This window comes from Adonisia turfae CCMR0081 (assembly GCF_011009555.1).
In the GTDB taxonomy this organism is placed as follows: domain Bacteria; phylum Cyanobacteriota; class Cyanobacteriia; order Phormidesmidales; family Phormidesmidaceae; genus Leptothoe; species Leptothoe turfae.
In genome coordinates, this window is record NZ_QXHD01000003.1 from 608,796 (window position 1) to 666,466 (window position 57,671).

Consider the following 57,671-nt stretch of genomic DNA (forward strand, 5'->3'; position numbering starts at 1 on the left):
ATGGAGCGACAAGCAGATATCGTCGGCACTCAAATCCTGGCCTCCAGCGGTTATGCCGCCGATGGCATGCATGGTCTCATGCTTGCCTTAGAAGAGCGCTACGGAGACCGTCAAGTTGTCCCCTGGCTTGCATCCCACCCAGCCCCCCAGGACCGCGTGGATTATCTACAAGCCATTGTCGAAAATGGCGGCTACAACCGCTATGCCTACGAGGGTGTACTGGGTCACGAAGCGCAGCAAGCCAGGGCCGAGGCAGAACTCGCTGCCTATGAAGCTGAAAACGGCGAAACCGTTGAAGATGAAACGGTTGCCGACGATGACGAAATCGAAGAAGCCGTTGAGGACGTTCAACAGGAGCAAGAAGAAGCCATGGATGCTGAAACAGAGCCTGTCACGACAGATGAGGCAGCAGAATAGGGTCTATTAGTTTCCAAGCTGGCCTACTTCACCTCACATCAGCCATGGGATAAACTGACGCTCATGGAAGCTCAGGAACTACGATTAGCCAAATATTTCACGGCAGGCATATCCTTTTTGCTACTAGCCCTGGGAGGAAGTCTTTGGCCATTCACCTGGTGGGACATGTATTCCACTGGTGATGGCTATAGCCCCCCCACTGAAGTGAGTCGTCTTGAACTCCACGTTGTAGACAGTTCTGGGCAACAGCATGTCTTACGCCCCATGGATCTCTACACATTGGATAACGACACCTCTAACCAAACCCCTGGGCACCAGCTGGTGCAAAATGCCATAGAAGGCAACGCTGAACAGCAGGCGATCTATCGCCCTTACCTGATTCAACAAATAGAATTTGCCCTTGACACCAAAATTGAGCAGGTTGAGGCTTGGCGTTACTTTTGGCAAGTCGACTTTGACCAACAGCCTCCCATGGACATTCATCAACCTGCCCAGACTGTTCTGATTGATCGTTTTGCTGCCCATCCCACAGACTGAAATTGTCTAAGCCTGTCTAAGCCCCTATGAGATTTTTTCAGCGGATTGAACGTCGCTATGTTCAGTGGCTCACACGCCCTGCCCAAAATGCGGCTGGACGCATGGGCCTCTATCGCATTGTTTATAGCTTGTTCTATCTCTGGTTTCTCAGCCCCTTAAACTTCTCTGAGCTGAACCTGGTGCCCGCAAGTCGCTGGGACCCAACTATTTTATTGAGTGGACTATCGCCACTACCAGACGGCGGCTACGCTGCCATGGAAACACTTTTGGTGATGGCATTAGTGTTGCTATTGCTAGGGTATAGAACCCGTCTAGCCACCCTAGGTGTTTTACTCATGGGATTTGGGTTAGCAGGGTTTCGCACTGGCTTTCTCATTCAAGAACGTACCATTGTACTCACGGTGTTTTATGTCCCCTTGTTCATGCTGTTTTCTAGATGGGGCGAGACCTACTCCATTGATGCGTTACTAAAACAAAAGCATGGGCACCCCGCCACCTCACCTCATTCATCTTCCTGGCGTTACATATGGCCAGCACGCGGGCTCATGGTAATTTTATCCATCTTATTTCTGTCGGCGGCGGCGGTGAAATTGATGGAGGTGGCTTGGCTGGTTGAACCCCGGCTAGTGGGCGATTTTATCCTCGCAAAGGGAGTTAAAAGCCATCTCACCAATGGGTTTCCCATTCATCCATTGGGACCACACATAGGCCGTACTGCTGCGTTGTCAATTCCCTCACAGTATGTGGTGCTGCTATTTGAAACCTGCTTTGTTCTAGTTCTCTTTAATCGGTTTGCCCAAGCTCTGCTCTTTCGACTAGCCCCTATTTTCCATAGTTTCAACACACTGTTATTGGGCATTCCATTCACATCGGTGCTCAGCATGTATGCCGCTTTTCCAGATTGGCAAAAGCTGTATGAACGGTTTTATCCCAAAGTTTTAAGACTCCAATGCTTAAACAAACTGCCATCATCACTGTTGGCAGCAGGGTCAATGGGCTCAGCGTTACTAGTTGGCCTACTTTGGAATACCACGCCCATGCCTCGTCAGGTTTTTGGCCTATTTGGTTTACTCAGCTACCAAACCCTTTGGTTTGCCCTATTGCCGTTTGTATTGATATGGATTTGCAGCCCTCTTTGGCGACGTCTGCGGGGTGATCAATCCTTACCCACACCTGAACGACTATAGGTTTTTATTATTATCCCCATTCACTAGACGCACTGGTAAGTATGGGTTTATTGCGAAATGTAACCTATTTGTTACCTGCGGGCTGCTCCAAGTCAATGACCTTGGTAGACTAGAATCCACGTACGATGCCAGTTTTTTATCAATTTACTGGCCCGACACCTTAATGCGGTTTCATAGCGCTTTAACCATAAATATCTTGATAGAGGACTCATGGTAGATTCCCTAAGGAAACCTCAGGAAAATACTCGATTTGATGAGCTACGGCCTGGGGTTAAGGCACCTTCTAAAGACACGATCCTCACCCCTCGCTTTTATACCACTGACTTTGACGAAATGGCCGAGATGGACCTATCCGTCAATGAAGATGAGGTACGCGCCATCATAGAAGAGTTTCGTGCTGACTATAACCGCCACCACTTCGTGCGGACCGATGTGTTTGACCAGTCGTGGGAGCACATTGATGGTGACACTCGAGCTCTATTTATTGAATTTCTAGAGCGCTCCTGTACAGCTGAATTCTCTGGATTCCTGCTTTATAAGGAGTTAGGTCGTCGTCTTAAGGACAAAAACCCCCTTCTAGCTGAAGGCTTTACCCTGATGTCCCGCGATGAAGCTCGCCATGCAGGCTTCCTCAACAAGGCGATGTCGGACTTCAACCTCCAGTTAGACCTTGGTTTCTTGACCAAGAGCAAGAGCTACACTTTCTTCAAGCCTAAGTTCATCTTCTATGCCACATATCTGTCTGAGAAGATTGGCTACTGGCGCTACATCACTATTTTCCGTCACTTAGATTCTCATCCTGAGAATCGGATTTATCCTATCTTCCAGTTCTTTGAGAACTGGTGTCAGGATGAGAACCGCCATGGTGACTTCTTCTCCGCCATCATGAAGGCGCAGCCCCAGATTCTCAATGACTGGCAGGCTAAGCTATGGTGCCGTTTCTTCCTGCTGTCGGTATTTGCCACGATGTTCTTGAATGATATTCAGCGCAGTGGCTTCTACGCATCTCTAGGTCTAGATGCACGTGAGTACGATATTCACGTCATCAAAAAGACCAATGAGTCAGCTGCTAAGGTCTTCCCTGTGATGCTGAATGTAGAGCACCCCGACTTCTTCAAGCATATGGATACAGCGTCTGATGCCAGCTTGAAGGTCGCTGAGATTGGCAAGAGCAATCAGCCTAAGCCTGTGAAGCTTCTACGTCAGCTGCCTCACATCGCAAAAATCGGTGTGAAAATGGTTCAGCTTTACTTCATGAAGCCCATCGATATGGCAACTACCCGTGGCGTTGTTCGCTAGATAACAGTTGCTTCAACGTTAACAGCCGGGCCTTTTTGCAAAAAGGCCCGGCTGTTTGTTTTTTTGGCTATCCATCCTCCCGATACCACAGGGCTAAGCCACCGCCTCGGCCACGGGCCGCAATGCCCGTCTCAGTTACCCAAAAGTACTTAAAGAAGGCTTGTTCTTTGAGAGATTGCTGGAAAAACTCCTGATCAGCTGCCTCGGGTCTCATTCGACCTTTATATAAAGTGAGGCCACCTAACACAATCTGGATCTGGGTAAAGTCAAATGCTAAGCACCGAGCTTTATGCCAAAATTTGACAGGGCCGGTCAGTTCCAGCTTCAACTGGCCTAGGCTGACCGAATTTTTCACCAGACCTTGATCATCTGCCGTGGCTTGATAGTTGAGCTGAATCTTGATGATTTTAGGCAGATATCGGCCTGCCCCTAGAGCTACCCCTGCTTTCTGGCGTGTTTTTTTGGTGCCTGTGATAAAGCACAGCCGCCAAGTGCCAACTAAGTCAGTTAAGGAATAGCTATGCTTAATGCGCTTTTCTGTGGTTTGTAATGCTGTTACTAAGTCTGTAGCTGGGGGGAGCGCAGCAGATGATGTTCTCTGCGCTCCTGTGGCTTGGTCTAAAACGGCTGCACTCTCGTTCATTTTGTTTAGCTAGGAGCTGCGTTGCCAATTTTACCCCTGACTTAGAAATTGAACGTTTTGACAAGCCCGTTTTCTAGAAAATGGTCAAATCCCAGTCAGCATCGGTTAAGCCATCGGTACCTACTAATTGGATGCGGATATCGAGGTAGCGATCGCAATACACCTTACATTGCTTATAGCGTGGATTGGGGCTACCAAAAATAGCATCTTGCTCTGCATAGCCCTTGAGTAGATCAATGCGCTCTACTTCCGAAAGCCTAATCAAATCATCAGTTGATGTCGATACGGTCATAATTTCCCTGAGCATAAAAAGATTCCTTATCAGGCTAGAGCCAACTTTCCAGTAGGCAAGTGACTCTCCCAAAAAGCTTAATCTCTCAGCAAGATAAATGGCCGATCCCCGTCATATCAGACCTATTCGGTTTACATCCCTACAAAATTCTCAGCCTGCTTTCACACGACCTTGTTAAGCTGGGGCGACCTTATAAATTAATCATCTTTGCAATGGTCAGCTACCGTCTTGAGCGCATCCACCTTGAAGTTACTAACGTTTGCAACTTTAAATGTGACTTTTGCCCAGACGCCATCATGGAACGTAAGCGTGGCCATATGGACCTGAGCCTGCTGGAAAAAGCACTAGATGAGATCGCCGAACGGAACCTGGCCAAAATCGTTGCTTTTCACCTGATGGGCGAACCCTTAATCTATCCCCACATTTTTAAAGCCATCGATATGGCATTGGCACGAGGATTAAACCTACATCTCACCACCAATGGCAGCACGTTTCACATCTTTCCTAAACATCGTCAGCAGCTAATTGCCTCCGGTATTCCGAAAGTTACCATCTCGCTACAAACTCCCGATCCAGTCACGTTCATTATTCGGGGTGCGCCCCCCAAGCTCAAACCTGAGCAATACTTTGATGGCATTACCCAATATGTCAGGGCTAACCTCGCCGATTCCACCTCTAAAACCCGGGTACACCTAAAATTCTTAGACACTACACCACACCCATTTTTGGTACCGCACAAACAGATGCATGTGGTCGAAGGCAAGGCCCAGATGCAACAAGAACTAACCGCTTGGGCCGATCGATTACTGGACGGTTGCGATCAACGGCCTAGCGATAATGACCTGCGTCAACGTATTGCCCGCCATAAGCCAGGTCGGTGGCAGGTTATCGAACTTACTCCCAAACTTGCCCTAGAAACATTCCCCCTGGATAGCTGGGGAAATGTGGAGAGCACAGAGGTCATCCCCGCCAAGTTTGGTTATTGCAACGGTACGTCAGACCAAGCAGGCATTCTGTACAACGGCACCGTTGTGCCCTGCTGTAAAGACTACGATGGTCAGATTCCGCTAGGCAATCTGCAAGATCACTCCCTAAGCGATATTTTGGATACACAGCAGCCAGCCTGCGGCCTCCGCCAGGGATTTAACCGTTTCCAAGTCACCAATCCCGTGTGTCAACGTTGCATGGGAGCGGACACATCCCAAAAAGCATTCGTGCGGCAAGTAGGTTCAGTTGCTTACTTTAAGGTGTATAACCCCATCATGAAACGTTTGCAGCCAGGTTGGGGCGAAGTTTAGGGGCTACGCTGAGCGTAGCTGACTTTGCAGCCAACCAGTAGCGCTCTACCTTAGAAAAGCTCGAAGCAGAGGTAAGATAGGGTGTCACTTTACTGCTTAGGTGCCCATGGGACGGCGACTTATACGGATTTTTTTAAACTGGCTGAGAAGAATATTAACTCAGTTTAAAGGAGAACAAAATCGCCGTCATTATCCCTCACCCCCACAGCGACTAACGTCATCAAAGCAACTCCCGCCCCAGATGCCTGTGCAGGAAAATCAGCCAGAACAGGGGCTAACAGATACAACATCGCCCATAAAACAACAACAACAAGCTCCATCACCCAACCCAGCCGCCAACAGGGCAGCCAACTCTTCTAATTTCAGAATATTACTCAGTGACTATCAGTACTCTCCTTGTTCAGCAGTACAAAGTTTAAGCAAGCAACTATCCAACCCAACGACTCAACTAAATCGGGTGCAGGAACAACCAAAGCAAACGTTAGATTCAGCAAAAACATTTTTCACTCAAAATAAGATTAGAAGAGACCAGCCAGAACCCCGAGTCGTTTCAACAGAGACACCAAAAGAAGAGAGTTTACCTCACGAACACATCAGAAATTTAGAGCACTTTTCTTCAGAGATTACATTCCGCCGCGACACAGACATCGACACCAACAAAACGCAACCATCCCCATCATTACTCGCCATAGATGCTGCTAAACAGCTAAATACTAAACAGCTGCCACAGCCCGAGAAAGCCACGCCAAAATCTACGTCAACACCTACTGCTGACCCAAGAGCCATTACAAAAACGGGGATTGTAAAACTATTATTCAAACTTAAAAAGAACAACCACCATGGTTATATCGCACCCCATGACGGTTCCAGCGACATTATTTTCCATCAAAAATATATTGGCAACGAAGTATTTTGCCAACTAGAGCGGGGCATGGATGTTGAGGTTACCGCCCATATTACTGAAGGCAAGGCCTACGCAGACCACATTCGGATTCTATAGCGATTCTTGAGATGCAACTTTTGTCAAAGAAAGTTAACCATTCCCAATCACTAGTTCGAGTTTTTTGAACTTAAAATTTGGGTTAGTTGTCTTTCTATTTGATTATGGTTGCCATTGCAATAGTCTATTTCTCTGGCCAAGGTCACACCCATCTGATGGCTGAATCACTTGCCAAAGGCGTAGAAGCCACTGGTGAAACAGCTCACCTGCTGCGCATTACGGGTGAGCAAATTGTGAATGGTCGATGGCAGGATGACGCCATCTTAACCACCCTCACTGCAGCCGACGGCATTGTCTTTGGCACTCCTACGTACATGGGAGGTGTAGCTGGGCAGTTTAAGTGTTTTATTGATGCCGCTAGTGCTACCTGGTTTCAACAGGGCTGGAAAGATAAAGTTGCAGGGGGATTTACCCATTCGGCTTCCCCCAGTGGTGACAAGCAAGGCACATTGCTCTACCTCGCGATCAATGCGGCACAGCACGGCATGATTTGGGTCGGCAACGCAGAACTACCCAATCCTGAGACTGGTGTGAATCGCTTAGGCTCTTTTATGGGGTCTATGGGGCAAAGCTATTTGGATATGAGTGGTTCACCTGCAAACGTAGAACCCGGTGATCTAGAATCAGCTCGCCTATACGGACAACGTGTGGTCACTGTGGCACAAAAGATTGCAGCCTAGGGATGAGAGTTATGAGTTTTGTAGACGCTTTAGCAGCTTCCCGAAGGTTATGCTGAATTATGGTTGAACCACCTTGGATAATCACGAAAGTGATGCAGGGCTGAACTTAAAATTCAAAATTCATAACTCTCTCAACTTTGTCCTAAGTCCTTCTCGCATTGTTCTCCCCTCAAAATCCCATCTCGTATTAACGTAGAGGGTGGCACACGTATGCCGTTGTCACAAGGAGTCCATAGGATGATTCAATCTGTACGCACCTCAGTTGATTGGAACCAGCTAGCCGAGCAGGCCCTGGCTGGTCAGATAATTGACCACCAAGATGCATTGAGGGTGCTACGGGCTGATGACACAGAAATTTTGGCACAGTTGGCAGCGGCATACCGGGTACGTCACCACTACTGGGGCAATCAAGTACGACTCCACTTTTTGCTCAATGCCCAAAGTGGTCTCTGCCCTGAAGACTGTCACTACTGTTCACAATCAAAAATCTCATCCGCAGACATTGAAAAATATCCACTGATGGCAAAAGAGCGGATCTTGGCTGCTGCCGATCGCGCCCACCAGCTCAAGGCTGGTACTTTTTGTATGGCTATTTCAGGCCGCACGCCCTCACCTCAGACGTTTGAGAAAATTTTAGATGCAGTACAAGCGGTTAAAGCTGACTACCCAATGCGGGTATGCACCACGTTGGGGCTATTGAATGAGGAACAAGCCCATCAACTCAAGGCCGCCGGAGTTGATCGCATTAACCATAACCTGAATACAGCTGAAGCCCACCATGACGATATCTGCACAACCCATGGCTATCAAGATCGTCTAGACACTGTAAAAGCGGTACAAGCTGCTGGGCTAACCACCTGCTCAGGCGGCATTTTAGGTATGGGTGAATCGGATGAAGATATTATCAATCTGGCAAAATCCCTCCGAGAGCTGGATGTGACCAGCGTGCCAGTGAATTTTTTGATTCCCATCGAAGGTACTCCGTTTGCTAGTCGCAGCGAGCTTACGCCTCAACGTTGTTTGCGAATCCTGTGTTTGTTCAGGTTTTTACTGCCAGCCCAGGAAATTCGGATTGCCGGAGGGCGGGAAGTGCATTTGAGATCGCAGCAACCCCTTGCCTTATATCCAGCCAATTCTATTTTTGTCGGTGATTATCTAACCACAGCAGGCCAAAGTGCCACACAAGACTATGCCATGGTCAGGGATGCAGGCTTTGTCCTAGAATCGCCGGACGGCAGTCCACTGCCAGAAAATATTGCATGAACGTTAGTTGAAGAAAGTCGGTAAACATGAAAAAATGATGTACCAGAAAATACACTGAGCCTTATCCAAGAATTCATTAGCCCGTCAATGAATCTATGGATAACATAGAGATTCCTAAATACAGTCACTGCAACCTATTTCAAACAACTTCTGTTGCTGCCATAAACCTTACTTAAAGCATTGGAAAATACTGCCAATTCATGTGTTGTCTACAGGTATGGAAGAGGCATACTAGAGCAATGCATCTGCTGGTAGTTGATCTACAGCGTTGTTTTCAGCGCTTAAATGTCACACTCCGGCAATAGTTCGGTAGGCAAACAAACTACTCACATCAAACATAAGCACAACTGCTATGCCTCGTCGTATTTTTATTGGTGATATTCATGGCCACTATGACGGTCTAATGCGACTGCTGGAAGCCGTGGATCTAAATCTCCAAGATGAGGTTTACTTTGTCGGAGACCTAATTGATCGGGGGCCTCAGAGCCGTCAAGTCGTTAATTACGTGCGTGACAATGGTTATCGGTGTGTGATGGGTAACCATGAGCAATTACTGCTAGAAGCCTTTCCCAACGGAGAAGCCCATATGCCCGCATTCCAGGGATGGCTTTACAGCGGCGGACAATCTACGCTTTCTAGCTACACCAGCGTTGACGACTTATTTGACCACGTCCACTGGATTCAAGACCTACCGCTCTATATGGACCTGGGAGATATCTGGCTTGTACATGCAGGATTAAATCCCCAACGCACCCTAGAAGAACAAACAAGCCATGAATATTGCTGGATTCGCGATGGTTTCCATAGCCATAAACAACCTTATTTCCCAGATAAGCTAATTATTACGGGCCACACGATCACCTTTACTTTACCGGGTGTCGAACCGGGAGAAATTGCTAGAGGTCCTGGTTGGTTGGACATTGACACAGGGGCTTATCATCCTAAAAGTGGCTGGCTCACAGCACTAGATATGGATGGCTCGATGGTTTACCAGTTCAATGTATTCAATAACATGCTGCGCATACGCCCGATTCACGACGCTGCAGCAACGGTAGAACAACATAAAATTAAACAGCGTTCTAGTCAGTTGGTAAATTCCTAGAATTAATATTCATAAACGTACGAGCAAGGCTGTCACGACGAATTGGCTTACTTAAATAGTCATTCATACCTACCTTGAGACAGTAATCACGGTCTTCAGAACTGGCATTAGCCGTCATTGCAATAATCCAAGGCTGAAGAATTTTCTGGCCCAGCTGGCGAATGCGACGAGTGGCTTCTACACCACTCATTTGTGGCATGCGCATATCCATCAGGATGACATCATAGTCTCCTTGTTCCACCGCTTCAATGGCTGCTCCACCAGTGGCGACAGTATCAGCCTGGTGTCCTAATAATTGCAACATGTGTTGAGCAACACGCTGGTTTACTGGATTATCGTCTGCAATCAGAACCTTCAGTCTCATTAACGATTGATCACCATCCTCAATACACTCTGAGGCAGAATTAATCACAGGTGCAGGAACCGATTTAGGATGAATGTGCATCAGTGCACGATATAAGGCTGCCTGTTTGATAGGTTTCCAAACAATTGCTATGTCAGGTTGTTCTTCTTGACTGAGATTCTCCTTGAGATCTGCCAGCAAAATCAGAGGCATGTTAGGTTTATCCATGGCCTGCCGCAACGATTCGATGGCACTAAACCTATCAATTTTAGTAATTGCAGCATCTAAAATCAGGCTGTCAAATTGTTGTCCTTGCTGAACTAGTAGTAAGGCTTCAGCAACGCTGCGGCAAAAGACAACTTCCATATCTAAAACCTCTAATTGCCACCTCAAACTGGTACGGCGAGTGATGTTTTTGTCAATCACTAAAATACGTTGATCAGCCCAATTAGCTAGGGCTTCAGGTCGCTCTGATTGAACCGTAACAGGATCAACATGGGCTCGAATCGTGAAGAAAAACGAACTCCCTTTGTTAATCTCACTCTCAACCCACAGACGACCACCCATGGTTTCCGCCAGACGCTGGCTAATGGTCAACCCTAGACCAGTACCGCCATATTTACGGGTAGTCGATGTGCTTGCCTGACGAAATGGCTCAAAAATCTGGGCCAGTCGATCCGCCGGAATACCAATACCAGTATCTCGCACAGTAAATAGCAACAGTACGGATTGAGTAGCAGGATGGGCACGACGGATAACCGGGACACCCAGATCATCGCTAGGGGCTAACTGCACCATCACAGCCACCTCACCCTTGTCGGTAAATTTAACTGCGTTACTTAGTAAATTAAGTAAAATTTGTCGGAGTCGAATGGGGTCGCTAATAATCACAGGTGGTGTTTCAGGATCCACCATATAGACAAGATCTAAGGGTTTGTTAGCAGCACGGGTAGCTACTATGTCCAAACTCTCTTCCACGGAATTGCGAAGATTGACTGGATGTTCTTCAAGCACAAGTCGCCCAGCTTCAATTTTAGAAAAATCGAGCACATCGTTGATCAACGCCAACAGGGCTTGACTGCTATTCTGAATAGTCTCACTAAACTCTCGCTGTCTAGGATCCAGGTTAGTTTCTTGCATCATTTCAGAGACACCGATAATGGCATTAAGTGGTGTACGCAACTCATGGCTCATGGTGCCGAGGAACTCATTACGAGCTTGCAAAATGGCACTACTACGCAAGCGATCGGTAAATACAATAAAACTTTCGGTTAAACCAAGCACCAGCATAGGCGCTACCACTGGCAGGGCATAGTTTTGGTATATGGCTAGCCAACAAATAATAAACCAGCTACCTGTACCAATAATCCAGATACCTAACTGAGGCACAAAAGATCGTCCCTGCAATCGCCAACTGATGATGGGGCCGACCAGCAGCAGCATAGCGGCGACGAAATGTGGATTGATTGTTCTTAGCCAATTTTCCTGTAAGAGATTATGTAAAGCAGCGGCATAAACAAAGGCACCTTCGACAGGAGTATCTTTATCAAACGGTGTGCGAATCCATCGGTCTCGACCAGTGGCCATATCACCGATGATGACAATCTTATTATTGAAGTCCTCTACAGGAATCTTTCTCTCTAAAACATCGATAAAACTTCTAAAGGGAAGATCTGCAACAGGGGCTGGCCAATTAAGCAGCATCACCCCATTGTCAAACGAGGGAATATCTAGAATATCCGTTGTCAGGCTGTAGGCTTCAGCTGTTGCTTTTGCAAAGGAACGACTGTTATTAATGTGAATTTTGTGGCGTCGTGTTACACCATCAAAGTCATCACTGTAGTCATCAATATGGCCACTTGCGATCGCATTTTTATAAAGCAAATCATGCGCTTGTAGTATTTCCCCTTCCTCATCAACTGTCTCAGCCAAAACAACGCCCTGATGCGCTGCCATTACCTCAGCCAAGGCAGCATCATCCTTAGTCTTGTCTGGCATCAACACATCAAAAGCAGCCACCCGATTATTACTTTCCAACAAAAATTCTAACAGTTCAACATAGTTAGAGCGTGGTAGTGGGTGGCTTCCTAGTTTCTTTAACGTTCGATCGTCAATGCCAATGACGATGAGTTCATCACTCCACGCCCTTGATCCACGTAATCGAATTAGCACATCACTTGAAATATTATCAAGCGGCTTGATCAGCCCTAGGTAGGACAATGAGACAACAAAACTACTGACAAATAACCCTGGCAACAATGGCTCACATCGCCGCAAGAGTCTCAGCCAGTTAGGGGACCACCAACTCATAGATTTGCGTTTTGCCAAGGGGAGTAACAACAGTCGCCTCAATACGTCGATTAGCAGACAGAGGCAATTCTAATGCGAAGTTCCCCTCAGTATCGATCTCTTGAGTTTCTTCCTCAATCACCAATAAATTGACAGGAAAGGTATTTCCTTCTACGACAACAATTGATTCATCCTCACGCCGCTGACGTTCTAACCTTAAAAGGTTAAAATTAGGCTCCTCAGTAATAGGTACTGGTTCAGAAGGGGGTTCTCCCGGAATCGTAAAATTTTGAAATCCAGCATTTACGGGTACCGATACCCCTTGAGCTTCAGAAGCCACACTACCCTCTTCAACAACAAGTGACGACCGGCCACTGGGTTGAATTGCAATACCAAAATTTGTACCCCGCACTCCATTGATACCGGCTGGGGTGCGAATCTCTAAACGAGAATCAGGATTAGTAAACGGTCTGACAAAGACTCTGGCTTGGCCGCGACTGACATCCAGTTCTGTAACTTTACCGCCCCGTGGAGTAGTGTAGAACTCTATAATACTCAGCAATGTATTTTCAGAGACACTAACAAAACCCACTTGAGTATCGACGGCGAGTCGGGCGAGGGAACCGGCTCCTGTACGTATACCATCACCCACTGCCCCCAAACGCTGACCGGATTGAGCACGTCCCCATTGACTACTCTGTCGAACATCGACGGTACCGCTAAAGCTACGTAATTCTAGCCAGCGGTTTACGCGCACCGAGAGAGGGCGAGCATCTGTTTTTAGGGAAATACTCGCGGCGACCACGGCGAGACCGGTAAGTATTACCAGGCGACGTGGGCGTAAATAACGAGATAACATGTTGCGATTGAGCCCCTTCATCCTGTTAGGTCCTTCTATACATGATGTGTGCACAGATTACCAACAAACAAATCATGGCACGACTGTTTCGCCGTAATCTTAAAGGTCATGCCAATGGCCTGTGGATTCAGGCCATTTGGCCGAAACAGTTGCTATTAAAAGGCATAAGCCGCCTGCCACTAGAAACACCACCAGGAATAACGTTTATCGACCTAATCGGGCACGATGAATGACGCGTACATCGAGCGATAAAGACTCATCAATGGAGTCAACCAGTTCTTTTGCATCTCTGTAGTTGTCAAAAGATGCAACATGAACATAGCTACCTAACCTTGAGGATGTCAAAAACGCGTCAGGAATACAGGCACGAATCGTAGGCAAGCTTTCTTCAAGATCATGGGTTAGCAGCACAATATAGGGCCGACTTGTAACATGGCCAATCACAATTCTGTCGTCATTCTCAAAGGTATTGAACTCTTGGGGAGAGACTAAAAAGTCACAATCCTCAGATTGAGCCGATACACCACCAACCGACAGCATCATAAATGTGCTTGCTGTCGCCAAACAACACATGAACTTTTGAAAACTGTTCAAGCCTATATCACCAAAGCTAAGAAACACCTAAATAATAACCACATCAGGTGTCCTCACTTCTATAAAAATCCTGCAGAAGCAACCATGCTTCATATTCGGAGGGGGCAAACTATCCCTGTTTAGACATTTCACGGGTTTCTGCCGATAATTTGCCGGATGGTTTGGGGCTAAAGACATGGGCTGCGGTCAGGTGATGACTTGTCATCAATGCTGCGGTCAGCCGCCGATGCCGCAAACGAGTTCTCGCTTGTGTAGGGAGCAGTAGGGAGGATATCACTGCTTGAGGTTCCGAGGGTTGGGGTTTGACCGTTGGTGGTACCTTAGCCATTCCGTTACTCACCCCTGCGGCAAATACCAAAACCACTATCCCCATAGTGAAGGACTGGAGTACTTTGTCCAGCCACGAATGTCGAAAAAAGGCCAGCCACGACGCCTTCTGGTCTATTAATGGGGACATGACTTTATCAAGCTATTCAAAACAAAGATGCTGATGAGCGAGCAAATAGTGACTGGAACTGTAGGGCTCTATCAAGACTATTACAAAAATCAATGTTTTGAATTATAAACTTGTATAAAGTTATGGAACTGCGTCAATATCGAATCCTGGGATCGACATAGGCATTGAGGATGTCAATGGCAATACTGACGAGGGCTACGATGGTGCCAAAGAATGTCATCAACCCTTGCACGACTTCATAATCTCGTTGAGAAATAGCTTCAAAAAATCGATTGGCCAGGCCAGGCCAGGAGAAGGTGACTTCGGTCAGGACGGTACCCCCCAATAGGGACGCAAAGGTCAGCCCCAGAATGGTAATCACAGGAATCAAGGCATTCCTGAGGGCATGGACAGTGATAATGCGAAATTCGGGAATGCCACGGGCACGAGCCGCTTCCACATAATCGGCCCGTAGAGTCTGCTTGAGGTTGACTCGCACCATGCGCTCAAAAACACCGCTAATCAAAATACCGAGGGTCAGGCTGGGTAAGGCTAAGTGATATAGAGCTGTCCCAAACTGAGACAGATTGCCATGGAGTAAGCTATCCAACAGATAGAGGCCCGTAGGCCCATCGGGAGGGGTTTGTAGAAGGGGAAACCGAGTGCCAATGGGAAACCAGCGCAACTGCACGGCAAATACCAGCTGTAGAATCATGCCGAACCAATACATGGGTGTGGCATAGGTGAGAATGCCAAATAGCCTGCCACCTGCATCAATGGGCGTATTAGGACGTGATGCCGCGATCGAACCTACGGTGATCCCCACGATGACGGCTATGGTCAAGCCACAAAATGTGAGTTCCACGGTGGCAGGGAAATGATCGCCGATGATTTGCCAAACGGTTTGGCCCTGGCTTGCAATAGAGCTACCTAAGTCAAAGCGCAGCAGGTGACCCAGGTAATCTAGGTATTGAAAGAATAGGGGCTTGTCGAGGCCAAGTTGCGATCGCAATGCCTCTTTCGCCTCAATCGGTGCCCTGGGTCCCAACAGCGCGTCCACCGGATCGCCCGGCGTTGCCCGCATCAGCAAAAACACCACCGTTGTGATCGTCCAGATCATCAACGGTGCCAGCATCAACCGCGACAGCACATAATAACGCAGCGCATTAGCCCGAGATGCCATGTATTTCCCCCCTATCTAACCAAACCAAGCTTGTGTAGGGGCGTTCCATGGAACGCCCCTACACAAGAATTCGCCAAAACCATTTATTTGTTGATTTGCCATAGCAAAAATTGCTGGTTTGGCTCAATGGCTACACCATCCACCCCTGAGGCTGCAAAGACATAGTCCTTGTTTTGCCAGAGTGGAATATAAGGCACATCCTCTACCATCACCTGCTGTAAGTCTTTAAATACGTCACTACGAACCGATTCATCCTGCTCTGCACGTTGCTTAGCCAGCAGATCGTTGGTCCTAGTACTGTAATAAAACGAGCCGTTCCCCTGGGTTGCACCTTTTTCACAGAGCGTTTCTTCAGACCCCTCATTACAGCTGAGAAAAGGCTGCACAAAATTATCCGGGTCAAAATAGTCTGGATACCAGTTAGATAAGACACTGGGATAAATCCCTTTCTCCACGTTTTCCCACAGCGTCGCTGACTCAGCCGTACTCACTTGCACAGTCACCAGCCCTGGCAAATTAGACTCAATCGCTTCTTTTAAGGTGTTAGCCACCACACTACGGGTGGTTGAAGCAGTTGGATACCAAATCTCAAATTCAAGCGGATTCGCCGCCGTAATCCCCGCCTCTTCAAGAAATACCTTCGCCTGCTCATAGTTACCATCGCCATAGGCGGTTTCAAACACCGGCTCATGTACGTCAAAACTCTTGGGGATCAAGCTATAAAGAGGCTCTGCCTGGCCTTGAAAAGCGCGGTCGTTAATGAGATTACGGTCAATCATGGCGGCCACCGCTTTGCGCACATTCAAATCATCAAAAGGCGCAATCTTTTGGTTCAGCGACATATAGTTAACGACGGTTGACCCCGCCTCAATCACATTCCAGCCACCCTGTCCTGCTTCTCGTTCTAAGGCTGCAATTTGGTCGGGATCCAGTGTTTGATAAGCCACATCCAAACCGCCGGAGCGAAAAGTATTGTAGAGATTAGCTGGGCTTGTGAAAATCTGAATATCAATGCCCTCGTTACCCGGTGCTGTTCCCCAATAATCTGGATTGGCATCTAGCTTAATCACATCACTACTAAAGGAAGCCAGCTTATAGGGACCAGAGCCAATAAATTCTTCCGGCTTAAACTGACCATCCCCAATGGTGTAGGTTTCTAGCGGTACAGGCGTCACCCCCCAAAATGTCAGCAACGATGTAAACGCCGCAAAAGGCTGCTTAAGGGTCATCGTCAGTTCGTATTCACCAGTCGCTTCGACCGTATCAATTTTTTCTGACAGCAAGAACGCGGGACGGCCGCCATTATCCATAAAACGCTGAATGGAAAACGCCATCACTTCTGCATTAAAGGCAGAGCCATCGTGCAGCGTCACCCCTTCTCGCAGAGGAATCGTATAGGTCAGGGCATCGTCGCTGACGGTGGGCATATCTGTCGCCAGCTGAGGTTCTAGGGTGGTGGTGCCTGGGGCATAGGTGTAGAGACGATCCCCCAGGTTATAAAGCAGAATGCCAGGGAAAATTTCATAGGCATCGGCAGGATCCAGGGTACGGGCCTTCAGGGTAGTCCCCATGGCAACACGGCCATTTGAAGTGGTGGGACCAGTTGCTTGCTCACCACCATTACCCCCACAGGCAACGGCCATAATCAGACATAGGCTAAAAAGGCCAATGTAGTAACCCAGTGAGCGCAGTGGTCTTGGCCAACCACGCTCACTCAAAAACTGAACCGACATAGAGGATCTCCGATACGCTAGCCGACCACAAATGTCTATCCCCGGCCTTAATAGCAGACACAAACACGTGGCCCATGGGTGCTAGTTGTACCATTCTCAGAGGTCGCAAGCAATTAAGTAGGTGACTAAAGACGCGATTATTACTGATATTGCAGGGATTAGACGCTTGCGAAATAACGCTGGTCTTATAAAATGAACATCAAGCTAGACCGCTCGCAGCTTCAACCTGAACGTCTTACTTACTCAACCTTTAATAAGCGCTGATAATTCCTTTTCAAGGGAACTGCTTTGATTTGAGCCTATCGGCCAACTAGGCAAGATTCGACCTAGCGGCATTACTGACCCACTATGGCTAGGAGCCTCTTCCATGCAGACCACAAGTGAATTAGGCTTTCAACCCTCAGGAAGGGTTTATCTTCTCATGGCCATTGCCATCTTTGGTGCGGCCAATGCAGTCACTCGCAAGCTGACTGAACTGGGGGCGATGAACCTAATTGATGAACGTAACCCGATCTCATTTTGCAATGTATTGTTCGTTGGTAATTTATGCGCCCTCATTCTGTTAGCCATTACCTATGGTCGGGAGTGGCGGAAACCAGCATTGCAAAAAATTAATTGGCAAGACTGGCTCTCCATGGCTGTCGTCGCAATCTTAGGAGCAGCCATTGTACCAACGCTTATCTTTACGGCACTCGAGATTACTCCGGTTAACAATGTGATTCTTATCAGTCAGATTGATACACCGCTGGTGCTGGCATTATCGGTTTGGGTGTTGGGCGATCGGGTGAATAAATGGGTGGTTGCTGGAGCCGTTGTTTCTTTTATTGGGGTTGCTCTAACCGTATTGATTCAGCCTGCTGGCACTGAAATGGTTTCCATGGGCATGGGCATGGTTTTAGGCCGTGGCGCTCTGTTTACATTGATCGCCGCTGTGATCAAAGCCATGGCAAACCTGATCAGCAAAATTAGTCTGCGTGAGATTCCATTGGGAATTTTCAGCGTTTTTAGAATGTTTGTTGGAACTGTTTTCTTCTTTGGAGCCACCCTGGTTCTCTACGGTCCTGAGCATTTTATGGATGTAGGTTCACCTTTTTTGTGGCAGTGGATGCTGTTCTATGCCGCCATCATTGTTGTGGCGGGTCAGTCATTTTGGTTTAACGGTCTGAAACGTAGTACGGCCAGTGAGGTTTCATTTGCCACTGCATTTAATCCGATTGTGGGCATTCTGTCTGCATTTATCCTGCTAGGTGAGGTGCCCACCCTTGGACAGTACTTGGGAGGTGGTGTCATTCTGTGCGGCATTGGATTAAACCAAATTGGCGTACAGCGATTAAATATAATGCGTCCTTCTCAGCGACCCAGCACTAAAGAAATGAGCGAATCTGGTGGATTCAAAGGCGTTTAAGCACGTTCGCCCCCAGGCAAGCACAAGGCCAGCCCCTACCTAAACCATGCACGATATCCATGCACTATGGTGAAGGCCATTGAATATCTATCTGTTGCACATACAGGTCCTCAATCTTCAACAGCGGCAAGGTGGCATCATGATCAATGCCTGAGAACAGATTCAATGTGAACTGATAGCGTCCTTGATCTTCAACAGGGCGATTATCCTGTCGCCAGCGTTCGATTTCGGTGGCGAGGTCTGTGACTAGTTGTGAGGTGATGGTTGTATTTCTTGCGATCGCAACCCTCGGCGTCAGCAACACCGGCACTGCCGACAACAGCTGCTCATCACCCACCGTCGCCATGGCAAAACTGTAGCGACAATCTAGCCGCAAACCATAGGGCTGGGGGGCTGAATCCGGTAGCACCGTCTCAAATAACCGCTGCAGATGAGTCAACACCGGCTGTTCGGGCGTATCCGAGAGGTCCGCAATGTTCCAAGGACGATTATTCACCAACAGCGGTGTCACCCAGGTACTAAAGCGTACCTGGGGCGTCTGGAACACAAAGACAGGATTGGTTTGAGCATAGGGCACCAGTTGACGGTTACGGGTTAGCCAGATACCGCTCCAGGCATTTTGCTGGGCTAAAATATCGCGATCCTGAATGATCAGGGTGCGATCAGGAATCGAGGATTCTCCATAGACCGGATCAAGGGCGGCTTCCTCCGATGATTTTTCTTCAAACCGATAGAGCTGCTTCTGGAAACCAGGCGCAGAGTCTTGCCGTTGAGGTGAATCATCGAATTGTCGATAGCCCGGCAGCAGCACCTGGGGCAGCAGCGCTGCATCAGGTGCCACAATGGTCATCTCCTTGATGGCAGGTTGACCAACAGGGACCGGAGGCTCCTCCTCATTAATGGTGTAGTCCACACCTGTTGCCACAATGCTGCGCTGCACGGGCTGCCACTCTCTCCAAGTAACAGCCACCTGGCCCACTAATTTTGCAAAGTCATCGACGGCTTGAGTTGTCTCTTCGGCTAATGCTGCCAATTTTGCAGGGGTATCAGCTTCAGCGAGCTTTTCAAATGTAGCTTTAAGGGCTGGATATTTCTGATTAAACCGCACCAACGCATCAAATAAAGTCTCTTCACTACTGTCCTCTGGTAAACCTAACTGTGCCGGGCTAGGTAACCCTTGCAGGTTATAGCGCACATCACTTTCTAGACTATCCTGAGCCACATCCAAGTGCTCATAGGTATAGACATACTGCCATTCACGCACTTTCGCTAAATCGTTGCCGATGGCATCCGGATCTAACTCAGCCTGTTGCAACACCAGAGATGGTGGGATGGGATAGGTACGTAGAGGAATCGGAATCTGGACATGACCAAGGGTATCCGGCTCATCGGGTTCAATAAAGCTGAGCCAATCAGATGATTGATACCCTGCTATACCGGTAACAGGTTTGATGTTGTATTCCAATTCATTACGATTGAACATCAGATTGAGTGCAATATCTTCATACTTTTCAGGATTTTGAGTATTAAAGAAAAACGTTAGATAGGTTGTTTCTTCTAAAGAGACTTTAGCTGGAGACAGGGTAAAATCGAGGGTGGAGAGATCGGTAATCTCGGCTTGGGTAGTCGCATCACGGGCACTTATCAACGTGGGCTGCCCGGCTAAACGCACTGGGAAATCCCCATCATCGGGCAAATCATTTTTCACAGATACACCGTACTGGACAATGGTTTCAATGGCATAGGCCTCTGCTAAATTAATACGTAGCTCTTGGTTGAGAGCCTCAGCAGCACGGCGTTGACGTGCATCATTATCGGGGCATGATGGCTGTAATAGAGAAACAACTTGAGCACTGATAGCATCCGCCAATGTCTCTTTGGCAGCTAAAATCCCATCAACGTTGTCCGCAACCGTATTGCCTAAACGAACCGCTGGGACAGACACTTCGGGTGCTAAAAAGTCTTCCACTGCTTGCAAACAGCTTTGCCCCAACAGGTTCAAGTCAATGGCATCAAAGCGTTTGTTATCAGGCTGATAATCGGCACGGTTCCGGTCTGCCTCTGTACTGATTTTGAGATCAACGGTGCCCGCCATCAGGGTATTGGCCAACGGGGCAGGAGCAAAGAATAGAGGATTGCGGTCTTCGCCAGCAGGTAAAGTCTGTTGGTCTAGATTCAGAGGCTGAATTGTATAAGTGAGTCCTCCCTGGCCTAGACGCACGGCCCAAATTGATTGACTGCTGGCATTATTGGGATCGCCAGGGAAGCCGGGGTTACGGTTATCGCTGGTGGCAAGACGCAAACCAGAAAATGCGGCTTGGAAATCTTGGGCAAATCCTTGAAGAGAGGCTGACCGGGTATCACCATTGATGGTATGGGGAGATAGATAGGCGGTGGACCGCTGCACCAGGGTACGGTCAGGTAGGTCATTGGCAACTAAATTATCATCCCGTTGCAGAGTCACGTTGACAGTGACTGGAAAGATTAGCTTCTCGGGATAGATAACAGTATTGTTATCCGTGGGTAAATCTAGCGTTATGGGAATTTGTTGGATGTAAGGCGGCTTAATGAATGGGGCACCTATTTGGAGAATGGGAAGGGTTTGAATTGCGATCGCAACCTCCGCCAGAGACACAGTGCGATCTAACCGTTCTCTCAGCTGCTGCACCTGAGTTTTAAGCTGGGCATTTGCGGGGTCAGGGGCACTCGCCAAGGCTGCCACCAAGGATACTCGCACCTGCTCAAACAGCTGTGTGAGACTGTGGAACGTCTCATGGTCACGGGTTACTGGCACATTAGACTGGCTGTGAAATGGCTGCAAGGCCGCATTCAGAAACGGCTGCACATAGGTCTGAAGTTCAGGAGTCGTATTCTCAACCAAGACAGACCATGATTGGAAAGCTGGTAATAGCGACTGCCCAGGCTGAATTAATCCAGATAATGTCTGGTTGGTCGTGACGAATGCCGCTAGATCAATCTGCCGATGGGTGCTGGGGGATGGCTGCAGGTTACGCACAACTGCGTCCAGGGTGGGCTCAGTGATTGAGCCACTAGTTGATACAGACGCATTTGGAGCAAAGGTAAGTTGAGCAGGAATCGTCAGAGTTGTTGTTGTCCCGAAGAAAGCATTTGTGGCCAGAGCAATGTCCGTCACTGTTAGCAGCTCGGCATCTAAGCCAATATTGAGCGTTGTATTCTTAAAGACAGCTTGGACTTTGTCTCGGGCGTGGGCTAATGAGTCGGTGCTTCGCCAGTCATACGTCAGGGGTACGGCAAGGATAACCTGATCATCGAGATAATCACCCTTGGCCTCTAAAATCGGGATCAAGGCCTCAACGGTGATACCAAGAGCACCCGCAATTTCTGCTAGCGTATCTCCTGGCAGGGTTTCATAGGTGTTGGCCTGGCTACTAATCGACAGACCGTCTCGGACTAAACCCGGTGTATCGCGATGACGTTGGGCAATTTGAACCACTTTGGCAGCAGTGGCCGCTTCAGTAATGTTGGGCAGGGGAGCGGTTGCGATCTCGATCACATTATCAAAATCTCGCAGCAGTGCCTCAGCTTTTAGAGCCTCTTGTGCAATTTTCCGAAGACTATCGTTAACAACAATATCGCGCTCGACGGGAATCTCTAATCGAGTACCTGCTGTCCACAAGCCGCTCAGCTGCTGATTTTCTTCGGCTAAATCATCTACTGACAATCGGAACGTGTTAGCCACAGTTGCAAAGGTTTCATTGGCACTGACATTGTGGGACTGCAGCGTCAAGCTTTCCAAAGTAATGAGATAGCCATAAGCCATCTCCACAAAGCTGGTCAGCACTGCTTTATCCACAGATTTTTGAACAACATTTGTACCTTGTAGTAGCACAGACGTTGCTGCTGTTGCTGTCACATCAGCTTGATGAATCTGATAGTAAATCTGTTGGTAGGTCTCACGCGCTGCGATCGTCTTGCGCCTGACCTCTTCAAACAAATTACCGGGGGTGGAAATATAAGGACTAGAGTCTAGCTGTAGCGATAAATCCAGGCGAGCTTTTTGCTGAGAAACCGCCTTAAATCGATAACGTTCCACTAGCGATGGCCACTGATTCAGCCCCAACAGTGGATCAAAATAACGGACAGGCAACTCAGTGAATTTAAACTGTTTGAAAATGTTGCCATAGAGATCGCGCCACTCTAACTGTGGTTGTACCACTGCCTGGGCTGAGACACCTCGATAGGGATTCATCTCAGGAGATGGCAGTGACGGATTGGCAGTCCCGCCCTGATCAGTAGACAGGGTATAGACTGGCAGCACCCGTTCATATTGCCATGGGTGGTTGGCATCTTCAGGATCATCACTGGGGCCAATGGGTAATGCCTCCGGTGTTGCCACAAATTGTCCCGGTTGTTCTAATAATCGATAGCCCAAGAGCTGGTAGAGATTTTCCAATTCATCATTGGCAGTACCATTATTGGGTTGCACTGACACATTCGGACGTGTCAGCTGTATCCCTAAATGACCTGCGGGTATTTGCAATACCGGTATGGGATCGTGCTCATCATTACGGATGGCCAACAAATCTACTGATTGGGCGGCGGTAATGTCCACACAGTTGTGGAAACGAGCAGCCTCTTGTGTGAAACCCGTCACACGGATCACCAACACCAAATCCGCTGTTACCCCATCTGTAAACAAGTTTTCTGGTAGCCCAGCGGCACCCAAAGGTCCATAAACCAGGTAATAGCCCCCTGAATTAACCGTGCTGCATTCCCACAGAATTTGTAAAAAGTCAGCGCCATCACTGTCACTGTTCGCAGGTAAGGTGGCTTGATAGGTGGTTCTCGTTGACGCTGTACTGAAGCTTCTAGCTGTTGAACTTGTTCCCGCCGCTTGACTGCGGGTGGAAAGATTAGCTTTTAATAACAACACATCACGAGTCGGTTGCACGAGTTGCGCCGTGTCAGCGTCTAGATAAAACAAATCGAGGCTGGGAGATGCCCCTGTGACCCGAATTGCTTCCAGCAAATCTTTCCCCACTTCATCAGTGCCTTCTAGCTGATAAATGTTATCTCCTGCCAGGCGACGTACGGTTACCTTCACCTTGGTTGACCACTTGACCCTATCGCGTGGTAGCGGAGTGGCTGTTTTGTCTGTCGCATCGGCCAGAATGAAGGGGATAGTTGATAGAGGAGCAGAGTCAGGTAATAAACCTTGCCTATAGGTCAACGGATCGGCTAGATAGGCCCGCAAATCTGACGGTAATTCTCGCAACTCGCCTACTGTCATTGGGCTCCGCTGACGTAGGGTATATTGACGTTCTACAGATCGATAGAAAGGCAGCAGAGGCGGTGTTGTTGACTGATGATCTAGATTAGGAGTCGCTGTCTGCAGGGCTAGTAAGTCATTTTTCTGTTCAGTCGTTAATCCATAGACCAGTGATGCCGCATTGCGAGTAGGTGGATTATTCAGATTGGCACGGTCATAGTCAATAAACCGTATCCAGTTCAAGGTAGCGGGTTTACTCAGTACAATTTGATCCAAGTTGACCGTAGTCACTTCTCTGGCATCATCTCCCACACCAACGGTCTGAGTGGTAATCGACACATCAAACTGCTGCCCCGTTGCCTCATATAGAGGATTTGTTGCCCAGGCTGTCATGGGTGCGGCTGTGGGTGTGGGTAATCGTAGTCCATGGAGAAAATAACGAGACGCGGTACCCGATAGATGGTTAAATGCGCCATTGCTATTCAAAGTCGATAAGACTGTTTCTATGGAAGGTGCGGAAAACTCGGCTTGGTCTTCTAGGTCTTCTAAATAGTCAATGGCACTCTGTAGACCAGAACGAATCAAGAGCAAGAAATAATCTGCAAACAGATAATCTGTTAACGAAAGAAGCTCTGTTCCTGAAGTGACGGGGTCCGATGGGCTGCCGCCAATTGCCGAATTTTCAACAGCGCTACCGGGACGTACCTGTAGTTGCTTAAAGTAGTCCTTAATTTTTTGCAGATCATCCAGGCTGCGCTTAAAACTATCTACCTGGAAATCAATGGGCGATTGCTGATCTAAGGCCATGCTTATTAACGGCACCATGGGGAAGAAAGTGCCACTTAGCTCTTGATTCTGTTGCAGGTCGTTGAGCGTGCGATCAGAAATATCAAAGACAAAATTGGTCTCTAAGAATTGATAGAGCTGACGCAAGAACGCAGGCAAATTATTGGCTGTTGCAAATTCTGTTGTGAAGCGATCATAGAGAGTTTGCCAATCTACCAAGGTAAGTGGCTGATCCGTGGAACTGATGCGGCGATAGCTGTGAAGCGTCCATCTCAGCAGCGCCTTCACTAGCTCATCAAAGTCGGTGTTAACAGTTGCTGCAGCATCACCTATCTGCTCTGGGTCATCATGGCGTACCGAGTTTTCAATAAATAATAGGGCAACCCCTTTCACCTGCCCGCCAACCTGGGTGAAACCGGGTTGAAAATATAGGTCGATGCGGATGCGATCGCTATCCGTTTGATCAGCAGGCAAACCATCAGGCAACGATAGCTTCACCGGCAACCAGGTCGTAGCGGTATCAGCACCTGAGGTATCAGCGTCTAATGTGGTAAACGATAATTCAGCCTCGACTGCCGCCGATACAACTGACTCTGAGACCAGGAATTCTGGCACTGTTGATTCTGGTACCGCATCAACAGATAACGCTGACACATCCAACGTTGTTAAGTCTGATGGTTCAGCAGTCGTTGGTTCTACCGACTCAAAGGCCGCTGCCTCAAAAGCTGCCGTTTCCAACGCAACTGGCATGCTGAAGGCCGCTGGTGCGAAGCGAGCCGCTCGACGGCTGGTAGTGCCAATGGCATTGGTCGAGCTAGTGGTTGGTGAACCCAGCTTCCAGGGAGTGGGTTTAGCAGAGCCCAGGGTAAAGGACTGACGTACGGTCACCCTAAACGAGAACCGGATACGCACAAACGCAATCTTGATAGAAGCCCGTACTGAAACCTCAGCCTCCAGAGCTAGCTGAGTTGGCTGATAGGCTTCTACCACAAATAAGACTGTTGCCCGCAGCACCACTTCTACGTCAACACTAATTACTCCAAAATCAACAACGCCATAGAGACGCCCCACCAGGGAGACACCTCCCTGAATCTTGAAGTAATCATCACTGGCAACATTCGCTTCACTGGGGTTAAACCGGGCAACTACGCCTTGAATGACGCCTTGAACCGTGATACTAATTTCAGCCTTGAGAATCCCTTTGTTGAAGGTGCGGCCCAGACCAATCTTCAGACCCAGACCAAACTCATACACCGGGCTAAAGGTACCATTGACAATCGCAGGGGTACTGGTCGCTGTCTCCGCACTCAGCTTAGCAAAGTAGAAACCACCGGCCCCTAGTACAGGGAAAGGACCGGCAAACCCTTGAATAGCAAAGGATCGAGAAAAGTCTCCTTTCCAGGGGAAACCAAAATCCAGGGCAAAGTCTCCATTGGTGTAGATATCCACCACCACAATCGGCAGCGTTACTGACACTGCGCCCACATCAAACTGGCGCATGGCATCTGGCAAAGCCAACTCTAGATGGTATACACCCACCGTATCACTAACACGCCGATAGAGAATCTCAAACTGCAGCCCTGCAAATAGCTTTGCCTTAGCACCATAGAGACTAATGCGAAGTCCATAGATCAGTGGATCATTAAAGATCACACTCATATCTATGGTGTCCATGATGGAGAATTGCGCCCCCAACAAAATGCCGCTGTTGGGGTCAAATTGAATCGGACTGCTACCCTCAGGAATCGTGATCGTTGCCGTCGGGTCAATGCTAACCGGGGCAGGTGAGGGTAACTGGGCTTGCAAGGCTTGCAATGGATTGCCACGACGTTTGGCCGGGGGCAACACCCCCATAGTTTGTCGCAGCACCGTCATGACTTGGGTGATGTTGCGGGCTTGCGACACAATATTAGGATGAAAAGTCACCCGTTGGCCAACGGCTAAAAACTGTAAGTCAAAGACCTGGATACCTTTACCCGGAATATTAGGTGGGTTCTCATTGACTGGATCCCAACCAACCTGTTGACGCGGCTGACCAGGAATTGTCAGATCTAGACTAATGCGAGAACGGTATTGTTTAGATCCTCGGGACGTTTCACCATAGGAGAGGCTCAGATTTGAAATTTTGAAGAGACCTAGATTCAGACTTTCAGCATAGCTAAAGGTCAACTGCTTATTGGTGAGATTGATGCTAACCCTCAGCTTACTGAAATCAATACTCTCTTTACCTAAGACATCCCAAGGAGCGTCTAGCTCAAAATCTTCTAAACTTGGATCAAAGAGATTAACAACATAGCTAATAATATCGCCAATATTGACTATCTCGGAAAAACTGAAGTCAATTTTTTCTATATTGTTAGTATTGCTGTAGCGTCCCGTCAGCGTAAATGATTTAAATGTAATCTCAAATCCAACTCGCTTTTCAGTTAGCGAAAATCCATAAAAGATGGACGCTGTTAATGTCTTATCAAACAGCTCAATCAGCCCAGCTACTTTACCGCTAGCTTTATCAGTAATTGTTTTAACAGTTTTGCCAGCCCTGACATCTTCTCTATAGTTTTTAATCTCAGCACTGGCTCCGACAACAAAAGGCTCACTAGCAATAGTAAAAGCCCAATCGATTGCCCCTAGAAAGCGATACCGAGATTGGGTAATGGTGCCAACTTTCTTTTGAGCAAGTTCTAACTCAAGTAAATCGATACTTAAATTCTCAAGTTCAAAATCTGATGTTAAGTTTCCTGCACCTAATAGTTTATTAACCAGCGATGCTAACTGAATACGCTCAGCCCGTGCTAAAAAGATCCACTCTCCTGAACTGGTAGCCGTTGTCACAATGCGGCTCACCAAGACAGAAAACTGGCCACCAAAAAGGCTAAAATCTCCTTGTAGAAAGAAGGATTTCTCTTGGGGTGATTGTTTGAGAGCAATGAGTATCCGATCAATGCTGAAGTTTAAAGGAGCACTAGGATCGTTCGTGGGAATTTCTACAGCCCAGACATCTGCCAAGCCCAGGCTAAAAGCATAGGTTTCAAGCGTAGGGCGAGCCTCCAACGTTAGCTCAGTAATGGCTAACCCGCTCATGGAATCTAACGGTGGCAGCTCAGGAATTATTTTCTGTAACAGCGCCACTAGCAATAATCGCTGCCCTGGCAGCATGCCGCCACGAAATACAGACGTTCCTCCTTCTTGTGTGTTTTCCAGCTGAAGGTTGACAGTTTCGCCCCCTGCCGTCAGTTCTGCCACAAAGCCAAAGCTGACTGTTGTCTGTTTAGTTAAGGATGAACTCATAAGACGTACTTGCAGTGCCTCAACTGATGTGACATAAACCTTGGAGGTTAATTTGAAACTCTAACAGGAATGGCGTTGCTGATCCTCGGTATGATTTTATCTGTAAGATATTGATATACGGCGTTTCTAACAGACTAGTTCATCCTGTAGCTCAGCAACGGCAATTTCAGAATGCCTAAATTAAACAAGCATTCTGAAATTGTCTTTAGGTAACTCTCTTAACCCTCCTCGTTACTCACCTTGAAATAAAGACCTTTCAGCTTTAGATCTAAACTATCGATCAGCGTGCCTGCATCTCCAGTCCATGTAGCGGACAGTCCCACTGTGTAAGCCGTTTCTGATTTGGCAGGGGCGCTGGTGCTAGTTCCGGTTGGAGGAATTCGTAAATGGAAATCTTCAATGGCTAAGTTGGCTTGAGTCAGCAGATTGACAGCAGTTTGAATGGCAGGAATGCTCGGTAGCTGTGTCTCATCCAACGTGCCATCATCTTTTAAGAAAGAGATGTCATCAACGCCAAGCGCTTGCAGAATCCCTTTCAGACGTTCACCGACAGTACCTAAAACAACTCGTTCTCCTGCCGGAAGGCCCACTTCAATGCCTTTTTCTTTAATTTCTGTAATGGCATTTTGGGGCTGTAGAGAAATTTCTTCACCATCGAGTTCTAAAACAACACCAAAAAATACTTTAGACTCTGCTGCATTGGCACCTGATGAAGCGGGGGTGATACCAGACATACAATTAAGACTCCTTAAGAGATGATGATTGAGTGGGCTATAACAAGATACTTATCAGTATCCATGAGACATGGCTATCAAACGGTCTAGACCTCATTACCTTGGTTAATAATTTTGATCTTGGCCTTGATAGCAAAGGTTTGATCTTCCACTTGATCTGCAAAATCAAAGGGAAACGTAACAAGTTCACCTTCAGCAGAAAAATCGGTACCCTCCCCATTACCTGCCTTGACATTGATATTTGTATTCCAAATTGGTGTTATGGGGCTGTTTGAAGGAAATAGAGCAGGAAAGTTAGTTTGATAATGGTCGTTAACAGCCGTGATCAAGGCGGAAATAGTATTAGCATTGAGGATATTTTCTTCAGCCATTTTTCATAGAAGTAAAAACGTTGAGATATCTTGGGGAAGATAGGTACATATCACCCATAGAGCAGAACCTAAGGTGGTCTCTGGGCTGGTTCTTTAGCGTAGGCAGCATACCAGCCGATGGGATGATCGCGACCTTGACTATTACCAAAGATCAGCAGTTCGGTTTGACCATTAGGTGGTAACGACAACACCAATAGCTTCAAGACAATAGCTTTAAGTTTTAACAAGTAGGTGGAGTTGTCAGGCCCATCGGCTGGGTCAAATAAGAGTTCAGCCGTCTTAAATGAGAGTTTGATTACACTTTGCAAAGAGAAACCCAGGACATCCCCAGACAGTCCTGGTAGTTTCATTCCCACATAGACTTGGGGCTCTGGGCGCGTATCTGCCTCAGGATTGGGGTTGGGCAACCAGAGCACCACTAAGCCAGACACAAACTTGGATACACTAGCCAGGGCACCGAGATTCCCTAGGTCTAAATCAAAGGACAGACCATACCAGGTAACGTCTGCCGATAGCGAAGCATTGCCCAAGGCAGTTTTTATCGGTAAAAAGCCTTTGGGTTTGTCTTGACCTTGGATAAACCCGGTCAAGGTGATGGGAAATTTGGCATAGAGGCTGTTGTTGCGGAAGTCACTGCTCTTTAGATTAAAGCTGAGGTCATCAGGAACAAACGCAAAGGACCGTTGATTAGCATCATCTCTGGGAAACGATAGGGTGACCACCAGATTTGCCGCACTGAGAAACTGCTGTGCATCAGTTTGGGTAGGAAAGTCACCATCAGGGCCAAAGGAGAAAATATCGAATTTTTCCAACTTACGAAAGTTGAATTTTGTCCAGAAGGAGAATCGCCCTGTAATAGTAGGATTATCCTCAGCAGGAATTGGATCGGAGGAAAACTGGGCTTTGACAATATCGATATAGTTAAAAATCGCACTATTGGGCATTAAAAAGCGGTTATTGCCGCTAAAGCTAAACGCATAAGTCGTACGACCATTATGATTTTCAGCACTCCCCTGGAGATTGACCAAATTACGTCCAGAGACATTGGTAAGACTACTAACGCTAAAGTCTTCTTGGAGCTGAGTCCGTTCTTCAAATAATTTATCTAGGGTAACGGCAATTTGACTGGCAAAGTCTGTTACCCGAGAATTTTGAAACAATACCCGCAGATTCAGTACCTGAAAGTTATAGCCAGAGGGGTGGGGCTCAGGTGGCTGATCGTCTTCATAGTCAATTAAGCCAAACAGAGACGATGGTTCCACCACCAGTGCGCCATTGTCATCAGGATGAATAGGAGTACTATCAATGCCAACATACTGGGCAAAGAAGTTTTCTTCTTTGATGCCGCCAGCTAGGGCCACCAGTTCTGGGGGTAATCCCTCGGCGGGTGGAACGGGAATGTTGAGGCCGATGATGCCGGACCAGTTGGGGTTTCGGGCAATGTTGGCTAAGGGAGCGTAGCGTTTACGGGTTTTCAAAGGGATGTCTTCGGTATCATTTGCGATCGCACTCTCCAAACTCGCCCGCACCCGCTGCCGCACCTCAGCAATCTTCGCCTCATCCCCCACAAATGTGGCCGCCTGAGACCAGAGACTCGGCTGCTCAATTAGCTCTAGCAGCGATTTGTTGTAGTACTTAAAGATCAGAATACTTTCTGGACGCCAGAGTATGTTTCCGGCATCATCCACCGTATCCAGATAAAATGTCCAACCATCAATGGTGAGTTGAGTAATGGTTTGGTTGGGATCATCAGGGTCATTAAAAGAAGACTTCAGTGCCTCAGCCTTGTCAATGACGAGCAATAACTGATTGGCCTGAAACGCACTCCAGAGGGCGGAGCTTCTCTCAATATTGGTGAATTTCAAAAACTGAGTCTGCTCATTCTTGGTAGATCGAGCCAGCACCAGCTCCTGCATAAGGCTGTAATCAGTGGTGAAACGAGCCAATAGCCCTTGGGGCGTTGTACCACTAATAGTTTCGGTCGTAGTGTCGGCAGCACTGACAAGGTTTGAACTCGTGATAGCGGCAGTGCTGGCCGCTGTTCTAAAGGAACTCCCCACAGCACTCACAGCAGCCGTTCTGACGTTAGCGACCGGGGTCTCTGACACACTTTGTTGTTCATAATGCTGCTGGATCTTAGACCGTCGCAGTGGGTTCACCACCTGGAGCTCCAATTCACGACAATCTGTAATCGCTGAGGCTAAACTCCCGTAGGGGAAAATCGGAAATGTGTCGGGTATGGTCTCTACAGTAACATCATTGGCTACGGCAAGATTTATAGCAGATACGTTCTCTAAATCCGTAGCTGGCACCTCCAAAAAGTTCATGAGAGATGTCTGGCGAGACGGCTGATAGAGAATGGACTGATCCGGTTGAGCATAGTAGGTGGGAAAACCGTCAGTGCGCCGCACATAGGCCCAAGCCGTAGTCGCATTAGCCTCTGTGGTTAAAGCAGCTGCAGTTGGCCCGGTCTCGTCATCCTTCGCACGGCTTGCCCGTAGAGCATTTTGAAACCACTGCTCAAAATCTCCTAAGGTAGACAGATCAGAACTAGAGAGTTGTTGTAACGCCTCCGTTGCCTCCAGCGGTAACTGATAGCCCGACGGGAAAAACTCCCCTAACAGAGTATCGCGAATGAGTAAAATCTCCTCAGCTCGGTTGGGGTCAAACAGACTACTCAGCGTCTCTCGTTTGTCCAAGTCATCGACGGGCCGCTGGGTTAGGATATTGACCAAATCTCGTAGTCGCTGAGTTAACCCCTGACTGGGAGTATAGCGTGGTGCAAAGGCAGGGTGACCAGGGACAAAGCCAATGGTATAGGTGCCCGCTTCTAAGAGTTTGACATACTCCACCCCTGAGAGACCACACATCAGATTGTTGCCATAGTCGGGCAGTTGCCGAGCCGGGTTATCTTCATGGCGAGGGATGGTGAGCCCAAACTCACCTTGGGGCGTCAAATATAGCCCCTCTGCTGGCCCCAGACTGGAGGCTGGCTTAGCTGCAAACACGAGCTGGCTGCTAGCTTGAGGCGTCAGATAGACGGTATAGCCAAGGTTACTGCGATAGCCAGAAGGGAGACTGGGCAGTGTGTTGTCTGATAGTGGTACAAATGTGAAGGAACTGCGATCGCAATCCAAAGGATCCCATGAGCCTTGCAATTTCAAATCGGCTGGGTAGCGCTCTTGCGCCGCTGCGGTTTCATCAAAGAGAGGATAGCGCAGCGATTGGTAAAATGCTGCTGAGCCAAACAAAGCTGGATCGCTAGAAAGTAACGGGTCCGCAAAAAAGACCCGAAAACCAATATCCAAAGAGGCCAGTTCGGCATAGGTAGAGTTAGCAGATCGGGCTAAGGTCAAGTCAAACTGCCAAGCACCAATGCGCGGGCCGACTAGCGGCAGTTGGATTTGTTCTCCGACGCCCCTTAACTGATGGGCACCATAATCGGTGGTCAAATAGGCCAGGGCTGTGGTGCCTGTAAACCCGGCTGAGCTTGGGACAATTGTGGTGCCCCTGGGTAACGTCAGTGCATACCCCCCTAAGTCAAAGGTTGATTGACGACTAACACGCCCATCATCTATGGAGAGACTTTGTAACTGCCATTGAGAAAGAGACTCACTGGGATTGTTGACCCACAAAAAGCGTACTTGGCGATAGGCAGGAGATTGACGCAGTTCTAGGAGTTGCGATCGCAACGTCACAAAATCAAAGGTCTCGACATCTATCACCTGGGTCGGCAGGAACAGATATATCCCAGCAGTTCTCGACCAGGTAGTTAATAAATCCAGATTGTCAGCCTGCGCATCACCATTGGCAAAATTGAGTGCTAAATCCGTGAACAGCACATCAACACCCGCAGGAGTAGTCACCACTCCAGTGTCAGCCGCCACATTAACCAGACGATAAAAGCCAGTCCCTAACCCATCAAAACGGGGAATTGCCATGATGTTTCCCCCTAAAAGTAGATGCGATCGCCCTGCAACAGCGGTAGATCCAACGCATTCGTATTATTTCCCAGATTTATAAACCGATAGTCTGGTGTATTCTCGACCCCTTCATAAACCAACCGTTGAGGTCTGGCTCGTAAAGCCGCCTGGCCATAGCGCTCCGCCACTTGCCGCAAGGTGGTGCCCACCGGCACATAGGCTGGCTGTTCTTGCACAAAAATAGCAATCTCAGGCACCACGGTGGCTCGCCCCCGGAAGTAGACCAATGCAATATTCGTTGGCGGTTGACTCCTGGCAGCACTGGGATTGCGATAATAGGTTGTTGCCTCTTCTAACGTGTTGAAATCATTCGCCCCAATCAACAACGCCACTCGCTCTGCCCCAATGCGTCCCTGGGACGGTAGAAACTCATCCGGATACATCAACCGATAGAAGGCCTTACGATTCCCTGGTCGCAACAGATCTACTAAACCACTGGTCGCTTGACTGGTAGACTCCACCGCCGTTGGCACAGCTGACAAAAACGGATCAAACCCTAAAAAATCCTGTGCACCGTCCGTTTCAAAATGCAGGGTGTAATAAGCTGTCCCACTACTAACAAAACCCGTGTCAGCTGTTCTATCCACAGGATGCACAAACTGATAATTCTGGTATTCAACCCGTAGACGCATACCGCCTACTAGATCTACTGTCTGCGCATCGTAACTATAAACATATTGCAGGGCCTGAGTGATGGGCACAGGTAACAGTTTGGCCAGTCGTCGTCTAACCTGTTCAAAACTAGAGGGCCGCACAGAACGATTCGATAGCTGCCCTAGAAAGTTATCGTAATCGCTAGCAATCTCACTGTCAGACCGTCCGGATAAGGACAATATCAATTGTGCATTCTGCTCAGACTGAATCAGTTCAAATAGTCCACGGGCAGACTTAATAGTTTCGACGCCACGCAAGACAGTGGACAAAATGGTTGTCTGAGTTTCCGGGAACCTTGCCTGTGACCCATAAATTAGTACCGACTGACCTGAAACATCAATGATATAAAAATCTTCTTTAGATTGAACAACTGGAGCAAAAACCTCGTTGGCATAGCGACTGAGCTGTGCTGTGGCCTCAGCAAGTAAAGCATTGGGCGTAGGGGGAATGGTAAATGTTGTAAACTCCGGTACCGAGAGTACCTGACGTCGCCCAAACTCATCTTCCCAGGGAAAGGTACCGTTGACAGTAGCCACAAATCCGGCACCACTGAGCTCGATCAGAGTATCCAAACTCATAATTTGACGGCAACCTGGTGTCGGGCAGACCTTCACCTGATCAGCCACGACTACGGTTGTGCATGGCTCATGGATGGGACCCAGCGTCAGACTAAAGGGTAACTGGTAGAGGATGGCACTACGTAGGACAAACTGATCTTCGATAGAGTGTCCATAGAAATTAAAGGCGCGGTTAAGAGAATTGCCCGTTAGCAACACCCGATCTTCCGCAACAGCTCGCAGCGGGTCCTCCACGTATTCAATGACAAGATCTAAATCGGTAAGCTTAAAGTCTGTTTTGAAATCAAAGGGCCGGTTAATGCTTGGCAAGTTGATCTCAGACTCCCGCACATCAGCAATCAGCTCCCACTGAGGTCGATTGTCAAAACTACTGGGCTGTAGCTCAAAGTTCTCAACGGTGATTTCTCCTAAATCCTGCAAAATAAATGTGAGTGGCTGATTAGGCTGCGGAATTAAGGGTAAAAACTGTTCTGGTTGGCCCGAATTATCCTTGGTACCTAGGGTGAACTTATTCTGTTGCCAAAGTGTGGCTTCTACGGCACTGCTATTTTGCTCTAATGCCCAAGGATTGGGACCGACCTTTTTCCAGGAGAGGGTAATGCGATCAAACTGAAATTGGGGGGTTGCCAACCGAGGTGTCGTTGCCTTTGATTGAATCAAACTGAACTCATCTTCATATACGATTTCCGTTGCCAGGGGCTGATCTAATGGTGCTGGCATATCGGTTAACCTGAGGGCCCCTGTTGTCAGTACCTGGGGATAGTAAAGTTGGCGTACCTGCTCTGGAGTCAGCGCTTTGTTGTAAACAGCAATGCGATAAAATTCTCCTTGCCAGGAACGATTGGGATCTTTGAATTCGTTTGCGATCGCAAGTTCAAAATCTCCCCAAGTACTAAAATCACCACCGACAGTAGCCGAGTCAACCGGCTTGCCATCAAGATATAGATACGCGTTAGGCTCTCCTGCTATCGGCATAGAACGAGTAAACACTAGACATGTAGGCCGCAGTTGAACAGATTTATTTGGGGAGTGCAGCACATCTTCTTTATTTATTCGACCATTTTTATCAGTCACAGTTGTCCGCAGACGCACCACATAATGATCTTTTTGTTGGCCAACTAGAAAATTATGCTCGGAAAAATCTGACGATAATGTAATCAGACGATCTGGACCGCTTTGATTTTGCAGCGCCGGCTTAAACCACAGCACCACAGAAATTTCTTGGGTATCTTGACAGGCCTGAATCAGTCGCCTCACAGGTCGAGGAGCAGGCAATGGTTGTCTCGCATCACGGGGAGCGGTTGCGATCTCAGTATCTGCCTGGGTAAGCAAAGCACCCCGTTCAAGGGTGACCAAATCAGGGGTATACACCGTCAAATCAATCGCCACCTGGCCCGACGCATCACGAATGATATTCCCAGAAACAGCTTCAAATGAATATAACGTCTGCAAAGATGGCCACGGATGGGCAAGGGTTTTCACCGTAATTTCAGTCTCTTCAATCACCCCAACCTGGCCCACTGAAACCTTGGGACCCGTCGCATTGAAAACTAATTGGCCATCGTCCCATGCAGGAATCAGAGCCACTGGTTGTTCCAAAAGATCGAACAACAATATAACCTTAAGACCTCCAGATACTGCAACATCAGCAGCCATTTGAGTGAAGGTGAGATCTAAATCTTGAAACGTTACATGACCACTTGGGCTCACACCAAACGGAGCTGCCTGACGCACCGTTAATGTAAATACTGACTGCCCTGCAACATCACTAACCCCTACAGAAATATCTACGAAAGCTGGGCTGGGAGTGGCTGGCAATCCCGTCAAGACAATATGCCCTGGCACTTGCACATTGGCAGCTCCGCCCAAACTTTCCTGAACCAGCGCCCACCACTCTAATGCGGTCAATTGAGTGTTGTCAGATAGATCATAAAACTGAATTTGCAGCTGACTGATTTGAACCCCAAAATGCCTGGCACTCTCTGGCGCAGCAGGATTTGTCACCACCAAGCGACCTTGGCCAATCACATCTGACATAAACTCAACTCAACAACAACAGAGAAAGTTACCGAAAAGCCAGCTCACCAGCATCGCCGTGAGCCAATAAAACTTAATAAAGATGCTGCTCTAGTAAAACCACTTATTGTTTGCAAGCATATCCACTGTAGTTGATGCATTCAAAGTAGCAGCCATAATTCTTCATGTTTTTGTAACATGCAGCACCCGCATCAACCCATAAAAAGAGGTCAATCTACTTCCGTTAGTTTAATTAAGAAAATCTAAGGCAAATCAATTTAGCAAAAGGATATATATTATTAAAAACGAAGATTGCTGAAATACCAGTGGTATTTCCTTTATTACAGGTTAATCATAATGTGTTGAAATATATATTTCAACAGGATCTCGTGGTAAGAGCTTAAACATCAAAAACAACATTCTATACATCCTTCAGGCATTGGAGGTTTGCAGCGATCTATTGCCTCCATGCGGCATATCCGCATAAAATCAAGCTTTTAGAGCGACATTATTTATTGATTTTCTTCTGTCACACGTATTTCAAATCACAGATTTAGAAATACCTGTAGGCTAGTGTTGAGCCAGTCTTCAGGTCATTGTCATTTTTAATAATCTTGTGAAACTACACCATAGGCTCTGAGCAAAGCCCTTTTAACGAAGCAAAAATCTTAACCCTCTTCAATATAATCTGGGGACACATTTATCTGGGGGCATCACTCATGAATCCTTTAGATCAGCCTTATCTCAATCAGATACAGGAGATTAATTTTCAGCCAATTTTTATTCTTGGCGATCATCGCTCAGGAACAACTCTGCTTTACCAGACTCTAGCATCGACACAATACTTTAATGTGGTGACGGCCTATCACATTATCAAGTACAACGAGATCTTACATAACCATTTCAATCATCTTGAAAAACAAAAATATCAAGAACTACAGACAGAGTTTAGGCAATTAGGGATTAGCGATCGCGAATTCGATGCAGTCCCCGTTTCTCCAGAACTACCCGAAGAATATGGCTTCATTATTCGCAATGCCGGACACGAGCTTTATATCAACGATGCAAGCTTACCCAAGTTTTTAGAAGCCTGTCGCAAGATCCAGAGCATCTCCGATTCTGGTAAACCCATTCTGCTCAAAAATCCCTGGTGCTATCCTCACTTTCTCTATATTCGCCAGGCCATACCCAATGCAAGATTTATCTTTATCCACCGCAATCCCATCCATGTAATCAACTCAAAGCTCAAAACAGTGGATAAAGTCCTCTCTGAGTGGAATGCCTACACAGGACTTGTTTCCAACCGATACAACAAGATCTTCAAAAATCCACTTTTTCGGCTGATTTACCGCATCATGTATTTTCCATACTTGGGTATCGGCCTCAATAAAGTCTTGCAACAATCTTTGACGTCTACGTCTTATTTTATGAGTAACATTCAGAGTCTGCCAGACTCGGTCTATGTGTCTATCCGATTTGAAGATCTTTGTGAACAGCCCCAAGCCACACTGAAAAAGATTTTTGACTTTCTAGACGTCAAACCAGACGTGGCTATCGACTATGATTCACTGATCAAAAAGCGACCTACCCAGTTAATACCAACAGTGGCACAACACCAACAACGCATCATCCAACGACTAACGCCCTACTTTGAATTGCACAATTATCCTACAATTGCATCAAGCTAGTTTTTGGCAGAGTCAGTCACTAACAACCTCCATAGAGCCTTAGCTAGGATAGGTCATCGAACTACGCCGTCTGAGTTAACACAAGAACGTCTGCTCCCGATGTCTTTAGCTAATAAAAACTTAAAAGCAATGCGATGAAAGTTATAGATTGTTTTGTGAGGGACATTGCATTTAAGCTATTGCTGTTCTGACCGTAGGAGTTAATTCCTTCATGGTGCTATCACAGCCGCTCTATCATGCGACTCCTCGCCCTCAGGCGAGTGAACCTGTTAAACGTCCCAGTGCATTAGTCATGGCAGCCCTTTTCAGCGCGATATTGCTTTGGGCCTCAGCTTTTCCCGCCATTAGTGTTGCGTTAACAGCCTACAGCCCATTAGAGGTAGCTGTTTTACGCTACCTAGTCGCATCTGCAATCCTGTTAGTTTATGCCCTTCTCAAACGAATGCCATTACCACGTCGACAAGACTGGCCGCTGCTCAGTCTCTGTGGGATCACAGGATTTACTCTTTACAATGTGTTTTTAAATGCGGGCCAACTAACAGTGTCTGCTGGCATGGCCAGTTTTATTATTTCGTCAGAAATTGGCATTATCGCTTTACTGGCATCACTGTTTTATCGTGAAAAGCTTACTCAAGCAGGCTGGTGCGGGATTAGCCTTTGTGTAGCTGGTGTAGCCACCATTTCTCTTGCCAGTAGCGGCAGTTTACAGTTCTCCCTTGGAGCATTGTTGGTGTTTATGGCCACGCTTTGCATCAGCGTTTACTCAGTCATCCAAAAACCGTTATTACAGCGCTACACTGCAATTCAATTTACGACCTATGCTATCTGGGCAGGTACTCTAGTCTTAGTGTTATTTGCACCCCATGCTGTGTTTTCTACACTGCATGCGCCCTTTGGGCCAACGCTATCAGTTGTTTACATGGGGTTGTTTCCAGGGGTAGTTGCTTACATTGCTTGGTCCTATGTGCTTTCTAAGATTCCGGCATCCCAAGCTGGCAGTTACCTATCGCTCATTCCTGTAGCGGCTCTGTTTATTGCTTGGCTATGGTTACGAGAGATACCGAGTCTGGTTTCATTGGTAGGTGGTGTGATTGTCTTATCCGGTATCATGCTCGTGAATTGGCAGAATAGAGGGTAGATACGGCAATATCCTTTCTCTCGATAGCTGAGAATCTTCCTGCAAAGATGATGGCTCCACCGCTCACCATGGCATCAACCCCAGTCTCCATAGAGTTATGTCACTGCTTAATCAGGATAACAGTGACAAAAACAACATTAACGTTTGTATCAAAGCAGAGATATTGAAGCACTGCCGACATACTCTAAGGACATGAGCTGAAAGGCCCATGGTCCAAACGAAAGGAGGTCTAACGATAGATATCTCGATAGAATCGTTTGACGGATCAAAGACAGCACCCAAACAAATCACTGATATCTCTTCTTACTGGCACTAGAGAGTTTTGTTTATAGTAGGTTCACCTTACATACGACAACTCTAAGAAGTCTTGTTGAATTTAGAAGAATTCTTCAGTTGATTGTTTTGGGTGCTGTTGTGTTTTAAAAAATAAATTATCTAAGAGTATCAATCTGGGCCAGAAAGCTTTCTGTAGATACTTTCAATCAGATTATCCGAGGAGTTGGCTAGCTTTTTAACAACTACAGCTGCAACACCCCCATCCTCAAGGATGATGCCCAGCAATAGGTGATTGGGTTCAATGTGCTCATCACCTAGCTTTTTAGCTTCTTCAAGACCGATCTCTAGCACACGCTTTGCCCTAGGGGTGAATGGAATTTGCGTATCTATAAATCCTGTCCCAAGACCAATAATCTGTTCCACCTCTTGGCGTGCATCTTCCAGGGTTATCGCTCGTTCTGAGAGAACATTAGCAGCTGCATTGTCACCGTCTGCCAACATCCCTAACAGTATTTGTTCTGTACCAACAAAGTTGTGTCCCATTCTCCTAGCCTCATCCTGAGCCTGAACAATAATGGCACGGGACTTTTCTGTAAACCGCTCAAACATAAACTAAACCTCCAAATGATTGACAACAGTTGACATTGGATAGACAGTAGCCAATATCCTCCAAACAATTTCCGACAAGATGGCAACATAAGCTATCGCTGTAGTAAGCAGTGCTCAACAAAATGAACAAAATTTTAAACACAAACTCTCAGCCAACTCTCAAGCGTTATAACGCTATGCTAAGGGGCAACCTCAGAGCATAGGTCGCCACACTTTCTAGCAGTGACGTTCCTTAATATTTTCAAAAGTGCTAAACAGCCTATGTTCTAACACTTACGACCAAGTACTTAGCAGCTCTACCTCCATGAGCAGCTCAGCAACAATTATATCCACTCTAAAAAGAAATGACACCTATGATGAGCCAAAGTGATAATTGGCCACCATTTAAGTGATGCCGTTGTTGCTTTAGAGGAGGATCAGTAACGCTTAGGTTATTTATTTGCCTGCTCCTTTGCCAGGCCATGCATCTTCTCTGCTGTGATTTCATCAGCTGGAAACAGGCACTCAATGCGTAACTCTTGTAGGGTGATATCGTAGGGTGTGCCTAACGTAGCCAGAGTGGAAAAGAATGCCAGGGTAGTGCCTTCTTTCTCAAACTTGACCGTTAACAACGGCACCTGCCAAGATTCATAATCGTTTGATTGCCAAAGAGTTTTGATGTCAGGGAATTTCAACATTTCCTGGAACAGACGCTCAGACAGACTATTTTCACCAGCGGCCACTGCCTCACGATGGATCCGACGGATTGACACAGCAGCCACAGCTTCCCAATTAGTCACTATTGGCCGCAACACATCCGGGCGGAGCATCGCCTTCATTAAATTTATCTGCCCACTGGCCGAGCAACAGTTCATCAGCTGCTCCGGTTTAATCAGATATGTCAACAAACGTTGCGCCGATTGGTTACTCTCCAATTGATTCCAATAGCGATCCATCACGATCGCCGGATAAGGCTCCTGCTGGCGCAGCATAAAATCCAGTGCTTGACGAATCGGTGCTAACTCCGGTGCAGATAAGTCGCTCTCTACAAAAACAGGGGCAAACCCGGCTGCCGTTAGCAATGTATTTTGATCACGAAACGGTATTTCTAAAACCGTTCCCAGTCGCAAAATCATCTCTCGACTGGGCTGGGAACGCCCCGATTCTAAAAAGCTTAGATGCCGCTGGGATACATCACTGGCTAGCGCTAGCGCTAGCTGACTAAAGCCACGCTGCTTCCGCCAGGATTTCAGCAATGTTGTGAACGGCGCTGCTGACATCAGTTTCAAAGTTTCACTAATTCGATTACCTCAAAGGTAATTGTTTCTATTATGTGGGCAGGCCATAATCGGTGCAATCACCGCTACGGAAACTCATGATGAGCACTATCTCTATCCAGCAATCCAGACCTCTAAGGTGCAAACTGTATCTGACGCTAACTGTTATCGGTAGCATCCTGCCTTGGATATTTCTGGATCAGTTTCTCTTCTCAGGGACTGCCTCAGCCTCAAAGTTTTTTGCCCAAGCATTTTCTACACCAGTGGGTATCGCCCTCACCGTTGACTTATCTATTTCTTGTCTGGTCTTTTTCTGTTTCGCCTGGTTCGAACTATCGCGAATTGGCCTATCCCGACGTTGGCTATGGCTCTATTTAGGTTGCACCTTGGGTGTGGGTTTGTCCTGCTCTCTACCCCTCTTTCTATATATGCGAGAGCGGCAGCTAGGTAGCCTGGGTCAATAGAGAAGCTTTCCGTCATACTAGAGGTGGTAGCGCTTCCACTTCTAGTATGCAAATCCATCGCCTCAACGCCTGGTCAGATAATTATATTTTTTTGCTTCAGGATGGACCTAGGGCAGCCGTTGTTGATCCAACTGAAGCGCAGTCTGTCTTAAGTAAGCTTGAGGAATTGGGTGCTGAACTCATCGCTATTTTCAACACCCATCACCATGGTGACCATGTGGGGGGTAATCGTGAACTACTGGCTAAATTTCCTAACACAACGGTTTACGCTAGTGAAGCTGATCGAGATCGCATTCCTGGCCAAACAGTATTCCTCCACGAAGGTGATACCGTCACATTTGGTGGACGCACCGGCCAAGTCTTCTTTGTGCCTGGTCACACCAAAGGCCACATTGCCTATTATTTTGCCCCGGTTGAAGCGCATCAGCCGGGAGAATTATTCTGCGGTGATACCCTATTTGCCGGTGGCTGTGGACGACTATTTGAAGGCACCCCAGCCCAAATGGTCAATTCTCTGAGCAAATTACGGCAGCTGCCAGACAATACGCGCGTTTGGTGCGCCCATGAATATACCCTCAGCAATCTCAAATTTGCAGTGACCGTAGATGGGCAAAACGCAGATTTGCAAGACCGTTATCAACAGGTACAAGTAGCCCGCAAACGTCAGGAGGCCACAGTCCCCTCATGGCTAGGTATTGAGAAAAAAACTAATCCCTTTTTGCGCTGGGACCAACCCGCACTCCAGGCAACCGCTAAGATGAAAGAGCCTGCCCGCGTTTTTGGGCGTATTCGTGGCATGAAAGATATGTTCTAGCACATCACCCAATCGGGTGATCTAGTTGGGGGATGTCAGGCCGGACGCCAATTTATACATTAGGGACATAATGCGTAGACACACTTCCCTATGACATTGGCCCCCTCCCTTGCTATCAAAATGCTGGGTGGCATAGCCCTCACTGCGTTTTGGCTTGTTCCCCTGCACATCTCCCGTGCTGAATCTTCCCTGTGGCAACTGACTGCTTGGCAACCCACTGCCACTACAGCTGGCGGTATGACAGGTATGGACGCGACAGAGCCTGACACTTCAAACTCTGTAGTGAATGGGGTGCGATCACAATCCACATCACCCTTCTCGCCCAAAATATTTAGCGTCTCCCTACACAGCCGCTATTTCAGCACGGGAACATCCCTCATCTATACTTGGTAGCTAAGCTTCAGCCTTTCAGAGGCAGACCACTCTCAACCCACACGACCAAGGTGACATGGTCCTATGCCGCTCAATATTTTGATTGTCGAAGATGATCCCATGATGCGTCTGGGTCTCACCCATTCCCTTGCGCACAAGGAGACGATAACCATCATTGGTGAAGCCAGTGATGGTTATCAAGGTGTGGCCATGGCCGCATCAGAACAGCCCCATGTTGTCCTCATGGATGTAGGCATGCCCCGCATGGATGGCATCGCAGCTACACAAGAAATTAAACAGCGATTCCCCAACATTCGGGTTGTGGTTTTCACCTCCCATACCGATCAAACTGAAGTGATCGCCGCTCTCTCTAGCGGAGCCGACGCCTACTGCATTAAGGGAACCAATATCGATACCCTGATGCAGGCCATCAACGTTGCCGCCAGCGGAGGGATTTATCTAGATCCTCAAATTGCCCAGCAGGTGGTGACCTGCTTAACCCACCAGCCACCAGCTCCGATTCCAGATCATCCCCTATCGGCCCGCGAACTGGAAGTGCTCAAGTTAATTGTTGAAGGGTATAGCAATCCAGAAATCGGCGAGAAGTTGTTTCTGAGTACCAACACGGTTAAAACCTATGTGAAGGGCATTATGAACAAACTGGTAGTCAATGATCGGGTGCAAGCAGCCGTATTAGCCCTAAGAAGGGGTTGGGTTAGTTAAGGGCAACGTTAGCCAAAAAGTACTGCCTGCCCCCAAGTCAGATTCCACACCGATGGTGCCACCATGGGCAGCAACAATCTGCTGTGCAATGTGTAATCCTAAGCCAATGCTCAAATGACGCCGACGATGTCCCTGGGAATATAAGCTAAAAAGATGGGTGCATTGGTCAGTTGTCATGCCCACACCATTATCCCGCACAGAACAACGTATATGGGGCTGAGGCTGAGACTCCACCGAAGCCTTAATCCATATGGAAATACCTGGTGGATTATGGTTTAAGGCATTGATAATCAGATTATGAAACACCCTCCACAGCTGAGTCATATCACCAGCAATGGTTGGCAACTCAGGAGACAGCTGATTAGCCACCATAATATTCGATTCTTGTAGTTGTGGAGCCACCTCCTGACAAACTGCATCAACGAGAGAACATAGCGAGACATTCTGTCGCTGTAGCACCAGACCTTTTAAATTGTTATTGTGAGCCTCCAACAGGCTATTGATTAGGACCAGCTGACGATCTCCCCCCTGCAGCATCTGCTCTAGCAAAGTGCGAGGCATCGCAATTGTGTCTCCGGGCTGGGCTAACAAGCTTTTGAGCAATAGCTGAGTACCCGTTACAGGATTACGTAAGTCATGGGAAACGGCATGCAAAAAGGTTTGTATTTCTTGCCGCGCTTCAAACTCTTTGTAGCGTAATCGCTCGTAGAGGTAGACAGACAAGTCTGCCACAAAACACACCCATAACAAATAAATGTAAGCGGCCACCGAGCCCAGAATTAAGTTAGAGCGCTCCGCTGCGTTTTCTACATTGAAAAAGGCAACTGTGATCAGCAACGTTAGGGGAATTAAAAGCGTTAGTTGCGATCGCAAATGCAGTTGCCATCGCACGGGCACCACGGTCGACTGAGCTAAAAACACCATGGTCCACAGGATGATGTCAGAATCATCTATATTACCGCCAATTAAGGACGCAGTCAGCAATGAAAGCGTTACTCCAGCTGACATTCCCCAGAAGATTAACCCTGGATGTTGTTTCCCCCATGGGAGCATCTGTAGACCCAGTGCTACGGCAAACACGAATCCAATCACACCATTAATCACAAAGTCATTCCGTTCCATATAGTCCGGCACCGTTAACCAGACCCAAGTCTCAAATAAGACAAAACTGACCAGCACAAATACCAATAGCCAAATCAACAGTCTCAGACGTTGATGGAAAAATTGTTGTCGCCACTGTTTATAAACGCTCAATACACTAGGTGACTCAACGTGTGGAGGAAAGTAGTGACGCCACCAAGCGCGCGCATAATGTAACATGGCATCCAAAAACGACTAACGCCTATATTTTCTCAAATCAAACTCAACCTAACGTATCCAGGCATGAAATTCACAGCATACCGTTGCTAATTGAAGGGATGAAGCGAGGACAAAATCACCCTGAATCAGCATTGTCAGATTAACTCCTCTCAAGGCTCAGCAACGCCCACAGCATACTTCAAATGTCATGCATTTCATCCCCCTTGAGCCAACAACTTATAGCAGCGCGAATGAGCTGATAAACCGATCGACATCTGTCTCATTATCGTCAATAGCAAATAGCAAATAGGCACGCTCATTGACAAGATAGAAACGCATGTCAATGGTTCCTTCATCATGGCTATAGCGATAGCGCCGACCTGGGTGCCCCCCCAGCTGAACGTTCACTTCTACAGCCTTTAAAACTGCAGGGTCAATGTCTTCAAATGAGTCTCTTAGATTATTGAGAACAACCTCTGACCCTTGGCTCAGAAAAGTGGTGGGCAAATCAGAATACGCAACCATATATTGACTGTTAGAACTAGACGTTTCAAAGATATGGATTGCAACCGGATCCCCTTCAATGTCATCATCCTCAGTGGTGACGTCTGGAGGTGTGGGAAATGCGATCTCAAAACGTCCTGGTGATGATGAATATAAAGAACTTTGGGCAAGTTGCCATGGAGCCACAGGTTCAAAGGCAGCAACCGGCATGCCAGGCAGCATGCCCACAGCTCCTATAGCACTCAAGGCAATCACACTTTCCATCATTAGACGACGGATCAATCGAGATCTATGCATACTCATAAAGTTAGTCTCCAAAACTAGTCGGTCGGAACATCGGGCTACCTAACGTTTCTATAGATTAGTTTTGAGACTCTAATGATCACTACGCCCAACCGGTTCACCCAATCGGGTGATTGAGCCAGTGCTTGTTGATTTGGAATACAGTCTTCTACCAAAGGTGGTCATGAACAAACACCTGTACCACCCTAGAGCTGATCCAAGTCAGGTATTAATAACCAATTGACTAATAACTCCACACCTCAAAAAGTGCCAGGCTCGTCACTTCGTATTTTAAATTTGCCTCAGGCGGACCTGAGTCTATAGAATGTTAGACTGCACTAGTTTTATTACGGGTCAAAGAAGGAGACTGGGCCACATAAACCGTTTTTACGTTGAAGGATTGCATCCAAAACGTACTCAAAGCGCGCTTTATCTGGGCTCGAGCAGAATCATTATGGCAAAACGGGTTCAGTTAGTTCTAAGTCAAGATATTAGCAAGCTAGGTAAGACAGGCGACCTCGTCGAAGTAGCTCCTGGCTATGCTCGCAACTATTTATTGCCTCGTGGTTTGGGGTATCGGGCAACTCCCGGTGTGCTCAAACAGGTAGAGCGCCGCCGTGAAGAGGAGCGTCAGCGCCTTGAGCAGATTAAGCAAGATGCTGAAGCCATGAAGACTGCGATCGCAACCATCGGTCTCTTCACCATCAAGAAAGAGGTGGGCGAAAATGAGGCAATCTTCGGTACAGTCACTGCTGATGAAGTTGCCGAGCTGATCAAGACCAACACTGGTAAAGACATCGACAAGCGCGATATTGATGTTCCCCCCATCAATAAGCTGGGTGAGTACACTGTGCTGGTTAAGCTCCACGCTGAAGTCACTGCAGAACTACGGCTACGGGTTGCTTAGGTTATCTAACCCACTGCAGGCATTGCGCTTAAATGCCTGCAATACAATGCACTCATCATTCGATCAAGCCCTAGGTTGCTCATCAAATCTAGGGCTTCCTTATGGGCAACCAACGTACGCGAACTAACTATGAAAGGGGATGAATGCTTTGCAAAAGCCCCCTGAGAACTCTGACACACTAGATCATGTCAGGGCAAAGCGCATATAATACAAATGAACTAAAAAACCTGTAGCCAGGTTATAAATACTCGTTTTCCCTGTTATCTTCTCTATCTATAGCGTTTTGTAATCACCCTTGACGCTAGATGTGGATGGCTAAGATACTGATAAACAGGGAGTGGCATAGACTGCTACGTAACTATCCGGCATGCGCTTCAAATATTTTCATGCCGCTTGCCGCTCCCCTCTTTTAGCTCCCCTCACCATATTGCCTGAAGGTCATCATGGCTAAAGAACATAAGTTTCAAGCAGATTTTGATCGCCTACCACCTCAGAACATCGACGCTGAAGAGGCTATCTTAGGCGGTATTTTATTGGACCCAGAGGCCATGGGTCGTGTTACTGAAATTTTGGTCCCCGATGCCTTTTATATTGCCAGTCACCGCGAAATCTATCGAGCTACCCTTGAACTACAGGCTAAGGGCAAACCCACTGACCTGATGACCGTTGCCTCCTGGCTCAAAGATCACAACTTGCTTGAAAAAGCTGGCGGGCAAGCCCGCTTGGCCCAGCTGTTTGACCGCACCATCAGTGCCGCTAACATTGACCAGTACGCCAAACTGGTCATGGATAAATACACCCGCCGTAAACTGATCCAAATCGGGGGTGAAATTGCCCAGCTCGGCTATGAAACTGAAACTGCCATCGAAATGGTCCTCGACCAGTCTGAGCAAAAGATCTTCGGCATTACCCAAGAGCGTCCCCAGCAAGGGCTCACTGCGACATCTGACATCCTGACTGAAACCTTCGACGATATCGAACAGCGCTCCATGGGCATGGTGCTGCCTGGTCTATCTTGTGGGTTTTACGATTTAGACGCCATGACTCAGGGGTTTCAGCGATCTGATCTGATCATCGCTGCTGGACGTCCGGCCATGGGCAAAACAAGCTTTGTCCTGAACGTGGCTCGCAATATCGCAGGCGGACACAAGCAACCCATCGCTATATTCAGTTTGGAGATGTCCAAACAGCAGCTCGTGTATCGTCTGCTATCGGCAGAGGCCAGAATTGAAAGTGGTCGCCTACGCACTGGGCGCATTGGGCAGCATGAGTGGGAACCTTTGGGACATGCCATTAGCTCTCTGTCTCAAATCCCCATTTTTATCGATGATACGCCCAATATTTCAGTCACCGAGATGCGTTCCAAATGCCGTCGTCTTAAAGCTGAAAATGGTGGTGCCTTAGGACTTATCCTGATCGACTACCTCCAGCTGATGGAAGGCAGTAGCGATAACCGAGTCCAAGAACTCTCTAAAATCACGCGATCGCTAAAAGGGCTTGCCAGAGAACTCAATGTGCCAATTATCTCTCTCTCCCAGCTCAGTCGTGGCGTAGAGTCGCGTACCAACAAACGCCCCATGATGTCCGATCTTCGTGAAAGTGGATCTATCGAGCAGGATGCAGATTTAATTATGATGCTGTATCGAGAAGAATACTACGACCCTGACACCCCTGATCGAGGTCTCGCAGAAGTCATCATCGCTAAGCACCGTAATGGTCCTACAGGAACCATAAAATTGTTATTTGAACCCCAATATACTCTCTTTAGAAACCTTGCTAAACCAAATTCATAGGAGAACTTCCTCACTTACTCTTCAACTCGATAGCCAAGTTCCGCCAGGTGCGATCGCGACTGCCGCCATCGGTCTTGCACTTTCACAAACACCTCTAAGTACACCTTGCCAGCAATGAGCTTTTGCATTTGCTCACGGGCAGCTGTATTAATTGTCTTCATCATCGACCCTTTTTTGCCAATGAGAATTCCTTTTTGAGACTTGCGCTCTACATAAACTGTCGCCAGTACATTGGTAATCTTAGGCGTTTCCTCAACTGTTTCAATCGTTACAGCAACAGAATGGGGAATTTCTTCACGGGTATGCAACAACACCTGCTCACGAATTAACTCGCCCATGATAAAACGCTCAGGCTGATCGGTGACTAAATCAGGTGGATAGTAATAAGGGCCAGCATCTAGTCGTTCGATCAAGCTTGATTTCAAAGCCGCCAGCCCTGTCTCTGTCACCGCTGAAAATTTACACACAGGCCAGCCATTCTCATCAGCCAGCGCTTGATAACTAATATCAATCATCTGGGCCTTAGTCTCAGACTGTAAATCAGCTTTATTGATACCTAGAACAACCGGCACCTCACTACGCTTCAACAAATCTGCAATAAACAAATCACCACGACCTAACTCGCTGGTACCATCCACCACGAACAACGTCACATCCACAGAGTTGATGGCAATGCGGGCATTTTTGACCAGCACTTTGCCCAACTCATGGTGGGGTTTGTGAATACCAGGGGTATCCACAAAAATGACCTGCGCCTCCGGCAACGTCATCACCCCACGCAGGCGATTGCGCGTCGTCTGGGCAATGGGCGAAGTAATGGCAATCTTTTGCCCCACCATCGTATTCATTAGCGTTGACTTTCCCACATTGGGACGTCCCACAATCCCAACAAATCCGGAACGAAACCCCGGTGGAGGTGTTGGGGCTCCCCCCAGATCAATGGCCATACTTATTCTATAACTCTAACTATTAACTCTTTTCCATTACCCAGTGGGCAGCAGACCACCTTACGTTTCACCCGTAATGTGAACTACAACATCTCGGTGATAACCATGGCTACGATGTTCCCACAGGTAAATTCCCTGCCAGGTACCCAACGCCAACCGACCATTTATGATAGGAATCTGCTCCGATGTATGGGTCAAGGCCGTCCGCAAATGGGCAGGCATATCATCTGGTCCCTCAGCACTGTGGTTATAGTAATTACCCTCAGGTACTAACTTGGCCAAAAAGTTTTCCATATCAACCAGCACATCCGGATCTGCATTTTCTTGGATCACCAAACTGGCTGAAGTGTGGCGTAAAAACAAACAGCAAAGCCCGGTTCTCACCCGAGATTCACGGACAGCATCTTGCACCTGCATCGTAAATCGCTGCAATGATTTAGGACGGGTTTGTAAGGTTAGCACAGTCTGATAATGCACGGACGTTGACGTGGTAGGAATCATGGTGATGCCCTCTGAAGTAAAGACTCATCATGCTTTTCAGCATAGAGCAGGACTTACAGTCACGTCCAAGTTGCAATCTGTAATTTCTTTTAAGGTACGCCAAGCATTTTGGACAAGAACAAAGCCTAGTCCAGGGTACATGGGTTTGCTACCTAACACCTAAAGTTTCCACCTATAAACGTTGTATCAATTACCGAGTAGGGAATCTTGAGCTTACAGATACCGGGTGTTTTTAAGACCTTGACATCGCATCTACCTTGAGCCTAAATGCTGCCTCCAAGCCCGATCATTGTCATTATGCAGGGAGTTGCTGCATGGAATCATTGGCGTCGCATGCAAGCACCTGACACAGAGGCACCTCAACTGAGAGAGGCACTGTTGATCCGAGCCGAGTTACCTAGGGTTAACCTCAGTCAAGTGGACGGCTGTATCAGTAATTTCTCTGGTGCTAATTTATTTCAAGCCAACCTTTCGCAAGCAATTTTCTACACCGCAAATTTATCCCAGGCCAAGTTGGATTGGGCCAGATTGACAGGCGTGGACATGCGGGAAGCTAACCTCAGGGATGCCAGCTTGATTAGAGTGGACGGACAGCACACCAATTTTGCCATGGCGGATCTACACGGTAGCAACCTCAGGGAAGCCATCTTAACCGACAGTAACTTTTGCAAAGCATCCTTAGCAGGCGTTGATGGCTGCATGGCGCAAATGAGTCAATGTAATCTGAGCCATACAGACTTGCAGAACAGCCTTTTTTATACTGCTGATCTGCAACAGGCTAACTTGCGACAAGCCAAGCTCACCTCAGCTGACTTCCGTGAAGCCAATTTAACCCAGGCAATTTTAGAAGATATCAATGCCTGTCACACCAGCTTTGCCAGGGCAATTTTAGACCGGGCAATTCTAACGGGAGCTTTGCTAGCAGACGCTAACCTGACGATGGCTAATTTAAAGCTCACCATCCTCAATAAGGCTAATCTCAGCAATGCCCAGGTGCAAAATGCCGTTTTGACGGAGGCCAGTCTTGTGGGTGCAACACTCTGCCAGGCGCAGTTGCAAAATAGCAACATGGCTCAAACAGACTGCCGCAATACCCTCTTTAGTGAAGCCAATCTGGAAAACGTAAATTTGCAAGGGGCTGACCTGAGTGGAGCCAATTTGAGCAAGGCTGCATTACAAGGCGGTTGCTTAAAAGATGCCAAATTGAAACATACCAACCTGAGCCACGTTGATCTACGCCATACTGATTTAACGGGTGCCGATTTAAGTCATGCTATTTTAGCTGGCACGCAATTACCCAAAGGGTATGAGCCAACCCAGTATTCCGTGAGCGAAACAGAGTCCTGTAATAGGCAAGTGGCTTAGGGTTAACTCAAATAATCACTAATTGCATTTGAGATCGCACCATTACCATCCGTGGCCAGTTTCTCGCCTGTAGGGGGTACCAGGGGTTGCTCTAAAAACGACCAGTCCCCCTTAAAGAAAGTATGGCTATCTAAAATTTGGTGATAGGCATGGCGTTGGATACCATTCATCAGCAAGGGGGCTTCGGCAAAGCCCTCACGGGGCAGCGTCACGACACCGCGATCTAGACGACAGGCTTCGGCAAAGGTGCTATATCCGGGTTTAGAAACGATGCGATCGCACACCACCATGATGTCCGCAGGCCGCAGCCCAATCTCCGCAATCTTAATCAGGTTCGGTAACTCTGGTGCATTGCGATCAAAGGTGAGAAACTGCCAATGGGGATAGGCCCGTAATGCTGTCTCATAGGGAATTTGAGATAACCCTAGCCCACCAAACGTCAGCAGAATGGTTCGATCGATAGGAACCGTAATGCCAAATTTCTCTCTGATTACATTGGCTGACAGCTTAGGATTTCCCCCGTGAGACCGACATCAGTGATGTTAGGGAAAGCGACCATATCTTCATGGAAAGGGAGACGAAAAAGGCGATCGCAATCCCCAAAGCAGCCTGCAATCCAGTCTGCAATTGCCTCAAATTCACCTCCCCAGGGCCGATAAATAAAGTCCCAACCAAAATTCCCCATCATCCAGCAGGGTAAATTCACAGCCTTAGCCAGCTGAGTTAATAAAGGAGGAATATCCCCCATAATCAGGTCAATGCCTGTGTTTCTAATAAACTCAACTTCTGGTGCCAGAATCTCATCCTGATGCTCATAAATCCATTTAAGTTTCTCCAAGGTGGCAACCTTATCCATTGTCAAGCTGTCACTTTGTAATACACCAATATCAAAACTCACCGCTCGATAGGTCACTTGCTCAGGCTGTAGATAAGATTGCAATAACCATTGGGGAGCCGTCGTTGCCAGAATAATCTCTACATCGGGTCGACTCTGTTGCAATGTTGCTGCCATGGAGGCAGCACGGGTAGCATGGCCAAACCCATGGTTAGTAACTGCGAGATAAAGCTTAGGCATAAACTTTTGTTCTTTCTATTAACATTTAACAATTCAGCCTTACGGGCACCTCTATTTATTGATTTTTTGAGGAATCGAGTCTCAAATAAGACTGTTATCCAGCCTTGTTTCTGGAAATCAGAATATGAAATAAACACCCCCCATGCATTGTGTCCGTTTTAGAGCTGAATATCCCATCCTTTAGGCAAATACTTCAGCCATGTCTTGTTTTTGCCAGAAGACATACCGCTTGAGATTGTAGGTCAAGTTTTTGAGGCCGAGCATGGTTTTGGCCCTGGCTAACCCAATGGTGCGAACAACTTTGCCCCCCATCTCATTGACCATCGACCCAAATACATGTTCAACCTTGGCCCGGGTTTTTGAACGCTCACGATTGTCCGCTATCTGCACCTCTGTTAGGGGGCGATTGCGATAGGCTCGTTCGTTAATATGGCTCTCAAAACCCATCATCTCTAACACGGTGACAATCGCTATCGAGAGATAGGCGCTATCGGCCCAAATCTCATCATCAGAATTGTCCGCATCTAGCAGTTGACCCAATACCTGAGAATCATGAACCGAGGCATCGGTGACCGTATACCGACGAATAAACCCATGCCCCGCATCCCGATTGATATGGTTTTTATACCCGTAATGAGACGTGCCATTCTTTTTGGTCCAACGAGCCTCCACATCCTTTTGGGATAGCTTATGAGGCTTGTCCTGCCAATCCTCAGGCACCTTGCCTGCTTTGACCTCGGCATTATCGTCTCGACTATTCCGTTGTTTAGGCACTGGCACTAAGGTGGCATCGACGATTTGACCACATTGGGCTTGGTAGCCCGTTGCCTTCAGATAGGCCCCAAACTGCTCAAATAGTCCTTCCACTAACTCGGCCTGGCGTAAGCGCTCCCGAAATGACCACACCGTTTTCGCGTCTGGCACCGCATCTTCCAGGCCCAGATGTAGAAATCGCATAAATGACAACCGGTCATTCACTTGGTATTCCAGCTCATCGTCACCAATGTTGTAGAGCTGTTGCAGGATTAACAACTTAAACATGAGGATGACATCTATCGGGCGACGACCTGCTTTACGCTTACGGGATTTGACATACACGCTTTCTAACAGCGGTCGAAACTCATCCCACGGAATCAGCTCGTCCAGGCAGGTCAACAGGTCTTTTTTTGATTCCAGCTTTTGATGACGGATCTCAAAATCCCAAAATCCTTGTTGTCCCATCAGAAGTCTCCCTGTCAACCCTAATCCGTAACCATGATCTCATATTGAGACTCTATTTTTGAATTAATCGAGGTGCCCTTTAGTAAATCTTCCCTGCACTTCCAGGCCCATTTGCACATTTTCCAGTGCAGTCAGGCTACCATGCAGGTTATGGGCTTGAAATATATAACCATTATTGCGCCGCGCTTTAACTAGAGCCTGCCCACTGGCCTGGCATAACTCATGTCCTATGACTTGTAGGCTCCCGGATTGCGCCGAGCGTAAGCCACCAATCAGGGTGAGCAGCGTGGTTTTTCCAGAACCAGAGGGACCCGTCATAATCACAATTTCTCCAGCTGCAATGTCTAAATTGATGTCAAACAAGGCTTGTTTGCGCAGTTGCCCAGAGCCAAAATAATGGTCTAACTTGTGAACAGAAATAGCAGGTGCAGTCGTCATAGGTCTGTGAAAGAGAAATAGAGACGGAGATGGAGATTAACGGGTAGGGGCTGTGCCTTGTGCCAGCCCTCCAACACCAGGCTAGAAAATATCGGCAGGATCAGCCGCTTGGAGACGACGGGTTGCGATCGCACCGGAAACATTACACATCACCAGCGTCAGCAAAAACACCACAAACGTTCGACTCACAGGCATCGCAATCGGCAACGCCGTCGCTGTAGCCGTCAGACTATAGGCACCAAGGGCAATAGCTAAGCTGGGGAAAAATCCTAGAAATGAGAGAATCAAGGCTTCTTCAAAAACAACACCGAGAAGATAGCTATTGCGATAGCCCATAGCCTTAAAGGTGGCGTACTCAGCTAGATGACTATTCACATCTGTGGAAAGCACCTGATAGACAATCACCACTCCCACAATAAAGCCCATGGTCGTTCCGAGACCAAACACAAACCCAATGGGAGAGTTAGCCTGAATCTCATTTAACTCAAAGTCAATATAGCCATCATGGGTTAACACCATGACATCTTCCGGCAGACGAGCTATGAGTTGTTTTCTCACTTGCTCAGGGTCATAGGCGGGATCGACATTGATCAACCCTAAACTGACAGTGCCTGCTTCACGCCTAGGAAACAATCGTAAAAAATTTTGACCGCTGGTGATCAAGGCCCCATCATCAGAAAAGGATGCGCCTACGGTGAACAACCCTGAAACCGTTACCGTATTCACACCCACCTCAGTTGTGGCCAATTGTCCTGCTTGCACTTTGGCAATCATCGCTTGATAATCACCCCGCGACGCCTGATCAAAGAGAACATGATACGGCATTCGAGTCTCCGAAATTTTGGCATTCACCTCAGGAATATCAAAGGCAGGGCGATGGGGATTTTGCCCAACAATCATCATGGAGGTTTTCTTACGGGTTTGAGGATTACGCCACTCTACAGAGCCCACATAAAGAGCATCGGCAGCAACAACCCCCGGTACATCCTGTGCTTGATATAACCGTCGACGAGGAATAGTACGCAATTGTCCAAAATTCTTGGCCTGGGTACTAATCAGGACAATATCTGACTGAAGAGACCGAGGGTATTGGGTGTTGGTTTTATAGAGCGCATCTGAAAACCCTAACTGCATAAAAATCAGCACATCGGCAAAGGTGATACCGGCGATCGCAGTTAGCAATCTCATTGGGTCGTGTTTTAATTGCAACAACCCTAGGGGCGTTCGTTCTTGGAGAGATTTAATAATTTGGAGAGGGTTCATGGGAGCAATAGAGGTGGGAGCACCCCGTGTAGAGACGTTCCATGGAATATCTCTACACGGGAATATGGGAACGAAAATCTATTTAATTTGAATGGCGGCGGTGACCTGCAAATTTGTTAACGTTGCCACCGTCTCACCATCAGGGTCATCGAGTTGAATATGAACCTCTACGACCTTGGCATCAATATTGGCCGCCGGATCTTCATTGACCACCTGTTGCGATTCCACCTGAAGACCAATTCGTTGAACCGTTCCCTGTAGAACATCGTCAATAGTAGGCGTCGTAATCTCCACCCGCTGACCAGGATTTACCTTGGCAATATCATCCTGGTACACCTCAGCAACCACCATCATTTGCTGGGTATGGCCCAGGGTGGCAATCCCTTCATCACCGATGGTTTCTCCCGAGCGAGTATGAATTTTCAGTACTTGTCCGTCGCGGGGAGAGCGCACATAAGCCTGATCAAGGTTGGCTTGCGCTTCAGCCACGCCTGCGATCGCAGATTGCACGTCCGCCTCAGCTGCATCCACATCCACCGGACGCACCTCTGCAATCCGGTCGAGGGTGGCACGGGCCTGGGTAATTTGCTCCTGACCTGCTGACTCAATTCGTCCTAGAGAAGCTTGAGCTTCCTGAAGCTGGCGTTGGGCTGTGGTGTAAGTCAGCTGTTTAGCATCGCGCTGGGACGCCGAGACCGCCCCCTGCTGATATAGCGACCCATAGCGCTGGGCCTCAATTTGAGCATGTTGCACTTCAGCATCCAGGCGAGCAACCGTCGCTCGCTGGGCACTGATATTACCAGCCTGGTCAGCCTCAAGCCGAGCGATTTCTGCCACTTGCGCCTGCAATTCACCAGTTTGGGCACCCGCCTGAACTTGGGCCAGCTGGGCGCGGGCAATTTGCACTTGTTGCTCAGCTTTTTGCAACGCGGCTTGCATGCGATCTCGATTATCCAATATCGCAATGACCTGCCCCGCCTCCACAACATCACCCTCTTTCACCAGTAGCTCCTGAATCCGACTCTCCTGGGCAGAAGTAGGGGCCGTCAGAGCAATCGTTTCACCGTCTGGCTCCAAACGACCTAGAGCGGTCACTGATGTGATTTCAGGCAGCACAGCCACCTGCTCTTCACGCTGATTCAGGACCTGAGCACTACGCCAAGCCGTAACGCCCACTACGCCTAAAACAGCGACACCCACAATCAACCACCACTGACGGCTTACAGCTATTTTTTGGGGATTTATCAGATTGAGATTCATGAGCTTACGCAACTCGCTATACTTTATTTTACTAAACGGTTTAGTAAAGTCAATAAAAATCAAAACGGTTTAGTAAAATGAGATCCCGTTTCCCACCCCCCCCGGAGTTATTTGAGTGAGCCCTGTTACCCCTGCCCCATCCGACGCATCCTCAGATCCTAAAGCTGACAAAGCCAAAGCGATTCTGGCCGGTGCTTTCGAAGTGTTCATGGCCCAAGGGTATGCTGCAGCGAGTATGGCTCGTATTGCCAAGGCAGCAGGGGTATCAAAACCCACGCTATACAGCTATTTTCAGGATAAAGAGGGATTGTTTGTCGCATTAGTGCAACAGCTGCTGCACAAAAGCAGCAACATGATGGGAAACTTGCCTGCACGTGCGGAAATGCCCACCTCGCCTGACGTCATGCTGCGCAAAATGGGGCGATCATTTATCAATGAGGCGGTTAGCAATCAACCGTTCCTCACCCTGATGCGCTTGATTATTGGTGAATCTGAGCAGTTTCCTGAACTAGCCCAAACCTTTGTGCGAGAGCTGACTAAACCTTTATTGGAAAGGCTATCGACTTATCTGGCAAATCATCCCGAGCTAGAGTTTACAGATCCTGAGATTGCGGCTCGGGTCTTTTCCGGCTCGATGGTTCACTATCTGATTGTGCAGGAGATGATGGGCGGGAAAGAGATTATGCCGTTAGAGTGCGATCGCATGGTCGATGGCTTAGTTGATCTCATGATGGCCGGCGGTCATTATCAGGCATAAACAACTCGCAGTGATCGGAGTTCGACTTCACTGATCCCCCGCGAAATAGCTGGCTGAGCGGAGTCAAAATCAACATCTCCTGAAGAAGCATTAGCCCACCCTGCACTCAACCAATACCGACAAGAACGGGTATGGTTGTCCCTGAGCAATCTTCAACATGTCCCAGTCATCGACCCAATGCTAGAAAGCATCATCTGGATCCTTCTCACAGGCTTTTTTGCCGGACAAATCGCCCGACGGCTCAAAGCCCCAGCCCTGGTCGGCATGGTCCTCGCAGGTATCATCCTCGGTCCCCAAGTCGCTAACGTGCTCAGCCCTGGAGTGCTGGGTGCAGCCGACTCTCTCCGTACCATTGCTGTCATGGTGATCCTCATGAAAGCTGGTCTGGGCCTAGACCGTGAAAAGCTAACCCAGCAAGGCACCGTCGCCCTAAGACTTGGCTTCTTACCCGCCACCTGTGAAGCTATCACCGTCGCTCTAGCTGCTATCTGGCTCTTT

The 57,671-nt window shown here is 47.8% G+C and carries 44 protein-coding genes and 2 pseudogenes (1 of these 46 only partly in view); 22 read left to right on the top strand and 24 right to left on the bottom strand.

Going from position 1 to position 57,671, the window contains the following annotated elements:
- The 4 genes from DXZ20_RS03315 to acsF form a co-directional block, all read left to right on the top strand.
- The coding region (locus tag DXZ20_RS03315; protein ID WP_489670942.1) for a M48 family metalloprotease at positions 1-417 on the top strand (417 nt) is incomplete at its 5' end.
- Positions 418-480: 63 nt separating this feature from the next.
- A complete protein-coding gene (locus DXZ20_RS03320) occupies positions 481-954 on the top strand; it encodes a hypothetical protein (protein ID WP_163696386.1) in 474 nt (157 codons plus the stop codon).
- 26 nt (positions 955-980) lie between these two features.
- Complete coding sequence (locus tag DXZ20_RS03325; protein ID WP_163696388.1) at positions 981-2,141, top strand: hypothetical protein; 1,161 nt, start codon at positions 981-983, stop codon at positions 2,139-2,141.
- Positions 2,142-2,351: 210 nt separating this feature from the next.
- Positions 2,352-3,440, top strand: coding sequence for a magnesium-protoporphyrin IX monomethyl ester (oxidative) cyclase (acsF, locus tag DXZ20_RS03330; RefSeq protein ID WP_163666081.1), 1,089 nt, complete (start codon positions 2,352-2,354; stop codon positions 3,438-3,440).
- A 67-nt stretch (positions 3,441-3,507) separates the two neighbouring features.
- On the opposite strand, the gene DXZ20_RS03335 is transcribed toward acsF, so the two are convergent.
- Together DXZ20_RS03335 and DXZ20_RS03340 are read right to left on the bottom strand one after the other, a co-directional pair.
- Positions 3,508-4,083, bottom strand: coding sequence for a hypothetical protein (locus tag DXZ20_RS03335; RefSeq protein WP_163666079.1), 576 nt, complete (start codon positions 4,081-4,083; stop codon positions 3,508-3,510).
- A 73-nt stretch (positions 4,084-4,156) separates the two neighbouring features.
- A complete protein-coding gene (locus DXZ20_RS03340; protein ID WP_163666077.1) occupies positions 4,157-4,390 on the bottom strand; it encodes a hypothetical protein in 234 nt (77 codons plus the stop codon).
- A gap of 197 nt (positions 4,391-4,587) precedes the next feature.
- Here DXZ20_RS03340 and DXZ20_RS03345 point away from each other — a divergent pair, with 197 nt between their 5' ends.
- From DXZ20_RS03345 to DXZ20_RS03365, 5 genes are all read left to right on the top strand, one after another.
- Positions 4,588-5,673: a radical SAM/SPASM domain-containing protein gene (locus DXZ20_RS03345; RefSeq protein ID WP_163696390.1), complete on the top strand. Its 1,086-nt coding sequence runs from the start codon at positions 4,588-4,590 to the stop codon at positions 5,671-5,673.
- Positions 5,674-5,779: 106 nt separating this feature from the next.
- Positions 5,780-6,673 carry a cold shock domain-containing protein gene (locus DXZ20_RS03350; protein ID WP_163696392.1) on the top strand — a complete coding sequence of 298 codons (894 nt, stop codon included), beginning with the start codon at positions 5,780-5,782 and terminating at the stop codon, positions 6,671-6,673.
- A 104-nt stretch (positions 6,674-6,777) separates the two neighbouring features.
- On the top strand, positions 6,778-7,353 hold the full coding sequence (locus tag DXZ20_RS03355) for a flavodoxin family protein (RefSeq protein ID WP_163696394.1): 576 nt from the start codon (positions 6,778-6,780) through the stop codon (positions 7,351-7,353).
- 237 nt (positions 7,354-7,590) lie between these two features.
- A complete protein-coding gene (gene bioB, locus DXZ20_RS03360) occupies positions 7,591-8,616 on the top strand; it encodes a biotin synthase BioB (RefSeq protein ID WP_163659167.1) in 1,026 nt (341 codons plus the stop codon).
- A 352-nt stretch (positions 8,617-8,968) separates the two neighbouring features.
- The gene (locus DXZ20_RS03365) at positions 8,969-9,718 is read left to right on the top strand and encodes a metallophosphoesterase (protein ID WP_163659166.1); all 750 of its coding nucleotides are present in this window, start codon (positions 8,969-8,971) and stop codon (positions 9,716-9,718) included.
- Here DXZ20_RS03365 and DXZ20_RS03370 read toward each other — a convergent pair.
- Positions 9,696-12,371: a CHASE2 domain-containing protein gene (locus DXZ20_RS03370; protein WP_163696396.1), complete on the bottom strand. Its 2,676-nt coding sequence runs from the start codon at positions 12,369-12,371 to the stop codon at positions 9,696-9,698. The two genes, DXZ20_RS03365 and DXZ20_RS03370, sit on opposite strands and share 23 nt — an antisense overlap.
- The gene (locus DXZ20_RS03375; protein ID WP_163659164.1) at positions 12,352-13,209 is read right to left on the bottom strand and encodes a FecR family protein; all 858 of its coding nucleotides are present in this window, start codon (positions 13,207-13,209) and stop codon (positions 12,352-12,354) included. The genes DXZ20_RS03370 and DXZ20_RS03375 overlap by 20 nt, the downstream gene beginning before the upstream one ends.
- A 74-nt stretch (positions 13,210-13,283) precedes the next feature.
- Here DXZ20_RS03375 and DXZ20_RS03380 point away from each other — a divergent pair, with 74 nt between their 5' ends.
- Positions 13,284-13,442: a hypothetical protein gene (locus DXZ20_RS03380; protein WP_163696398.1), complete on the top strand. Its 159-nt coding sequence runs from the start codon at positions 13,284-13,286 to the stop codon at positions 13,440-13,442.
- On the opposite strand, the gene DXZ20_RS03385 is transcribed toward DXZ20_RS03380, so the two are convergent.
- The 4 genes from DXZ20_RS03385 to DXZ20_RS03400 form a co-directional block, all read right to left on the bottom strand.
- Positions 13,414-13,752, bottom strand: coding sequence for a hypothetical protein (locus DXZ20_RS03385; protein WP_163659163.1), 339 nt, complete (start codon positions 13,750-13,752; stop codon positions 13,414-13,416). The genes DXZ20_RS03380 and DXZ20_RS03385 overlap by 29 nt on opposite strands.
- Positions 13,753-13,912: 160 nt before the next feature.
- Complete coding sequence (locus tag DXZ20_RS03390) at positions 13,913-14,176, bottom strand: hypothetical protein (protein ID WP_163659162.1); 264 nt, start codon at positions 14,174-14,176, stop codon at positions 13,913-13,915.
- A gap of 217 nt (positions 14,177-14,393) precedes the next feature.
- On the bottom strand, positions 14,394-15,422 hold the full coding sequence (locus DXZ20_RS03395) for an ABC transporter permease (protein ID WP_163696400.1): 1,029 nt from the start codon (positions 15,420-15,422) through the stop codon (positions 14,394-14,396).
- A gap of 83 nt (positions 15,423-15,505) precedes the next feature.
- On the bottom strand, positions 15,506-17,155 hold the full coding sequence (locus DXZ20_RS03400; protein WP_163696402.1) for an ABC transporter substrate-binding protein: 1,650 nt from the start codon (positions 17,153-17,155) through the stop codon (positions 15,506-15,508).
- A 367-nt stretch (positions 17,156-17,522) separates the two neighbouring features.
- Here DXZ20_RS03400 and DXZ20_RS03405 point away from each other — a divergent pair, with 367 nt between their 5' ends.
- Positions 17,523-18,560: a DMT family transporter gene (locus tag DXZ20_RS03405; RefSeq protein ID WP_163696404.1), complete on the top strand. Its 1,038-nt coding sequence runs from the start codon at positions 17,523-17,525 to the stop codon at positions 18,558-18,560.
- 64 nt (positions 18,561-18,624) lie between these two features.
- Here DXZ20_RS03405 and DXZ20_RS03410 read toward each other — a convergent pair whose 3' ends face one another.
- The 5 genes from DXZ20_RS03410 to DXZ20_RS03430 all read right to left on the bottom strand — a co-directional run bounded on the left by DXZ20_RS03410 (position 18,625) and on the right by DXZ20_RS03430 (position 36,242).
- On the bottom strand, positions 18,625-27,885 hold the full coding sequence (locus tag DXZ20_RS03410) for a hypothetical protein (RefSeq protein WP_163696406.1): 9,261 nt from the start codon (positions 27,883-27,885) through the stop codon (positions 18,625-18,627).
- Between the two features lie 218 nt (positions 27,886-28,103).
- Positions 28,104-28,619 (bottom strand): hypothetical protein, encoded by a 516-nt coding sequence (locus tag DXZ20_RS03415; RefSeq protein WP_163696408.1) that lies wholly within the window; start codon positions 28,617-28,619, stop codon positions 28,104-28,106.
- Between the two features lie 86 nt (positions 28,620-28,705).
- The gene (locus DXZ20_RS03420; RefSeq protein WP_163696409.1) at positions 28,706-28,990 is read right to left on the bottom strand and encodes a hypothetical protein; all 285 of its coding nucleotides are present in this window, start codon (positions 28,988-28,990) and stop codon (positions 28,706-28,708) included.
- Between the two features lie 68 nt (positions 28,991-29,058).
- Positions 29,059-32,931, bottom strand: coding sequence for a hypothetical protein (locus DXZ20_RS03425; RefSeq protein WP_163696411.1), 3,873 nt, complete (start codon positions 32,929-32,931; stop codon positions 29,059-29,061).
- An 11-nt stretch (positions 32,932-32,942) separates the two neighbouring features.
- Entirely contained in the window at positions 32,943-36,242 is a 3,300-nt protein-coding gene (locus DXZ20_RS03430; protein WP_163696413.1) for a LamG domain-containing protein, read from the bottom strand.
- 698 nt (positions 36,243-36,940) lie between these two features.
- On the opposite strand from DXZ20_RS03430, the gene DXZ20_RS03435 reads away from it, so the two are divergent.
- Together DXZ20_RS03435 and DXZ20_RS03440 are read left to right on the top strand one after the other, a co-directional pair.
- Entirely contained in the window at positions 36,941-37,909 is a 969-nt protein-coding gene (locus tag DXZ20_RS03435) for a sulfotransferase family protein (protein ID WP_163696415.1), read from the top strand.
- Between the two features lie 211 nt (positions 37,910-38,120).
- Entirely contained in the window at positions 38,121-39,047 is a 927-nt protein-coding gene (locus DXZ20_RS03440; protein WP_163696417.1) for a DMT family transporter, read from the top strand.
- A gap of 444 nt (positions 39,048-39,491) precedes the next feature.
- Here DXZ20_RS03440 and DXZ20_RS03445 read toward each other — a convergent pair whose 3' ends face one another.
- Positions 39,492-39,932 (bottom strand): Clp protease N-terminal domain-containing protein, encoded by a 441-nt coding sequence (locus DXZ20_RS03445; RefSeq protein WP_163696419.1) that lies wholly within the window; start codon positions 39,930-39,932, stop codon positions 39,492-39,494.
- A gap of 431 nt (positions 39,933-40,363) precedes the next feature.
- Complete coding sequence (locus tag DXZ20_RS03450; protein WP_163696421.1) at positions 40,364-41,191, bottom strand: helix-turn-helix domain-containing protein; 828 nt, start codon at positions 41,189-41,191, stop codon at positions 40,364-40,366.
- 95 nt (positions 41,192-41,286) lie between these two features.
- On the opposite strand from DXZ20_RS03450, the gene DXZ20_RS03455 reads away from it, so the two are divergent.
- The 4 genes from DXZ20_RS03455 (at position 41,287) to DXZ20_RS03470 (ending at position 43,561) form a co-directional block, all read left to right on the top strand.
- A complete protein-coding gene (locus DXZ20_RS03455; RefSeq protein WP_250565580.1) occupies positions 41,287-41,652 on the top strand; it encodes a DUF2834 domain-containing protein in 366 nt (121 codons plus the stop codon).
- Between the two features lie 46 nt (positions 41,653-41,698).
- Positions 41,699-42,466 carry a hydroxyacylglutathione hydrolase gene (gene gloB, locus DXZ20_RS03460; RefSeq protein ID WP_163696424.1) on the top strand — a complete coding sequence of 256 codons (768 nt, stop codon included), beginning with the start codon at positions 41,699-41,701 and terminating at the stop codon, positions 42,464-42,466.
- 90 nt (positions 42,467-42,556) lie between these two features.
- Positions 42,557-42,859, top strand: a complete 303-nt coding sequence (locus tag DXZ20_RS03465; RefSeq protein ID WP_163659149.1) for a hypothetical protein — start codon at positions 42,557-42,559, stop codon at positions 42,857-42,859.
- Between the two features lie 63 nt (positions 42,860-42,922).
- On the top strand, positions 42,923-43,561 hold the full coding sequence (locus DXZ20_RS03470) for a response regulator (protein WP_163659148.1): 639 nt from the start codon (positions 42,923-42,925) through the stop codon (positions 43,559-43,561).
- Here the strand turns inward: DXZ20_RS03470 and DXZ20_RS03475 are convergent.
- Positions 43,538-44,881: a sensor histidine kinase gene (locus DXZ20_RS03475; RefSeq protein WP_250565581.1), complete on the bottom strand. Its 1,344-nt coding sequence runs from the start codon at positions 44,879-44,881 to the stop codon at positions 43,538-43,540. The two genes, DXZ20_RS03470 and DXZ20_RS03475, sit on opposite strands and share 24 nt — an antisense overlap.
- Positions 44,882-45,097: 216 nt before the next feature.
- Positions 45,098-45,667, bottom strand: coding sequence for a hypothetical protein (locus tag DXZ20_RS03480; RefSeq protein ID WP_163659146.1), 570 nt, complete (start codon positions 45,665-45,667; stop codon positions 45,098-45,100).
- 433 nt (positions 45,668-46,100) lie between these two features.
- Between DXZ20_RS03480 and rplI the strand changes: the two genes are divergently transcribed.
- Both rplI and dnaB read left to right on the top strand, forming a co-directional pair.
- Entirely contained in the window at positions 46,101-46,553 is a 453-nt protein-coding gene (rplI, locus tag DXZ20_RS03485; protein WP_163659145.1) for a 50S ribosomal protein L9, read from the top strand.
- 443 nt (positions 46,554-46,996) lie between these two features.
- Positions 46,997-48,346, top strand: coding sequence for a replicative DNA helicase (gene dnaB / locus DXZ20_RS03490; RefSeq protein ID WP_163659144.1), 1,350 nt, complete (start codon positions 46,997-46,999; stop codon positions 48,344-48,346).
- 14 nt (positions 48,347-48,360) lie between these two features.
- On the opposite strand, the gene era is transcribed toward dnaB, so the two are convergent.
- Together era and DXZ20_RS03500 are read right to left on the bottom strand one after the other, a co-directional pair.
- Positions 48,361-49,293 carry a GTPase Era gene (era, locus tag DXZ20_RS03495; protein WP_163659143.1) on the bottom strand — a complete coding sequence of 311 codons (933 nt, stop codon included), beginning with the start codon at positions 49,291-49,293 and terminating at the stop codon, positions 48,361-48,363.
- A gap of 60 nt (positions 49,294-49,353) precedes the next feature.
- On the bottom strand, positions 49,354-49,794 hold the full coding sequence (locus DXZ20_RS03500) for a secondary thiamine-phosphate synthase enzyme YjbQ (RefSeq protein ID WP_163696428.1): 441 nt from the start codon (positions 49,792-49,794) through the stop codon (positions 49,354-49,356).
- A gap of 267 nt (positions 49,795-50,061) precedes the next feature.
- Here DXZ20_RS03500 and DXZ20_RS03505 point away from each other — a divergent pair, with 267 nt between their 5' ends.
- The gene (locus DXZ20_RS03505; protein ID WP_163696431.1) at positions 50,062-51,159 is read left to right on the top strand and encodes a pentapeptide repeat-containing protein; all 1,098 of its coding nucleotides are present in this window, start codon (positions 50,062-50,064) and stop codon (positions 51,157-51,159) included.
- Between the two features lie 2 nt (positions 51,160-51,161).
- On the opposite strand, the pseudogene DXZ20_RS03510 reads toward DXZ20_RS03505, so the two are convergent.
- The 5 genes and pseudogenes from DXZ20_RS03510 to DXZ20_RS03530 all read right to left on the bottom strand — a co-directional run bounded on the left by DXZ20_RS03510 (position 51,162) and on the right by DXZ20_RS03530 (position 56,416).
- Positions 51,162-52,234: pseudogene (locus DXZ20_RS03510) on the bottom strand (glycosyl transferase).
- A 180-nt stretch (positions 52,235-52,414) separates the two neighbouring features.
- Positions 52,415-53,455 carry an IS5 family transposase gene (locus DXZ20_RS03515; RefSeq protein ID WP_163696094.1) on the bottom strand — a complete coding sequence of 347 codons (1,041 nt, stop codon included), beginning with the start codon at positions 53,453-53,455 and terminating at the stop codon, positions 52,415-52,417.
- Between the two features lie 78 nt (positions 53,456-53,533).
- Positions 53,534-53,893: pseudogene (locus DXZ20_RS03520) on the bottom strand (ATP-binding cassette domain-containing protein); the annotation flags it as partial.
- Positions 53,894-53,974: 81 nt separating this feature from the next.
- Entirely contained in the window at positions 53,975-55,156 is a 1,182-nt protein-coding gene (gene devC / locus DXZ20_RS03525) for an ABC transporter permease DevC (protein WP_163696433.1), read from the bottom strand.
- Positions 55,157-55,234: 78 nt separating this feature from the next.
- Positions 55,235-56,416 (bottom strand): ABC exporter membrane fusion protein, encoded by a 1,182-nt coding sequence (locus DXZ20_RS03530; RefSeq protein ID WP_163696435.1) that lies wholly within the window; start codon positions 56,414-56,416, stop codon positions 55,235-55,237.
- A 115-nt stretch (positions 56,417-56,531) separates the two neighbouring features.
- Between DXZ20_RS03530 and DXZ20_RS03535 the strand changes: the two genes are divergently transcribed.
- Together DXZ20_RS03535 and DXZ20_RS03540 are read left to right on the top strand one after the other, a co-directional pair.
- The gene (locus DXZ20_RS03535; protein ID WP_163696437.1) at positions 56,532-57,173 is read left to right on the top strand and encodes a TetR family transcriptional regulator; all 642 of its coding nucleotides are present in this window, start codon (positions 56,532-56,534) and stop codon (positions 57,171-57,173) included.
- A gap of 177 nt (positions 57,174-57,350) precedes the next feature.
- A protein-coding gene (locus DXZ20_RS03540) for a cation:proton antiporter (protein WP_163696440.1) crosses the window boundary here: on the top strand, positions 57,351-57,671 show its 5' end (the start). Its footprint extends 1,299 nt past the window's final position; the window shows 321 of its 1,620 coding nt (coding positions 1-321); it begins with the start codon at positions 57,351-57,353; its stop codon lies off the right edge, out of view.

Excerpts from the sequence above, each read along its gene's own strand:
- DXZ20_RS03320 (WP_163696386.1), top strand. The coding sequence starts at position 481 with ATGGAAGCTCAGGAACTACGATTAGCCAAATATTTCACGGCAGGCATA.
- DXZ20_RS03325 (WP_163696388.1), top strand. The coding sequence starts at position 981 with ATGAGATTTTTTCAGCGGATTGAACGTCGCTATGTTCAGTGGCTCACA.
- acsF (WP_163666081.1), top strand. The coding sequence starts at position 2,352 with ATGGTAGATTCCCTAAGGAAACCTCAGGAAAATACTCGATTTGATGAG.
- DXZ20_RS03335 (WP_163666079.1), bottom strand. The coding sequence starts at position 4,083 with ATGAACGAGAGTGCAGCCGTTTTAGACCAAGCCACAGGAGCGCAGAGA.
- DXZ20_RS03340 (WP_163666077.1), bottom strand. The coding sequence starts at position 4,390 with ATGCTCAGGGAAATTATGACCGTATCGACATCAACTGATGATTTGATT.
- DXZ20_RS03345 (WP_163696390.1), top strand. The coding sequence starts at position 4,588 with ATGGTCAGCTACCGTCTTGAGCGCATCCACCTTGAAGTTACTAACGTT.
- DXZ20_RS03350 (WP_163696392.1), top strand. The coding sequence starts at position 5,780 with ATGGGACGGCGACTTATACGGATTTTTTTAAACTGGCTGAGAAGAATA.
- DXZ20_RS03355 (WP_163696394.1), top strand. The coding sequence starts at position 6,778 with ATGGTTGCCATTGCAATAGTCTATTTCTCTGGCCAAGGTCACACCCAT.
- bioB (WP_163659167.1), top strand. The coding sequence starts at position 7,591 with ATGATTCAATCTGTACGCACCTCAGTTGATTGGAACCAGCTAGCCGAG.
- DXZ20_RS03365 (WP_163659166.1), top strand. The coding sequence starts at position 8,969 with ATGCCTCGTCGTATTTTTATTGGTGATATTCATGGCCACTATGACGGT.
- DXZ20_RS03370 (WP_163696396.1), bottom strand. The coding sequence starts at position 12,371 with ATGAGTTGGTGGTCCCCTAACTGGCTGAGACTCTTGCGGCGATGTGAG.
- DXZ20_RS03375 (WP_163659164.1), bottom strand. The coding sequence starts at position 13,209 with ATGTTATCTCGTTATTTACGCCCACGTCGCCTGGTAATACTTACCGGT.
- DXZ20_RS03380 (WP_163696398.1), top strand. The coding sequence starts at position 13,284 with ATGGCACGACTGTTTCGCCGTAATCTTAAAGGTCATGCCAATGGCCTG.
- DXZ20_RS03385 (WP_163659163.1), bottom strand. The coding sequence starts at position 13,752 with ATGATGCTGTCGGTTGGTGGTGTATCGGCTCAATCTGAGGATTGTGAC.
- DXZ20_RS03390 (WP_163659162.1), bottom strand. The coding sequence starts at position 14,176 with ATGGGGATAGTGGTTTTGGTATTTGCCGCAGGGGTGAGTAACGGAATG.
- DXZ20_RS03395 (WP_163696400.1), bottom strand. The coding sequence starts at position 15,422 with ATGGCATCTCGGGCTAATGCGCTGCGTTATTATGTGCTGTCGCGGTTG.
- DXZ20_RS03400 (WP_163696402.1), bottom strand. The coding sequence starts at position 17,155 with ATGTCGGTTCAGTTTTTGAGTGAGCGTGGTTGGCCAAGACCACTGCGC.
- DXZ20_RS03405 (WP_163696404.1), top strand. The coding sequence starts at position 17,523 with ATGCAGACCACAAGTGAATTAGGCTTTCAACCCTCAGGAAGGGTTTAT.
- DXZ20_RS03410 (WP_163696406.1), bottom strand. The coding sequence starts at position 27,885 with ATGAGTTCATCCTTAACTAAACAGACAACAGTCAGCTTTGGCTTTGTG.
- DXZ20_RS03415 (WP_163696408.1), bottom strand. The coding sequence starts at position 28,619 with ATGTCTGGTATCACCCCCGCTTCATCAGGTGCCAATGCAGCAGAGTCT.
- DXZ20_RS03420 (WP_163696409.1), bottom strand. The coding sequence starts at position 28,990 with ATGGCTGAAGAAAATATCCTCAATGCTAATACTATTTCCGCCTTGATC.
- DXZ20_RS03425 (WP_163696411.1), bottom strand. The coding sequence starts at position 32,931 with ATGGCAATTCCCCGTTTTGATGGGTTAGGGACTGGCTTTTATCGTCTG.
- DXZ20_RS03430 (WP_163696413.1), bottom strand. The coding sequence starts at position 36,242 with ATGTCAGATGTGATTGGCCAAGGTCGCTTGGTGGTGACAAATCCTGCT.
- DXZ20_RS03435 (WP_163696415.1), top strand. The coding sequence starts at position 36,941 with ATGAATCCTTTAGATCAGCCTTATCTCAATCAGATACAGGAGATTAAT.
- DXZ20_RS03440 (WP_163696417.1), top strand. The coding sequence starts at position 38,121 with ATGGTGCTATCACAGCCGCTCTATCATGCGACTCCTCGCCCTCAGGCG.
- DXZ20_RS03445 (WP_163696419.1), bottom strand. The coding sequence starts at position 39,932 with ATGTTTGAGCGGTTTACAGAAAAGTCCCGTGCCATTATTGTTCAGGCT.
- DXZ20_RS03450 (WP_163696421.1), bottom strand. The coding sequence starts at position 41,191 with ATGTCAGCAGCGCCGTTCACAACATTGCTGAAATCCTGGCGGAAGCAG.
- DXZ20_RS03455 (WP_250565580.1), top strand. The coding sequence starts at position 41,287 with ATGATGAGCACTATCTCTATCCAGCAATCCAGACCTCTAAGGTGCAAA.
- gloB (WP_163696424.1), top strand. The coding sequence starts at position 41,699 with ATGCAAATCCATCGCCTCAACGCCTGGTCAGATAATTATATTTTTTTG.
- DXZ20_RS03465 (WP_163659149.1), top strand. The coding sequence starts at position 42,557 with ATGACATTGGCCCCCTCCCTTGCTATCAAAATGCTGGGTGGCATAGCC.
- DXZ20_RS03470 (WP_163659148.1), top strand. The coding sequence starts at position 42,923 with ATGCCGCTCAATATTTTGATTGTCGAAGATGATCCCATGATGCGTCTG.
- DXZ20_RS03475 (WP_250565581.1), bottom strand. The coding sequence starts at position 44,881 with ATGTTACATTATGCGCGCGCTTGGTGGCGTCACTACTTTCCTCCACAC.
- DXZ20_RS03480 (WP_163659146.1), bottom strand. The coding sequence starts at position 45,667 with ATGAGTATGCATAGATCTCGATTGATCCGTCGTCTAATGATGGAAAGT.
- rplI (WP_163659145.1), top strand. The coding sequence starts at position 46,101 with ATGGCAAAACGGGTTCAGTTAGTTCTAAGTCAAGATATTAGCAAGCTA.
- dnaB (WP_163659144.1), top strand. The coding sequence starts at position 46,997 with ATGGCTAAAGAACATAAGTTTCAAGCAGATTTTGATCGCCTACCACCT.
- era (WP_163659143.1), bottom strand. The coding sequence starts at position 49,293 with ATGGCCATTGATCTGGGGGGAGCCCCAACACCTCCACCGGGGTTTCGT.
- DXZ20_RS03500 (WP_163696428.1), bottom strand. The coding sequence starts at position 49,794 with ATGATTCCTACCACGTCAACGTCCGTGCATTATCAGACTGTGCTAACC.
- DXZ20_RS03505 (WP_163696431.1), top strand. The coding sequence starts at position 50,062 with ATGCTGCCTCCAAGCCCGATCATTGTCATTATGCAGGGAGTTGCTGCA.
- DXZ20_RS03515 (WP_163696094.1), bottom strand. The coding sequence starts at position 53,455 with ATGGGACAACAAGGATTTTGGGATTTTGAGATCCGTCATCAAAAGCTG.
- devC (WP_163696433.1), bottom strand. The coding sequence starts at position 55,156 with ATGAACCCTCTCCAAATTATTAAATCTCTCCAAGAACGAACGCCCCTA.
- DXZ20_RS03530 (WP_163696435.1), bottom strand. The coding sequence starts at position 56,416 with ATGAATCTCAATCTGATAAATCCCCAAAAAATAGCTGTAAGCCGTCAG.